Origin of the sequence: Tabrizicola sp. (assembly GCF_041919135.1) — a bacterium.
Taxonomy (GTDB): Bacteria; Pseudomonadota; Alphaproteobacteria; order Rhodobacterales; family Rhodobacteraceae; genus Tabrizicola.
Genome location: NZ_JAYRUJ010000006.1, coordinates 1 through 53,590, shown reverse-complemented (window position 1 = coordinate 53,590; position 53,590 = coordinate 1). Strand labels below are relative to the sequence as shown.

At 68.7% G+C, this 53,590-nt stretch carries 59 protein-coding genes and 1 other RNA gene (1 of these 60 cut by a window edge); 36 read left to right on the top strand and 24 right to left on the bottom strand.

The window, feature by feature from the left end; genetic code table 11:
• From nirJ to ACE3UA_RS06450, 8 genes are all read right to left on the bottom strand, one after another.
• A protein-coding gene (nirJ, locus tag ACE3UA_RS06485; protein ID WP_374643609.1) for a heme d1 biosynthesis radical SAM protein NirJ crosses the window boundary here: on the bottom strand, positions 1 to 1,044 show its 5' portion. Its footprint begins 165 nt before the window's first position; the window shows 1,044 of its 1,209 coding nt (coding positions 1-1,044); it begins with the start codon at positions 1,042 to 1,044; its stop codon lies off the left edge, out of view.
• A complete protein-coding gene (locus ACE3UA_RS06480) occupies positions 1,044 to 1,529 on the bottom strand; it encodes an Lrp/AsnC family transcriptional regulator (RefSeq protein ID WP_374643608.1) in 486 nt (161 codons plus the stop codon). The genes nirJ and ACE3UA_RS06480 overlap by 1 nt, the downstream gene beginning before the upstream one ends.
• Positions 1,526 to 1,996, bottom strand: coding sequence for an Lrp/AsnC family transcriptional regulator (locus ACE3UA_RS06475; protein ID WP_374643607.1), 471 nt, complete (start codon positions 1,994 to 1,996; stop codon positions 1,526 to 1,528). The genes ACE3UA_RS06480 and ACE3UA_RS06475 overlap by 4 nt, the downstream gene beginning before the upstream one ends.
• Positions 1,996 to 2,967 (bottom strand): AsnC family transcriptional regulator, encoded by a 972-nt coding sequence (locus ACE3UA_RS06470; RefSeq protein ID WP_374643606.1) that lies wholly within the window; start codon positions 2,965 to 2,967, stop codon positions 1,996 to 1,998. The genes ACE3UA_RS06475 and ACE3UA_RS06470 overlap by 1 nt, the downstream gene beginning before the upstream one ends.
• Position 2,968: 1 nt before the next feature.
• On the bottom strand, positions 2,969 to 4,111 hold the full coding sequence (locus tag ACE3UA_RS06465; protein WP_374643605.1) for a cytochrome D1 domain-containing protein: 1,143 nt from the start codon (positions 4,109 to 4,111) through the stop codon (positions 2,969 to 2,971).
• Positions 4,108 to 4,401, bottom strand: coding sequence for a cytochrome c (locus ACE3UA_RS06460; protein WP_374643604.1), 294 nt, complete (start codon positions 4,399 to 4,401; stop codon positions 4,108 to 4,110). The genes ACE3UA_RS06465 and ACE3UA_RS06460 overlap by 4 nt, the downstream gene beginning before the upstream one ends.
• Before the next feature lie 70 nt (positions 4,402 to 4,471).
• A complete protein-coding gene (cobA, locus tag ACE3UA_RS06455) occupies positions 4,472 to 5,275 on the bottom strand; it encodes a uroporphyrinogen-III C-methyltransferase (protein WP_374643603.1) in 804 nt (267 codons plus the stop codon).
• A 105-nt stretch (positions 5,276 to 5,380) separates the two neighbouring features.
• Positions 5,381 to 7,108, bottom strand: a complete 1,728-nt coding sequence (locus ACE3UA_RS06450) for a cytochrome D1 domain-containing protein (protein WP_374643602.1) — start codon at positions 7,106 to 7,108, stop codon at positions 5,381 to 5,383.
• A 166-nt stretch (positions 7,109 to 7,274) separates the two neighbouring features.
• Here ACE3UA_RS06450 and ACE3UA_RS06445 point away from each other — a divergent pair, with 166 nt between their 5' ends.
• The 9 genes from ACE3UA_RS06445 to ACE3UA_RS06405 all read left to right on the top strand — a co-directional run bounded on the left by ACE3UA_RS06445 (position 7,275) and on the right by ACE3UA_RS06405 (position 17,049).
• A complete protein-coding gene (locus ACE3UA_RS06445; RefSeq protein ID WP_374643601.1) occupies positions 7,275 to 9,290 on the top strand; it encodes a 4Fe-4S binding protein in 2,016 nt (671 codons plus the stop codon).
• The gene (locus ACE3UA_RS06440; RefSeq protein ID WP_374643600.1) at positions 9,287 to 10,492 is read left to right on the top strand and encodes an NnrS family protein; all 1,206 of its coding nucleotides are present in this window, start codon (positions 9,287 to 9,289) and stop codon (positions 10,490 to 10,492) included. The genes ACE3UA_RS06445 and ACE3UA_RS06440 overlap by 4 nt, the downstream gene beginning before the upstream one ends.
• Positions 10,489 to 11,355, top strand: a complete 867-nt coding sequence (locus ACE3UA_RS06435; protein WP_374643599.1) for an FAD:protein FMN transferase — start codon at positions 10,489 to 10,491, stop codon at positions 11,353 to 11,355. The genes ACE3UA_RS06440 and ACE3UA_RS06435 overlap by 4 nt, the downstream gene beginning before the upstream one ends.
• A 161-nt stretch (positions 11,356 to 11,516) precedes the next feature.
• Complete coding sequence (locus tag ACE3UA_RS06430; RefSeq protein ID WP_374643598.1) at positions 11,517 to 11,972, top strand: cytochrome c; 456 nt, start codon at positions 11,517 to 11,519, stop codon at positions 11,970 to 11,972.
• Positions 11,973 to 11,983: 11 nt separating this feature from the next.
• Entirely contained in the window at positions 11,984 to 13,381 is a 1,398-nt protein-coding gene (locus ACE3UA_RS06425; RefSeq protein WP_374643597.1) for a cbb3-type cytochrome c oxidase subunit I, read from the top strand.
• A 5-nt stretch (positions 13,382 to 13,386) separates the two neighbouring features.
• Positions 13,387 to 14,187: a CbbQ/NirQ/NorQ/GpvN family protein gene (locus tag ACE3UA_RS06420; protein ID WP_374643596.1), complete on the top strand. Its 801-nt coding sequence runs from the start codon at positions 13,387 to 13,389 to the stop codon at positions 14,185 to 14,187.
• 8 nt (positions 14,188 to 14,195) lie between these two features.
• Positions 14,196 to 16,118 carry a nitric oxide reductase activation protein NorD gene (locus ACE3UA_RS06415; RefSeq protein WP_374643595.1) on the top strand — a complete coding sequence of 641 codons (1,923 nt, stop codon included), beginning with the start codon at positions 14,196 to 14,198 and terminating at the stop codon, positions 16,116 to 16,118.
• On the top strand, positions 16,115 to 16,807 hold the full coding sequence (locus ACE3UA_RS06410) for a cytochrome c oxidase subunit 3 (RefSeq protein ID WP_374643594.1): 693 nt from the start codon (positions 16,115 to 16,117) through the stop codon (positions 16,805 to 16,807). Before ACE3UA_RS06415 ends, ACE3UA_RS06410 begins: the two co-directional genes overlap by 4 nt.
• Positions 16,804 to 17,049 carry a cytochrome C oxidase subunit IV family protein gene (locus ACE3UA_RS06405; RefSeq protein ID WP_374643593.1) on the top strand — a complete coding sequence of 82 codons (246 nt, stop codon included), beginning with the start codon at positions 16,804 to 16,806 and terminating at the stop codon, positions 17,047 to 17,049. The genes ACE3UA_RS06410 and ACE3UA_RS06405 overlap by 4 nt, the downstream gene beginning before the upstream one ends.
• Positions 17,050 to 17,131: 82 nt before the next feature.
• On the opposite strand, the gene ACE3UA_RS06400 is transcribed toward ACE3UA_RS06405, so the two are convergent.
• From ACE3UA_RS06400 to ACE3UA_RS06380, 5 genes are all read right to left on the bottom strand, one after another.
• A complete protein-coding gene (locus ACE3UA_RS06400; RefSeq protein ID WP_374643592.1) occupies positions 17,132 to 17,833 on the bottom strand; it encodes a Crp/Fnr family transcriptional regulator in 702 nt (233 codons plus the stop codon).
• Between the two features lie 86 nt (positions 17,834 to 17,919).
• Entirely contained in the window at positions 17,920 to 19,050 is a 1,131-nt protein-coding gene (locus ACE3UA_RS06395) for an NnrS family protein (protein WP_374643591.1), read from the bottom strand.
• A 2-nt stretch (positions 19,051 to 19,052) separates the two neighbouring features.
• Entirely contained in the window at positions 19,053 to 19,715 is a 663-nt protein-coding gene (gene ric / locus ACE3UA_RS06390; protein ID WP_374643590.1) for an iron-sulfur cluster repair di-iron protein, read from the bottom strand.
• Complete coding sequence (locus tag ACE3UA_RS06385; protein ID WP_374643589.1) at positions 19,712 to 20,293, bottom strand: UbiX family flavin prenyltransferase; 582 nt, start codon at positions 20,291 to 20,293, stop codon at positions 19,712 to 19,714. Before ACE3UA_RS06385 ends, ric begins: the two co-directional genes overlap by 4 nt.
• On the bottom strand, positions 20,290 to 21,774 hold the full coding sequence (locus ACE3UA_RS06380; protein ID WP_374643588.1) for a UbiD family decarboxylase: 1,485 nt from the start codon (positions 21,772 to 21,774) through the stop codon (positions 20,290 to 20,292). Before ACE3UA_RS06380 ends, ACE3UA_RS06385 begins: the two co-directional genes overlap by 4 nt.
• A 120-nt stretch (positions 21,775 to 21,894) precedes the next feature.
• Between ACE3UA_RS06380 and ACE3UA_RS06375 the strand changes: the two genes are divergently transcribed.
• The 3 genes from ACE3UA_RS06375 to ACE3UA_RS06365 are packed head-to-tail and all read left to right on the top strand — an operon-like array spanning position 21,895 to position 24,307.
• Positions 21,895 to 22,422 carry an SCP2 domain-containing protein gene (locus tag ACE3UA_RS06375; RefSeq protein WP_374643587.1) on the top strand — a complete coding sequence of 176 codons (528 nt, stop codon included), beginning with the start codon at positions 21,895 to 21,897 and terminating at the stop codon, positions 22,420 to 22,422.
• Positions 22,422 to 23,399: a peptidase U32 family protein gene (locus tag ACE3UA_RS06370; protein WP_374643586.1), complete on the top strand. Its 978-nt coding sequence runs from the start codon at positions 22,422 to 22,424 to the stop codon at positions 23,397 to 23,399. Before ACE3UA_RS06375 ends, ACE3UA_RS06370 begins: the two co-directional genes overlap by 1 nt.
• Before the next feature lie 2 nt (positions 23,400 to 23,401).
• Positions 23,402 to 24,307 carry a U32 family peptidase gene (locus ACE3UA_RS06365; protein WP_374643585.1) on the top strand — a complete coding sequence of 302 codons (906 nt, stop codon included), beginning with the start codon at positions 23,402 to 23,404 and terminating at the stop codon, positions 24,305 to 24,307.
• 52 nt (positions 24,308 to 24,359) lie between these two features.
• Here ACE3UA_RS06365 and ACE3UA_RS06360 read toward each other — a convergent pair whose 3' ends face one another.
• Positions 24,360 to 25,595, bottom strand: coding sequence for an RsmB/NOP family class I SAM-dependent RNA methyltransferase (locus tag ACE3UA_RS06360; protein ID WP_374643584.1), 1,236 nt, complete (start codon positions 25,593 to 25,595; stop codon positions 24,360 to 24,362).
• 82 nt (positions 25,596 to 25,677) lie between these two features.
• Here ACE3UA_RS06360 and ACE3UA_RS06355 point away from each other — a divergent pair, with 82 nt between their 5' ends.
• A complete protein-coding gene (locus tag ACE3UA_RS06355) occupies positions 25,678 to 25,851 on the top strand; it encodes a DUF1674 domain-containing protein (RefSeq protein ID WP_374643583.1) in 174 nt (57 codons plus the stop codon).
• 52 nt (positions 25,852 to 25,903) lie between these two features.
• Here ACE3UA_RS06355 and ACE3UA_RS06350 read toward each other — a convergent pair whose 3' ends face one another.
• Positions 25,904 to 26,443, bottom strand: a complete 540-nt coding sequence (locus tag ACE3UA_RS06350; RefSeq protein WP_374643582.1) for a cytochrome c family protein — start codon at positions 26,441 to 26,443, stop codon at positions 25,904 to 25,906.
• Between the two features lie 124 nt (positions 26,444 to 26,567).
• Between ACE3UA_RS06350 and ACE3UA_RS06345 the strand changes: the two genes are divergently transcribed.
• Positions 26,568 to 27,401, top strand: a complete 834-nt coding sequence (locus tag ACE3UA_RS06345; protein ID WP_374643581.1) for a prephenate dehydratase — start codon at positions 26,568 to 26,570, stop codon at positions 27,399 to 27,401.
• Here the strand turns inward: ACE3UA_RS06345 and ACE3UA_RS06340 are convergent, their stop codons facing one another.
• Together ACE3UA_RS06340 and nudC are read right to left on the bottom strand one after the other, a co-directional pair.
• On the bottom strand, positions 27,402 to 27,887 hold the full coding sequence (locus ACE3UA_RS06340) for an SRPBCC family protein (protein ID WP_374643580.1): 486 nt from the start codon (positions 27,885 to 27,887) through the stop codon (positions 27,402 to 27,404).
• Positions 27,888 to 27,926: 39 nt separating this feature from the next.
• On the bottom strand, positions 27,927 to 28,877 hold the full coding sequence (gene nudC / locus ACE3UA_RS06335; protein ID WP_374643579.1) for an NAD(+) diphosphatase: 951 nt from the start codon (positions 28,875 to 28,877) through the stop codon (positions 27,927 to 27,929).
• Between the two features lie 259 nt (positions 28,878 to 29,136).
• Between nudC and ACE3UA_RS06330 the strand changes: the two genes are divergently transcribed.
• From ACE3UA_RS06330 to ACE3UA_RS06280, 11 genes are all read left to right on the top strand, one after another.
• Positions 29,137 to 31,050 (top strand): bifunctional 2',3'-cyclic-nucleotide 2'-phosphodiesterase/3'-nucleotidase, encoded by a 1,914-nt coding sequence (locus tag ACE3UA_RS06330; protein WP_374643578.1) that lies wholly within the window; start codon positions 29,137 to 29,139, stop codon positions 31,048 to 31,050.
• A gap of 36 nt (positions 31,051 to 31,086) precedes the next feature.
• Positions 31,087 to 31,713 (top strand): HAD family hydrolase, encoded by a 627-nt coding sequence (locus ACE3UA_RS06325; RefSeq protein ID WP_374643577.1) that lies wholly within the window; start codon positions 31,087 to 31,089, stop codon positions 31,711 to 31,713.
• 50 nt (positions 31,714 to 31,763) lie between these two features.
• Positions 31,764 to 31,862: signal recognition particle sRNA small type (gene ffs / locus ACE3UA_RS06320), an RNA gene on the top strand.
• Positions 31,863 to 32,220: 358 nt separating this feature from the next.
• The gene (locus ACE3UA_RS06315) at positions 32,221 to 32,865 is read left to right on the top strand and encodes a response regulator (RefSeq protein WP_374643576.1); all 645 of its coding nucleotides are present in this window, start codon (positions 32,221 to 32,223) and stop codon (positions 32,863 to 32,865) included.
• A 420-nt stretch (positions 32,866 to 33,285) separates the two neighbouring features.
• Entirely contained in the window at positions 33,286 to 33,690 is a 405-nt protein-coding gene (locus tag ACE3UA_RS06310) for a hypothetical protein (protein WP_374643575.1), read from the top strand.
• Between the two features lie 35 nt (positions 33,691 to 33,725).
• On the top strand, positions 33,726 to 34,259 hold the full coding sequence (locus ACE3UA_RS06305) for a hypothetical protein (protein WP_374643574.1): 534 nt from the start codon (positions 33,726 to 33,728) through the stop codon (positions 34,257 to 34,259).
• A 2-nt stretch (positions 34,260 to 34,261) separates the two neighbouring features.
• Complete coding sequence (locus ACE3UA_RS06300) at positions 34,262 to 35,590, top strand: CsgG/HfaB family protein (RefSeq protein WP_374643573.1); 1,329 nt, start codon at positions 34,262 to 34,264, stop codon at positions 35,588 to 35,590.
• Between the two features lie 137 nt (positions 35,591 to 35,727).
• A complete protein-coding gene (locus ACE3UA_RS06295) occupies positions 35,728 to 36,357 on the top strand; it encodes a hypothetical protein (RefSeq protein WP_374643572.1) in 630 nt (209 codons plus the stop codon).
• Between the two features lie 61 nt (positions 36,358 to 36,418).
• Positions 36,419 to 37,048, top strand: a complete 630-nt coding sequence (locus tag ACE3UA_RS06290) for a hypothetical protein (RefSeq protein WP_374643571.1) — start codon at positions 36,419 to 36,421, stop codon at positions 37,046 to 37,048.
• Positions 37,049 to 37,108: 60 nt separating this feature from the next.
• Entirely contained in the window at positions 37,109 to 38,002 is an 894-nt protein-coding gene (locus ACE3UA_RS06285) for a hypothetical protein (RefSeq protein ID WP_374643570.1), read from the top strand.
• A gap of 298 nt (positions 38,003 to 38,300) precedes the next feature.
• A complete protein-coding gene (locus ACE3UA_RS06280) occupies positions 38,301 to 38,942 on the top strand; it encodes a response regulator (RefSeq protein ID WP_374643569.1) in 642 nt (213 codons plus the stop codon).
• A 48-nt stretch (positions 38,943 to 38,990) separates the two neighbouring features.
• Here the strand turns inward: ACE3UA_RS06280 and ACE3UA_RS06275 are convergent, their stop codons facing one another.
• The 3 genes from ACE3UA_RS06275 to ACE3UA_RS06265 are packed head-to-tail and all read right to left on the bottom strand — an operon-like array spanning position 38,991 to position 41,991.
• Complete coding sequence (locus ACE3UA_RS06275; RefSeq protein ID WP_374643568.1) at positions 38,991 to 39,749, bottom strand: ABC transporter ATP-binding protein; 759 nt, start codon at positions 39,747 to 39,749, stop codon at positions 38,991 to 38,993.
• Complete coding sequence (locus tag ACE3UA_RS06270; protein ID WP_374643567.1) at positions 39,743 to 40,813, bottom strand: FecCD family ABC transporter permease; 1,071 nt, start codon at positions 40,811 to 40,813, stop codon at positions 39,743 to 39,745. The genes ACE3UA_RS06275 and ACE3UA_RS06270 overlap by 7 nt, the downstream gene beginning before the upstream one ends.
• Before the next feature lie 53 nt (positions 40,814 to 40,866).
• Positions 40,867 to 41,991, bottom strand: a complete 1,125-nt coding sequence (locus ACE3UA_RS06265; RefSeq protein WP_374643566.1) for an ABC transporter substrate-binding protein — start codon at positions 41,989 to 41,991, stop codon at positions 40,867 to 40,869.
• A gap of 135 nt (positions 41,992 to 42,126) precedes the next feature.
• Here ACE3UA_RS06265 and ACE3UA_RS06260 point away from each other — a divergent pair, with 135 nt between their 5' ends.
• The 4 genes from ACE3UA_RS06260 (at position 42,127) to ACE3UA_RS06245 (ending at position 45,150) form a co-directional block, all read left to right on the top strand.
• A complete protein-coding gene (locus ACE3UA_RS06260) occupies positions 42,127 to 42,906 on the top strand; it encodes a class I SAM-dependent methyltransferase (protein WP_374643565.1) in 780 nt (259 codons plus the stop codon).
• Between the two features lie 227 nt (positions 42,907 to 43,133).
• Complete coding sequence (locus ACE3UA_RS06255) at positions 43,134 to 43,736, top strand: HdeD family acid-resistance protein (RefSeq protein ID WP_374643564.1); 603 nt, start codon at positions 43,134 to 43,136, stop codon at positions 43,734 to 43,736.
• Positions 43,737 to 43,739: 3 nt separating this feature from the next.
• Complete coding sequence (gene ygiD, locus ACE3UA_RS06250) at positions 43,740 to 44,591, top strand: 4,5-DOPA dioxygenase extradiol (protein ID WP_374643563.1); 852 nt, start codon at positions 43,740 to 43,742, stop codon at positions 44,589 to 44,591.
• A 79-nt stretch (positions 44,592 to 44,670) separates the two neighbouring features.
• Positions 44,671 to 45,150: a universal stress protein gene (locus ACE3UA_RS06245; protein ID WP_374643562.1), complete on the top strand. Its 480-nt coding sequence runs from the start codon at positions 44,671 to 44,673 to the stop codon at positions 45,148 to 45,150.
• Between the two features lie 49 nt (positions 45,151 to 45,199).
• On the opposite strand, the gene ACE3UA_RS06240 is transcribed toward ACE3UA_RS06245, so the two are convergent.
• Positions 45,200 to 45,586, bottom strand: a complete 387-nt coding sequence (locus ACE3UA_RS06240; protein ID WP_374643561.1) for a DUF302 domain-containing protein — start codon at positions 45,584 to 45,586, stop codon at positions 45,200 to 45,202.
• 183 nt (positions 45,587 to 45,769) lie between these two features.
• On the opposite strand from ACE3UA_RS06240, the gene ACE3UA_RS06235 reads away from it, so the two are divergent.
• From ACE3UA_RS06235 to ACE3UA_RS06210, 6 genes are all read left to right on the top strand, one after another.
• Positions 45,770 to 47,515, top strand: coding sequence for a DNA polymerase III subunit gamma/tau (locus ACE3UA_RS06235; RefSeq protein ID WP_374643560.1), 1,746 nt, complete (start codon positions 45,770 to 45,772; stop codon positions 47,513 to 47,515).
• Entirely contained in the window at positions 47,512 to 47,976 is a 465-nt protein-coding gene (locus tag ACE3UA_RS06230; protein WP_374643559.1) for a GNAT family N-acetyltransferase, read from the top strand. The genes ACE3UA_RS06235 and ACE3UA_RS06230 overlap by 4 nt, the downstream gene beginning before the upstream one ends.
• 54 nt (positions 47,977 to 48,030) lie before the next feature.
• Complete coding sequence (locus tag ACE3UA_RS06225; protein WP_374643558.1) at positions 48,031 to 48,384, top strand: YbaB/EbfC family nucleoid-associated protein; 354 nt, start codon at positions 48,031 to 48,033, stop codon at positions 48,382 to 48,384.
• Positions 48,384 to 48,980 carry a recombination mediator RecR gene (gene recR / locus ACE3UA_RS06220; protein ID WP_374643557.1) on the top strand — a complete coding sequence of 199 codons (597 nt, stop codon included), beginning with the start codon at positions 48,384 to 48,386 and terminating at the stop codon, positions 48,978 to 48,980. Before ACE3UA_RS06225 ends, recR begins: the two co-directional genes overlap by 1 nt.
• 105 nt (positions 48,981 to 49,085) lie before the next feature.
• On the top strand, positions 49,086 to 49,991 hold the full coding sequence (gene accD, locus ACE3UA_RS06215; protein WP_374643556.1) for an acetyl-CoA carboxylase, carboxyltransferase subunit beta: 906 nt from the start codon (positions 49,086 to 49,088) through the stop codon (positions 49,989 to 49,991).
• Complete coding sequence (locus ACE3UA_RS06210) at positions 49,988 to 51,265, top strand: folylpolyglutamate synthase/dihydrofolate synthase family protein (protein WP_374643555.1); 1,278 nt, start codon at positions 49,988 to 49,990, stop codon at positions 51,263 to 51,265. Before accD ends, ACE3UA_RS06210 begins: the two co-directional genes overlap by 4 nt.
• An 81-nt stretch (positions 51,266 to 51,346) precedes the next feature.
• Here the strand turns inward: ACE3UA_RS06210 and ACE3UA_RS06205 are convergent, their stop codons facing one another.
• A complete protein-coding gene (locus tag ACE3UA_RS06205) occupies positions 51,347 to 51,973 on the bottom strand; it encodes a TetR/AcrR family transcriptional regulator (protein WP_374643554.1) in 627 nt (208 codons plus the stop codon).
• A 64-nt stretch (positions 51,974 to 52,037) separates the two neighbouring features.
• Positions 52,038 to 52,205, bottom strand: coding sequence for a hypothetical protein (locus ACE3UA_RS06200; RefSeq protein WP_374643553.1), 168 nt, complete (start codon positions 52,203 to 52,205; stop codon positions 52,038 to 52,040).
• A 156-nt stretch (positions 52,206 to 52,361) separates the two neighbouring features.
• On the opposite strand from ACE3UA_RS06200, the gene mbfA reads away from it, so the two are divergent.
• A complete protein-coding gene (mbfA, locus tag ACE3UA_RS06195; RefSeq protein ID WP_374643552.1) occupies positions 52,362 to 53,339 on the top strand; it encodes an iron exporter MbfA in 978 nt (325 codons plus the stop codon).
• A 3-nt stretch (positions 53,340 to 53,342) separates the two neighbouring features.
• On the opposite strand, the gene ACE3UA_RS06190 is transcribed toward mbfA, so the two are convergent.
• Positions 53,343 to 53,590 (bottom strand): hypothetical protein (locus ACE3UA_RS06190; RefSeq protein ID WP_374643551.1); only part of this gene is annotated, 248 nt, incomplete at its 5' end.

The following is a 53,590-nucleotide window of genomic DNA, read 5'->3' as shown; positions in this document are numbered from 1 at the left end:
GCAGATGTCCTTGAAGGCGCAGGCCCCGCAGCGCCCCTTCAGCGGGCGGGGCCGCTGGCGCAGCGTGGCAAGCATCGGGTCGGGGCCGGTCCAGAGCTGGCTGAACGGCGTGTCCTTCACCGAACCCACGGTGTAGTCGGACCAGTAGGTGTCGGGATGCACCTTGCCCTGCGGGTCGATATTCGCCACGCCCAGGCCCGAGGAATTGCCGCCCCAGGCCTCCAGGTGCTGCGCCACATGGGCCGCGCGCTGGCTGGGGAAGTTGCGTTCGACCCAGCGCAGGAACCAGACCGCGTCGGCGTCGTTGTTGCCGGTCACGATCTCCAGCGGCTGATCCTCGGCCACCGCCACCCAGGCCCGGTCGATCAGCTGCGTCATCGCCTTTCGCGTCCGGGCGCGTTCGGTATCCTCGCCCCGGTTCTTGTTGCCCCGGCCCGCATAGACCAGGTGCGAGAGGTAGAACTTGTCCACGCCTTCCGCATCGCAGAGGTCGATCATCGCCGGCAGCATGTCGGCGTTATCCTCGGTGATGGTGAAGCGCAGTCCCACCTTCACGCCCCGCGCCTTGCAGGCCCGGACCCCGGCCAGCGCAGCGTCGAAGGCGCCGTCCACGCCGCGGAACCAGTCGTTCATCTGGCCGATCCCGTCCAGCGAGATGCCGACATAATCGAAGGCCAGGTCCGCCAGCCGGTCGATGTTCTCGGCCACCTTGGTGCCGTTGGTCGACAGCGACAGGTGCCGGAAGCCCAGTTGGCGCGCGCGTTCCGCCAGCGGGAAGAAGTCGAAGCGCGACAGCGGCTCGCCCCCCGAGAGGATCAGCGCCGGGATGCCGTAGCCCGCCAGGTCGTCCAGCACGCCCATCGCCTGCTCGTGGCTCAGCTCACCGGGAAACGGCACGTCGGCGCTGGTGGTGTAGCAATGCCGGCAGCGCAGGTTGCAGGTGCGGGTCAGGTTCCAGATCACCACCGGCTTCACCGGGCCCGAGCGGCGGCGGACGGGGGTGGGGTGGACCAGTTCGCGCATGTATTGCGTCAGGCGGAACATCAGCCTTCTCCGGCAAGGCGCATCCCGGTCTTCTTCAGGATGCGGGTGGAATACAGGATGTCATGGCTGCGGCAGGCGTCGCCCAGCAGCGCGGCGACCTCGGCCCGCTTGGCCTCGACCTCCTCGCGGGTCTTGCCATGCAGCATGGCGAACAGGTTGTAGGGCCAGTCGGGCAGGGCGCGCGGCCGCAGGTAGCAATGGCTGACGAAGGCCAGCGCGCCGACCTTGGCCCCCAGCGTCTCGGCCACCGGATCGTCCAGGTCCCAGACGCTCATCCCGTTGGCGGCCAGCCCCAGCGCATAGTGATTGGGTGCCACGGCGACGCGGCGGATCACGCCGTCGTCCTGCATCGCCTGCATCCGGGCGATGACCTCGTTCTCGGGCAGGAACAGCCAGCGCCCGACCTCCTCGAAAGGATGCGGCGTCAGCGGCAGGCCGGAGGCCGTCGCTTTCAGGATCCGCCGGTCGGTTGCGTCAAGGGTCATGCCTCTACCCGGAAGCCGATGAAGAACTCTTTCAGTTTCGGAAAGCGCAGGACCTTCAGCCCCGTCTCCCGCTCGATCCGCGCCGCTGCTTCCGCGATCTGTTCGGCCTTTTCGCAGGCCAGGACGAACCACATGTTCAGCTTGTGCTGGCGTTCATAATTATGCGCAACCTGGGGAAGTTCATTGACATAAGTCACGACCTCGTCGAACCGCCCGGCCGGGACCGACATGGCGCACAGGCAGAAGGCCCCGCCCATCGCCTCGGCATCCAGGAACGGGCCGAAGCGGGTGATCGCGCCGATCTCGCGCAGTTGCGCGATGCGGTCGACGACCTCGGCCTCGGTCAGCCCGGCCTCGGCGGCGATCGGCGCGAAGGGGGCATGGGTCAGCGGCAGCCCGTCCTGCAGCCGGTTGATCAGCAGGCGGTCGGTCGCGTCCAGGGCATCGGGGGGAAGGGTCGCGCGCATCAGGCAGCCTCCTGCAGGCGGGCACCGGACTGCTTGAAGCAGCGGGTGGAGAACAGGACACGGTGGTCCGCCCCGGCCAGTTCCGGCAGGGCGCGGGCGGTTTCCAGAACCGCCAGCGCCTCGGGGCGCGAGCGGGCGTGGATCATGCAATACAGGCGATAGGGCCAGACGCCGGGGATGCTGACGCGCTCATAGGCCAGCGTCACGCCGGGCAGGGCGGCAAGGGCGCGGCCCGCGGCCCCGGTCTCGGCCACGTCCCAGACCACCATCGCATTGGCGGTGTAGCCAAGCGCCCGGTGCCGGACGATCACGCCCAGCCGGGTCAGGATGCCGGCCGCCAAGAGGTCGCCGATGCGGGCGGTCACCTCGCCCTCCTCGCGGCCCAGCTTTCGCGCCAGCGCGGCATAGGGTTGCGGCACCAGTTCCAGCCCCTCGCTGAGCGCGTGGAGCAGCGGCCGGTCCTCCGGGCGCAATGCGGCGGTCTCGACCCGCCGCCCGCCGGGCATGGCGACCGGGCCACCGGCCAGCGGAAAGCCGAGGTCGATGTTGAACGGCCGCACCAGCCGCAGGTCCAGAAGCCGCAGACCGGTCGCGGCCTCGATCCGCGCCAGCATCGCGTCCAGCGCCGGGGCATCCGGCGCGGTGGCGACGAACCACAGGTTCCAGTCCGCCTCGCGCAGGTAGGAATGGTTCACCCCCGGCTCGGCCCCGACGATGGCGGCGACCTCGTCGACCCGCGCCTCCGGCACCGCCAGCGCGGCAAGGGTGGAGGCCCCGGCGGTGTTCGGCCGGACCGTGCCGCCGACGCGCGTGATCCGCCCCGCCGCCTGCATCCGTGTCAGCCGCCCGATCACCTCGGCCTCGTCCAGGCCAAGCGCCGCGCCGATCCGGGCGAAGGGACGCGCCTCCAGCGGGAAATCGCGCTGGAAGCGGTCGAGAAGGGCAAGGTCGGTCGGGTCGATCCGGTCCATCTCAAAGCCCCGTCTGGTGTGCCCGGGCGGTGAAGAAGATGCCCGAGGGCGCCTCGGCCGCGATCTCGGCCACCTTCTCGCGGGTGCGGGTGTCGTAGATCAGCACCTTGTTGTCATCGCGGCTGGAAATCCAGACCTCGGCCCCGCGCGGGGCGAATTCCATGTGCAGCACCGCCTTGCCGGGGACCAGCGTCGCCACGACCTCATGCGTGCGCGAGTCGACCACCTGCACCGTGTCGTTCAGCGGCGTCGCGAAGTTGACCCAGACGTAAGGAGAGGCAGGCTGGGCGATGATGAACACCGGCTGGCCATGCACCGGAGTCGTCGCCACCGTCTTCTCGCTCGCGCGGTCCACCCACAGGATTTCGTGTCGCCCCACCGCCGGAAGGGCATATTGCCCCTCGGTGAAGGCCCAGCCCTGCAGGTGCGGCATCTTGTAGACCGGCATGTCCTCGCCGTCCTTGCCGTAGTCGGTCAGGAACTTCTGCGGCTTCGGGGCGGGGTCCCAAAGGTCGAAGGCCGTCACGCCCTTTTCGCCGAAAAGGCCCACCAGATAGGTATGGGCGTCGTCGGTCAGCACCGCGTCGAACGGGTTCTTGCCCGCATTGCCCAGCGGGGTGATCACCGGCTCGGCCCCCGAGAAATCGCCCAGGAAGACCTCGCCCGTGTCCCAGATCGTCCAGGCGAAGCGGCGGCCCGGCACGTCGACCAGGCCGATGGTCTTGCCCGCGGCCGGGATGTCGGCGACCAGTTCCAGCGTCTCGGCGTCGAAGACCTTGACCCCGCCGGGTTCATAGTTCGACACCGCGACCAGCTTGCCATCGTCCGAGATCGCCCCGCCGATCGAGTTTCCGGCCTGCACGGTGCGGGCGACGATCTGGCGCGTCAGGATGTCCACCTTGCTCAGCCCGCCGTCGCGGCCGAAGACATAGGCAAAGCGTTCGTCCGGCGAATAGGTCAGCGAGGCATGGCTCAGGTCGCCCAGCCCCTCGATCCGGCCCAGCGCGGCGCGGTCGGAACGGTCGACCAGCACCAGGCTGCCGGTCGCGCGCTCGATCACCAGGCCCAGGTCGCCGGTCGCGGTCAGATCCTCGGCCCAGAGCGGCGTGGCAAGGAAGGCGGCCAGAAGGGCAAGGCGTTTCATGGGGTTACCCCTTTCAGATAGTCGGCGATCCACAGCGCCTCGTCCTCGGTCAGAAGGGGGCGCCAGGGCGGCATGGCGGTTCCGGGTACGCCATCCAGGATGATCAGCGCAAGCGTTTCCCGGTCGGAAGGGGCCAGCGCCTCATGCGTCAGCGGGCGGCCGAGACCGCCCTTCATCGTCAACCCGTGGCAGGACCCGCAATCCTGCACCACCATGTGTTCCAGCGCCGCGGCCCGGTCGGGGGCGATCTCGGCGGCGGCGGGCGTGGCCAGCAGGAGCGGCAGGCTCAACGCCCTTAGCACCGCGTGCACGCGGGCTGGTGGGCGAGGAGTGCACGAAGTGCTCGACGAGCGGCGGCGGTCAGGCATAGGCCGCCATCCCGGCCCCCTCGCACAGGGAGGCTTCCAGGGCGGTGATCGCAGGATACATGCCCGCGACCTGGCCGATGATGAACAGGACCGGGGCCTCGGGTTGGGTCTTGGCCACGTCGGTGCCGATCTGGCCCAGGGTGGAGAGCATCCGCGTCTCGCGCGGGGTGGTGGCGGCGCTGACCGCCAGCACCGGCAGCGAATGGGCCAGCCCGTGCCGCATCAGTTGCAGCGCGATCTCGGCGATGTTGCCCGCGCCCATGTAGACGACCAGCGTCGTGTCGCCGCTGGCCAGCGAGGCCCAGTCGAGATCCAGCGCCGCGTCCTTGGCGCGGTGGCCGGTGACATAGCGCACGCCGGTCGCCAGGCCGCGATGCGTCAGCGGCACCCCGGTCGAGGCGGCGGCCCCCTGCGCCGAGGTGATGCCGGGGATGTAGCTGGTCGCGATGCCGGCCTCGCGGCAGGCCTCGGCCTCTTCCGAGCCGCGGCCGAAGATCAGGGGATCGCCGCCCTTCAGGCGCGCGACGGTCAGGCCCTCGCGGGCGAGGTCGACCAGCAGCGCGTTGATCGCATCCTGCGGGACCTTGTGGAATTTCGGCAGCTTGCCCACGTCGATGCGACGGGTGGCGGCGGGGACCAGGGCCATGATCTCGGGGCTGACCAGCCGGTCGTGCACCACCACATCGGCCGACTGGATCAGCCGCAGCGCCTTGAGGGTCAGAAGCTCGGGGTCACCGGGGCCCGCGCCGATCAGGTGGACATGGCCAGAGGCAAGGTGGCGGTCCAGGTCTTTCATGGCTGTCGGGTCCCGATGGCTGGAAGGAAAAAGGCGGGGATGGGGGAATGAGTCCACCCCCGCCAGGTTATGCCCGCGACACGCCTGCCGCAGGCACGGGATTGCTCAGTAGACGTCGTCCTTCGTGTTCAGCACGTTGAACTTGCCGGTCGGGGTGATCAGTTTCGGGTCCTTGATCACCTTCTTCAGCTCCAGCGTCTTGTCATCGACCACGACGATGGCCGATTCCTGCTCCTTGCCGTTCCAGACGCTGAACCAGACCTCGGTGCCTTCCTTGTTGAACTCGGGCTGCACCACGCGCGGCTGGCCTTCCGGGATCCCCGCCCATTCCGCGATCGGAAGGGTGACGAATTCCGGATCGACCTCGGTGTCGCCGCCCATCTTGGTGATGTCGAACACCGCGACCGAGGCCGAGATCTCCGCATCCGGGTTCAGGGTGGCGTCGACGTAGAGGTGCGTCGATTTCGGGTGGGTCTTGATGAAGAGCGACCCGCCGCCCAGGGCGTAGAAGCTGTCCACGACCTTCCAGGCCTGGTCCGGGTGCCCTTCCGGGTCGGTCCCGATCAGCGCCACCGATTCGTCGCCAAGGTGCGAGGTCGCCCAGACCGGACCGAAGACCGGGTGGTTGAAGTTCGCGCCACGGCCCGGGTGCGGGGTCGCGCCGCCGGTTTCCACCAGCGCCGTCAGCTTGTCTTCCTTGGTGTCCACCACCGCGATCTTGCCGCGCTGGTTCGCCGCCACCATGAAATACCGCTTGGTGCTGTCGAAACCGCCGTCATGCAGGAAGCGTTCGGCCTCGACTTCCACGGTCTTCAGGTTCTTCAGGTCGGTGTAGTCGACGAAGATGATCTTCCCCGTCTCCTTCACGTTCACGATGAACTCGGGCTTGTAGTGCGACGACAGGATCGAGGCCACGCGGGGTTCCGGGTGGTAGACCTGCTCGTCATAGATGTTGCCGCGGGTCGAGACGATCTTCTTCGGCTCCAGCGTGTCGCCGTCCATGATCACGTATTGCGGCGGCCAGTAGGCCCCGGCGATGGCCAGCTTGTCTTCCCAGCCCTCGAACTTCGAGGTCTCGATCGAGCGGGCCTCGATGCCGATCTTGATCGAGGCGACCGAGGCGGGCGTCTCCATCCAGAGGTCGATCATGTTGACCAGGCCGTCGCGGCCGATGACGAACAGATAGCGGCCCGAGGCCGAGATCCGGCTGATGTGCACCGCATAGCCGGTGTCGATGATCGCGCGGATCTCGTAGGTGCCGCCGTCGATCAGGGCGACCTGACCCGCGTCACGCAGCGTCACCGACATCAGGTTGTCGATGTCGATGTCGTTCATCTTCTCTTTCGGCCGGTCCTCGGGTTTCACCAGGACCTTCCACGAGGCCAGCATCTCGGGCATGCCCCATTCCGGCGGCGCCGGCGGTTCCAGCAGGAGATAGCGGGCCATCATGCCCGTCTCTTCCTCGGTCATCGCGCCCGAGGTGCCCCAGTTCGGCATCCCCGCGGGCGAGCCGTAGGTGATGAAGCTGTGCAGGTAGTCATAGCCGTTCGCACGGGTGATGTCGGTGGTCAGCGGCTTGCCCGTCGCCCCCTTGCGCAGCACGCCATGGCAGCCGGCGCAGCGTTCGAAGTAGATCGTCGAGGCCTTCTGGAACTCCTCCGGCGTCATCACCGGATCGTCGGGCTTGAAGCCCGGGATTTCCACCTTGAGCTGGCCGAGCGTGGTCATCGAGGGCTCATAGGCGGCGGCGGGGGTGTCCGCGTGATCCTTCGGCTTGTCTTCGGCCATTGCTGGCGCGGCGACAAGGCCAAGGAACAGGGCCGCGGTGCCCATCAGGACTGTCCTGGCAGGTCTGGCTCTGGGGGTCATGGATTTGCTCCGTTAGCTGGTGAGGCTGGGCAGGACATTTAGCCGATGACGGATCCGTTACCTTGATTAAGGTCAAGGCGGCCTGGGCCATCACGCCGCAGGGTCGCGGCACCGGACGGATCTTCCCGACATGCGCATCATCCTGACTGCCCTTTTCCTGCTGCTCTCGCCCCTGGCCGCCCTGGCGGGGGGGCTGATCGCCGACGACACGCTTGCGGTGACGGCGCCCACAGCCGAACAGGCGGCGCAACTCCTTGATCTTTCTGGCCCGGTCCAGCTTTCCCGGATCGACCAGGGCGTGCCCGGATGGCAGGTCAGCCAGGCGGGCAGGGTGGCGGGCCATATCGGCTCGACCTGGGAAATCTCGACCACGGTCGGCTATTCCGGCCGTCCGCTCGACGTGCTGGTGGCGATCTCGCCCCAGGCGCGGATCACGGGCGCGCTTCTGGTGCGACATGATGAACCAGTCCTGACGCTGGGCATCTCGGATGCGGACATCGCCGCCTATGTCGCCGGATTCCGGGGCTTCGACCTTGCCGCGACCGGCCCGGCCGAGGGATTGCCCGACGTGATCAGCCGCGCCACCGTCTCGACCGGGGTGATTCGCGACGGCATCCTGCGCACCGCCCGGACCCTTGCCATCGGCCGCGGCCTGATGGCCGGCGGGGGCGGGATCGACCGGCTGAGCTATCAGCCGCTGGGCTGGGACCAGCTTCTCGGGCTGGGGGCGCTGGCCGAGGTCCGGGTCACGATGGCCGAGGCGGCACAGGCCCTGGCCGGAGCGAAAGTGCCGGTCGAACCGGGCGATGGCGATTTCCTGCGCCTCTGGGCCGGGGTGATCGACACGCCGACGGTGGGCAAGAACCTGCTGGGCCAGCGCGAATTCACCCGCGCCATCGGCAATCTCGGGGCGGGCGGCTCGGTGCTGATCGTGATGTCGCAGGGCCTGCAGTCGCATCGCGGCACCGACTGGACCAGAAGCGGCACCTTCGACCGGCTGACCGTGGTGCAGGGCGAGACCCGCTGGCAGCCCGGCGCGAACGATTATCAGATGGTGAAGCATCTGGCGCTGGAAAACGTCCCGCAACTGAAGGAGATCAGCCTTTTCGCCCTTCCGGCCCTGATCGACCCGACCCGGCCCTTCACGCTGGAGGTGCGCGCCACCCGCCCCACCGAAAGGGGCGAGGTCGCCATGACCGTGGCGCTGCCCTACACCCTCCCCGATGCCTTCCGCCTCGCCGCGCCGACCGAGCCCGAGCCGCTGTGGAAACAGGCATGGGAGACGAAGCGCCCGCAGGTCGCCATCGTGGCGCTGATGCTGACCGTCCTCACCCTGATCCTGTTCGCGCAGGAATGGATCACCCGGCGGCCGCGCCTGTGGCGCATCGGACGGCTTTCCTTCCTCGCCTCCACCTTCCTCGTCCTCGGCATGGGGCTGAACGGGCAGCTGTCCGTGGTGCAGGTCGTGGCCTTCGTCCATTCGCTCCTGACCGGCTTCCGCTGGGAGACCTTCCTGATCGAGCCGGTCATCTTCATCCTGTGGAGCTTTACCGCGCTGGGGATGCTGTTCTGGGGCCGGGGGGTCTATTGCGGCTGGCTCTGCCCCTTCGGCGCGCTGCAGGAACTGGCCAATGCCGCCGCACAACGCCTTGGCGTGAAACAGATCGCCGTGCCGCAGGCCCTGCACGAAAGGCTCTGGGTGGCCAAGTACACCTTGTTCGTGGGCATCCTGGCCCTATCCTTCTACTCGATGCACCATGCCCTGATCCTGGCCGAGGCCGAGCCGTTCAAGACCGCCATCTCGCTGCGCTTCATGCGCGCCTGGCCGTTCCTGCTGTTCGTCGCGGCGCTCCTCGGCGCGGGGCTGTTCGTCGAGCGTTTCTTCTGCCGCTACCTCTGCCCCCTTGGCGCGGGCCTTGCGATCCCGGCCAAGCTGAAGATCTTCGACTGGCTGAAGCGCCGCCCGCAATGCGGCCGCGAATGCCGGATGTGCGAGACGAAATGCACGGTCGGCGCCATCGATTCGATCGGCCGGATCAATGCGAATGAATGCGTCCTTTGCCTGCGCTGCCAGGTCATCATGAACGACGGCACCCAGTGCCCGATCCTGAAGCGGCGCGCCCGAAGCGAAGGAGCCCCGGCATGACCGCGCTCAAACGACTGTTCGGTGAAGGGTTCCGCGTGTTCTTCCTTGCCGCCGGCCTGTTCGCCGTCCTCGCGATGGCGGTGTGGCAGCTTTACCTGACCATCCAGGCCCTTGGCGGGATGATGGAGCTGCCGACCGCCGCGCCGCCGCAGCTGTGGCACGCGCATGAGATGATCTTCGGCTATGCCTCGGCGGCGCTGGGCGGCTTCCTGCTGACCGCCGTGCCGAACTGGACCGGCGCCAAGTCCGCGCCGCACCGCTTTATCGCCGTGGTCGCGGGCCTCTGGCTGGCGGGACGGGTCGCGGTCCTGGCCTCGGGCAGCCTGCCGCCGGTGCTGGTGGCGGTGGCCGACCTTGCCTTCGTCCCCGTCCTGGCCGCCAAGCTGCTGGCCCAGCTTCTGAAGCGCCCCAAGCCGCAGCAGCTGATCATCCTGGCGATCCTGACCGTCTACTGGATCGCCAATCTCCTCGTGCATCTGGAGTGGATGGGCCTGACCTCCGACACGGTCTGGAGCGGGCTGCGTGGCGGGCTTCTGACCCTTGCCGCCATGATCATGGTCCTCGGCGGCCGCGTCACCCCCGGCTTCACCCGCAACGCAATGGTCCAGTCCGGACGCGAGGACCGCCTGCCCTGGAACCCGATGCCGCTGGCCGGCTTCTCGATCGCCGCCGCCATCTCGCTGCCGCTGGGCTATCTGCTGGGCTTGCCCGCTTCGCTTCTCGGCCTCCTCGCGCTGGTCGCGGGGGCGGCCGGGCTGGTCCGGGTCGTGCTCTGGCGCGGGCTCTGGACCCGGGACAAGCCGATCCTGTGGTCGCTGCACCTGTCCTATGCGATCAACGCGGCCGGGCTCGTCGCGCTGGGGCTGGCGAACCTCGGCCAGGGCTCCGAGATCGCAGCCCTGCATCTTCTGGGCATCGGCGGGGTCGGCGGGATGACGCTGGCGGTCATGTCCCGCGCCTCGCTGGGCCATACCGGACGCGCGCTTGTCGCCCCCGGCCCGGTGGCGCTGGCCTATGCGCTGGTGCCGCTGGCCGCGCTGGCGCGCTTCGCCGGCTCGGCGCTCCCCTGGCTTTACACGCCGGCCATCCTGGCCGCCGGTGCGCTCTGGCTCTTGGCCTTCCTGCTGTACGTCATCGCGCTCTGGCAGGTGTTCTGGGGGCCGCGCCAGCCCCGCAAACCGGCAGGGAGACCCCCCGCATGAACCGCCGTCGCTTCCTCTGTATCACGGCCGCGGCCCTTGTGCCCATGCCCGGCCATGCGCAGACTGTCACCGACTGGCAGGGCCGCGGCCTTGGCACCGCGCTTTCCCTGCGCCTTGTCGGGGCGGATCCGCACCACACCCGCCAGACCTTTGCCCGGGTCGGGGCCGAGATCGAGCGGATCGAGCAGCTCGCCTCGCTGCACCGCGATTCGGCGCTGACCCGGCTCAACCGCGACGGCCGTCTCGCCTGGCCTGCGCCCGACCTGGTTTCCCTGCTGCAGCTGGCCGGAGAGGTCCATGCCGCGACCGGGGGCGCCTTCGACCCGACGGTGCAGCCGCTCTGGCAGGCCCTCGCCGAAGGGGGCGACGCCCGGGCCGCGCGCAAGCTGATCGGCTGGGATCGCGTCCGGCTTGACGAGACCGAGATCCGGCTGGAGCATGGCCAGGCGCTGACCCTGAACGGTATCGCCCAGGGCTGGGCCGCCGACAGGATCGCGGCCCTTTTGCGGCGCGAGGGCTTTACCGACGCGCTGGTCGACATGGGAGAGATCGCCGCGCTGGGGCAGGGTCCGCAAGGCCCCTGGATCGCCCGGATCGAGACGCCGGAGAGCGAGGTCCTCGCCGAAAGCCATCTGACGAACCGGGCGCTCTCCACCTCCTCGCCGCGCGGGACGCTGGTGAACGGCCAGCCGCATATCCTGGGTCCGACGGGGCAGCGCCCGCGCTGGCAGACGGTCAGCGTCAGCGCGGAATCGGCCGCGCTGGCCGATGCGCTTTCCACCGCCTTCTGCCTCATGGACAGCCCGCAGATCGTGGCGGCGCTGGGCCCGTTTCCCGGCGCGCGGCTTGAGGCGCTGGCTTGACAACCCTGAAACCGGCGTTCATAGCGCGCCGGTTTTATTCGATGCGACAAAGACTTCACCGGCCTGAATGTCGCACCCGGTGGTTGACTTCGGTCAAGGCCGCTGCTTAACCAATGTCCCACACACGCGTCACCTGTAAGCTTCTCGGGAAGGATTCCGCCATGCGCGAAGTCATGACCAAGAGCATGGCCCGCAACATCTTCTACGGCGGTTCCCTGTTCTTCATCCTGATCTTCGTGGGCCTCACGGTCCATTCACACTACTACATCACCACCACTTCGACCGACAAAGCCACGCTGACCGAAAGTGTCGTGGCCGGCAAACACCTGTGGGAAAAACATTCCTGCGTGAACTGCCACACGATCCTTGGCGAAGGCGCCTACTACGCGCCCGAACTGGCCAACGTGATGACCCGCTGGGGCGTCGCGCCGGGCGACAACCAGGGTGCCTTCGAGGCGCTGAAGACCTGGATGGACGCCATGCCCTCGGGGATTGAGGGTCGCCGTCAGATGCCGAACTTCGGCCTGACCGACGCCGAATACCAGAATCTCGCCGACTTCCTGCTCTGGACCAACACGATCCGGGCGCAGGACTGGCCCCCGAATGACGCGGGCTGAGGAGTGAAACCATGAAATACCAGACGCAGAAAATCGCGCTCGGCTACTTCGCCGTCGCGCTGGCGCTCTTCGCCGTGCAGGTCTCGATGGGCCTGATCCTGGGCTGGACCTATGTCAGCCCGAACTTCCTCTCGGACATCATGCCCTTCAACATCGGGCGGATGCTGCACACCAACAGCCTGGTGGTCTGGCTGCTGCTCGGCTTCTTCGGGGCGGCCTACTACCTCGTGCCCGAGGAATCGGAGCGCGAGATTCACTCGCCGATGCTGGCCTGGCTGCAGCTGGCGATCTTCGTCCTCGGCACCGCCGGGGTCGTGGTGACCTATCTGTTCAACCTGTTCGACGGCAGCTGGCTCATGGGCAACGAGGGGCGCGAGTTCCTTGAACAGCCGCGCTGGGTGAAGGTCGGCATCGTCGTCGCCGCGCTGATCTTCCTTTACAACATCACCATGACGGTGCTGGCCGGCAAGAAGACCGCGATCACCAACATCCTGCTCCTCGGCCTCTGGGCGCTGGCGCTGCTGTTCCTGTTCGCCTTCTACAACCCCGGCAACCTGGCCCTCGACAAGATGTACTGGTGGTATGTCGTCCACCTCTGGGTCGAAGGCACCTGGGAACTGGTGATGGCCTCGATCCTCGCCTTCCTGATGCTCAAGCTGACGGGCGTGGACCGCGAGGTCGTCGAGAAATGGCTCTACGTCATCGCCGCCCTGGCGCTGTTCTCGGGGATCCTGGGGACGGGGCACCACTACTTCTGGATCGGCACCCCGGGGTACTGGCAGTGGATCGGCTCGATCTTCTCCAGCTTCGAGGTCGTGCCCTTCTTCACCATGATGAGCTTCGCCTTCGTCATGGTCTGGAAAGGCCGCCGCGACCACCCGAACAAGGCCGCCCTGCTGTGGTCGCTCGGCTGCGCGACGCTCGCCTTCTTCGGCGCCGGCGTCTGGGGCTTCCTGCACACGCTGCACGGGGTGAACTACTATACCCACGGCACGCAGATCACCGCCGCCCACGGCCACCTGGCCTTCTACGGCGCCTATGTCTGCCTCAACCTGGCGATCATCACCTATGCGATGCCGCACCTGCGGGGCCGCGACCCCTTCAACCAGGTGCTGAACATGGCCTCGTTCTGGCTGATGTCCGGCGGCGTGGTGTTCATGACCTTCACGCTGACCTTCGCCGGCACGGTGCAGACGCACCTCCAGCGGGTCAACGGCGAGTACTTCATGGACGTGCAGGACCAGCTCTGGATCTTCTACGCCATGCGCTTCGGTTCGGGCGTGGCCGTGGTCCTGGGCGCGCTGCTGTTCATCTACTCCGTCGCCTTCCCGCGGCGCGAGGTGGTGACGCCCGGCCCGCTGGAAAGCGGTCGTCTCGAGCATGACCCCGACCATGTGGCTGCGGAGTAACGACCATGGACGGAAACCTGATGGGGGCGGCGAACGCCCCCTTCTACCTCCCGCAAGGGGATGAGGTCCAAGTCTTCCAGGCCGCCGCCGCCCGCAAGCTGCCGGTCCTGCTGAAAGGCCCGACCGGCTGTGGCAAGACGCGCTTCGTCGCCCATATGGCGGCGAAACTGGGCCGCCCGCTTTACACCGTCGCCTGCCATGACGACCTCTCCGCCGCCGACCTGATCGGCCGCTGGCTGCTGAAGGGCGGCGAGACCTCCTGGGCCGACGGCCCCCTGACCCGCGCCGTCCGCGAAGGCGCGATCTGCTATCTCGACGAGGTCGTCGAGGCCCGCAAGGACGTCACCGTCGTCCTGCACCCCCTCACCGACGACCGCCGCATCCTGCCGATCGACCGCACCGGCGAGGAACTGGAAGCCCATCCCGACTTCCTTCTGGTCGCCTCCTACAACCCCGGCTACCAGAACATCCTCAAGACCCTGAAACCCTCGACCCGGCAGCGGTTCGTGTCGCTGGAATTCACCTTCCCGAAACCCGAACACGAGATCCCCGTCGTCGCCCGCGAATCCGGCCTGGCCGAGGATCGCGTCGCCCCCCTGGTGCGCCTTGCGGGCAAGCTGCGCGCGATGAAGGGCCAGGATCTCGAGGAAGGCGTCTCCACCCGCCTCGTCGTCTATACCGCCCAGCTCATCGCCGGGGGGATGCCCATCGACCGCGCCATCCGCGCCGCGATGATCGAACCCCTGACCGACGACCCGGATGTCAAGGCCGGGCTCCGCGATCTCGTGACCGCCGTATTCGGGTGAGGCCGGCCATGTCACGGATCGACTTCGAGCCATGGGAACCCGAGGAATCCGTCGGGAAACTGTGGCACGCCTTTGCCAGCCGTCTGGACGCTGATCCCGTCCACGATGGAGCCCGTGTCCTGCTCTCACAGGTAGGCGGACGGTTGGCAGTCCTGTTCCACGGCCTTGGCGGCGACGCCGCCGTGGAAATCAAGCCGGTGGCCGAGGAGACCTCGCACCACCGGCTCTCCTTCCTGCGCCGCCTTGGCACCTGGGCCGAGACCGCGCCCCGCGCCAGCTTCGACGGCGCCACCCTGCGCCTGCCCGAATCGCTCGCCACCTTTCCCGCGCCCGAGGCCAATGCCGCGCTTTACCTCTGGCTTGCCGCCGCCGCGGTGGCGCTGAAGGATCAGGCCCCGGCCGCGCTCTCCGACCCCCTGCAGGCCGACCTTGCCGCGATCGAGACCGCCCGGGCGATGACCGCCGAAGCCCTGCGCCTCGCCCCCGGTTTCGCCCGGCTGCACGCCGACCTCTGCGCGGCGACGCTCCTGTTCCGCCGCACCGCGCCGCTTCCCCCGGTCGAGGCCGCCGTCGAGGCCCGGGTCCGCGCCGCCCTGGGCGAGACCATCGACCTGCCGCCGCTGCCCGCAAAGGCCCCGCGCGGCTATCGTTCCTTCCGCCCGGTGGCGCTCTGGCCCGACCTGCGCCCGCTGTCGCGCTCCGAGGCCACCGCCGTCGAGAACCGCCAGACCGAAGGCTCGCCCGAGGAGGCGGCCGAGGAAAAGACCGCCCGCAAGGCCCGCCGCCGCAAGGCCGACCAGGCCGACCGCAATGACAGCTTCATCCTGCACAAGTTCGAAGCCATCCTGTCGATGACCGAATTCCTCAACCTCAACCGCCGGGTCGAGGATGACGACGAGGATACCGCAAGGAAGGCCGCCGACGACCAGGACGAGATCGGCCTTGCCCAGGTCTCCAAGGCCCCGGCCACGCGGCTGAAACTCCATCTCGATCTCGCGCCCGAGGATGTGGACCGCGAACAGATTTCCGGCCGCTTCACCTATCCCGAATGGGACGTGCGCACGAACAGCTATCTCGCCAGCCACGCCTGCGTCCTGCATTCCCGGGCCGAAGCCGGCGAAGCGATCCCCGCCTTCCGCGCCGACCCCCGCGCCGCGGCGCGCATCCGCGCCGTCCGCCGCCAGTTCGAGGCCCTGCGCCCCAGCCTGGTCTCGACCCCCGGCCACCCGGACGGCGACGTGCTAGATACCGAACGCGCGGTCCGCGCCCGCGTCGACCTGCTTTCCACCGGCGAAAGCACCGACCGGATCTGGCGCCAGACCCGCCCCGAACGCCGCGACCTCGCGGTCTCGATCCTGCTGGACGTCTCGCGCTCGACCGAAAGCGCGATTCCCGGCCATGGCCATGACGGGCGCAGCGTCATCGACATCGAACGCGAGGCGCTGGCCGCCCTGTCCTGGGGCCTTCACGCCTGCGGCGACAGCTTCGCGATCCATGCCTTCTCCTCGCTGAAGCGCAACCGCGTCTTCGTGCAAGAGGTGAAGGGCTTCGCCGAGCCGATGGCCGAGGCGGTCGAAAGTCGCATCGCCGCGCTGAAGCCCGGCCATTACACCCGCCTTGGCGCCGCGATCCGGCATACCTCGGCGCTGCTTGCGAAAGAATCGCGCAAGCGGCGGCTCCTGCTGGTCATCACCGACGGCAAGCCCAACGACCTTGACCATTACGAAGGCCGCCACGGGATCGAGGACAGCCGCATGGCCGTCCAGGAGGCCCGCCGCGCCGGTCACGCCGTCTTCGGGATCACCGTGGACCGCGACGGCAAGTCCTGGTTTCCCCGTCTCTTCGGCCAGGGGGCCTTCGCGCTGATCCCGCATCCCGAGAAACTGACCCAGGCGCTGCCGCAGATCTACCGGCAACTGGTAACCGGATGAGCGGCGCTCCTCGGTCACTTCGTGCCTCGTCGCAGACCGTCCCCACCCGCGAGGAGGCGACGAAGTCGCACGACGAGCCGTCCGCCCGCGAGGAGGCAACGAAGCCGCACGACAAGCCGTCCCCCCGCGAGGAGCATACGAAGTCGCACGACGAGCACCCGCCCGGCCAGCTCCCCGGCGAGCTTCTGATGTGGGTGCTGATTCTCTCCGAGATCGCCGTCTTCGGCGCGGGCCTCTTGGCCTTCCTATCGGTCCGCCTGACCGACCCGCAGGGTTTCGCCGAGGCGCAGGCCCATCTGCACCGCACCGGAGCGGCGGCCAACACCATCGTCCTCGTCACCTCCGGCTGGCTGGCCGCCCTCGCCACCCGCGCCGCCGAGGCCGGGCAGATCCGCCGCCTGCGCCTGCTGCTGGTCCCGGCGATTCTTCTCGGCGCGGTATTCCTGGTGCTGAAGGGCAGCGAATATGCCGACCTCTTCGCGCAAGGCATCGGGACCGAGACCCATGCCTTCTACACCTTCAGCTTCCTTTTGACCGGGTTCCACGCCGCGCATGTGCTGGCGGGGATGGTGCTTCTGGCCGTCGTCGGCTGGCTTGGCACCCCGAAGGCGGTCGAGACCGGGGCCGCCTTCTGGCACATGGTGGACCTGGTCTGGGTCCTCCTCTTTCCCGTGGTCTACCTGCTATGAGCCGGGTGACCAAAGCCTGGGCCTGGCTGATCGCCCTTTCCGCCGCCTCCACCGCCTTCGCGGCCTCGGGCCTCGGCGGCGCGGCGCTGGTGCTGCCGGTGCTGCTGCTCGCCGGCCTGAAGGCGCATGTGATCCTGCGCGACTACCTCGGCCTCGCCGTGGCCCCCGGCTGGCTGCGCGGCTTCGACCTCGGCCTCGCGCTCCTCATGCTGACCTTCGCCGTGCTGGCGCTTGCGGCCTGAGGTGTTAACGTCCGGTAAATGCCGGCGACCAACCCGTTGAAAAGACTTGCCTCGCGAAACTGTCCACGCTGGACAGCCCGCCTCAGCCCTTCGACCAGGCCCGCGCCGGGTCCTCCTCGACATAGTCGCGCAGCGCCGCCACATCCTCGATCGAGGCCAGATTCTGCCGGATCGTCACCCCCTGCTCCTTCAGCCGCGCGAAGGCCCGGCTCAGGCTCTCCGGCTTCATTCCCAGGCGGCCCGCGATCAGGACCTTGTCATAGGGCAGCGTCACCTCGCAGGCCCCATCCGGGCAGGGGGCCAGTTCCAGCAGGAATTCCGCCACCCGCTGCGCCCCGGTCTGCGCCTTCAGGGCCTCGACCTGGGCCACAAGGTTGTGCAGGTGGGCATAGGTCGCCGACAGGATCGAGATCGCCACCTCGGGATTCTCGCGGATCTGGCGCAGGAAGGCGTCGGCCTCGATCCGGATCAGGCTGGTGTCGGTCACCGCCTCGGCCGCGACCGGGTAGGTGTCGTGCCGGAAGGCCACCGCCTCGCCGAAGCTCGCGCCCTTGGTGAAGACCCCCACCACCGCCTCGGCCCCCGAGGGCGCGATCCGGTACAGCTTTACCCAGCCATCCGCGACGATATAGATCGCGCTGGCCCGCTCGCCCTGCAGGAAGATGGTCTCGCCCCGCGCGAAGTTGCGCAAGCGGGCGGTTTCCAGCACCGCCCGGGCCACGGATTCCGGAGCCGCCGCCAGAAGCAGCGACCGCCGCGCAAGGGCAATGTGTTCGGATTTCATCAGCAGCCGCCCGTTACCGGAATTCCCTGATCGCCTCTTTGGACCATCTGGCGCCGCAGCGAAAGCCGCTTTGCTGTCGCGGGGGATCAGGAAGGCGGCGCCGTGCCCGTCAGGCTGCGCCGCGCGCTGAGCACCGGATGCGGCACCGGGCGGCGGGCGGCGCGGATGCTCTCCAGGCTGGCAAGGGTCCAGCCCGCGCTCCAGGCCAGCAGCGGAAGCAGCGGATCGGGCAGGGCAAGCCGAAGGGCGGCGGCAAGCTGCACCAGAAGGAAAGCCGCTGCCGTGACCCGCCCGACCTGCAGCCGTCCCGGCGCGCGGATCATCCAGGACCGGGCCATGACCGCAAGGATCATGCCGCCCATCAGCCCCATCGTCAGGGCGTGCAGGGCGGCGGGGAGGGGCGGGGGCGAAAGGCCGGCAAGCGCCGCACCGACCAGGGCAAGGCCCAGCGGCAGCCAGAGCCAGGCCACCAGCAGGAGAAGGAGGTCGCCCTGCCGGTGGCGCAGGGCCGGGGCCAGGGACCAGCGCAGCATCCGCAGGGCCTGGGCCAGCGCGGCCGTCAGGAGGATGGCGCCGGTCCAGACCTCGGGCGCGCCGCCAAGGTGCAGCGCCAGCGCGAGGGCCGTGACCAGATCCGCCAGCCGCCCGCCGCGCGGCATCGCCGGGCGCGCGGCGCGGGACCCGGCGCGGGCGGCGAGGAAGGCCGGCACGATCCGCCCCCCGACCAGCGCGACGAGAAGGGCCATGGCAAGGACGGCGGTCAGCCCGTCGCCGTCAAGCCGCAGGCGGAGAGCGACCAGCACGAGGCCGAGCGGCGCCAGCGCGATCGGCAAGCGGGACCATGCCGCCGTGCGCGCCACCGGAACCACCAGGCAAAACGCCAGGCCGACGGGGTAAAGCGCCTGCCCGGCGAGCGCCAGCCCGTCCGGCAGGCAGGCCCCGCCCGCCAGCCGTCCGGCAAGCCATGCCAGCACCAGAAGCACGGTGGCGCGCGGCGGAACGCCGCCCGCCCCGCCGGCCTGTTTCAGCCAGTGCGGCAGGGCGGACAGAAGATAGCCCCCCATCGCCGCGCCCGCGAAGCCCAGCACCAGCTCTTGCCGGTGCCAGGCCAGGGGATCGCAGGCCCGGGGCGCAAGCCAGACCAGCGGCACCAGCGCCGCCCAGACCGCCGCCAGCAGGAACAGCGGCAGGTGCGGCGCGCGCCAGAGCCCGGCCACCGTCAGGCAGCGGTCTCGAAGCGCGGGAAGAGGACGGTGTTTTCCAGATGCATATGCGTCACCAGATCCTCGGAAAACTTGGCCAGCCCGGTGTAAAGCGCGGTCCAGGAGCGACAGGCCCCCTCGGGCAGGTTGAGGCCGTTGGTCACATGCTCGACCCGGCTCAGGAGTTCGGCGGCATGATCATGTTCGTGCCGCATCGCGCCGATCGGGTGGACGATCATCGGATGCCCGCCCTGCCGCATCATCGGGAACAGGACCTGCTCTTCCTTTGCCATATGGCTTTCCAGCTCGTCCTGCAGGTCGATCAGCGCCTGGGTCAGGCCGAGGGGCGCCTCGTCATGGTCGCCGTGGACGGTTTCCACCTTCTGCGCCAGCGGGATCAGCCAGTCCATCTCGGTCCGGTGGGTTTCATGGTAGCGGGTAAGGATATGGTCGATCAGCGGCAGGGTTTCGGCCGGGGCGTCGTGGCCCGCGCCGGCCGCCAGCGCGCGCAACTCGTCCAGCACGGCCTCCACGGCGAGGCCCTGCTTCGCCGCCGCCTCGGACAGCGACAGCGTGCCGCCGCAGCAGAAGCTGATGCCGTTGCGGCGGAAGACCTCGGCGGCGCCGGGCAGGGTTCCGGCGATGTCGCCGACGATGGCAGAGGGAGAGAGTTCGGTCATGGCAGTTGTCCTTCGTCCGGGTTCCAGGCGCGCGCCTGGGGGGTTGCGATGCGCAGAAGGTCGACCGCCCGCGCGGCGACCTGGGCGGTGATCTGGGCCGTCGTCTCGGGCCGCAGGTAGAAGGCCGGGACCGGGGGCATCACCACGGCCCCCATCTCGGTCACGGCGGTCATGTTGCGCAGATGCGCCAGCGTCAGCGGGGCCTCGCGCGCCAGCAGCACCAGCGGGCGGCGCTCCTTGAGCTGGACGGATGCGGCGCGGGTGAGAAGGTTGTCGTCCAGCCCATGCGCGATGGCGGCCAGGCTGCGCATCGAGCAGGGGGCGACGATCATGCCGTGGACCGGGAAGGAGCCCGAGGCGATGGCCGCGCCAAGGTCGATCACCGGGTGCTGGCGTTCGGCGAGGCTGACCAGTTCGTCCCGCGCGCCGGGGCCGATCTCCAGCGTCAGCGTGCGCTCGGCCATGGCGGAGAGGACCAGTTCCACCGTCGCGCCCGCTGCGCGCAAGGCCCGCGCGCAGTCCAGCGCCAGGGCCGCGCCGGAGGCGCCCGAGACGCCAAGGATGACCCGCGCCGTCATCGGATGACCCCGCGCAGAAGCTCGGTCGCGCGTGCCTCATGCGCGGGGTCCAGGGCCATGAGGCGCCCCCACTCCCGCGTCGTTTCGGCCCCGATCTTGGTGGTCGCGTCGATCCCGAGCTTGCCCGCCAGCCCCTCGCGCGGGGAGGCGAAGTCGAGATAGTCCATCGGCGTGCCGTCCAGCACCATCACGTCGCGTGCCGGATCCATCCGCGTGGCCATGGCCCAGGCGATGTCGTCCCAGCTGCGCGGGTCGATGTCGCGGTCCACGACGACGATGGTCTTGGTATAACTGAATTGCGCCAGCATCCCCCAGAGCGCCAGCATCACCCGCCGCGCCTGGCCGGGGTAACGCTTGTCGATCTGCACCACGGCCATGCGGTAGGAACAGGCGGCGGGGGGCAGCCAGAGGTCGGTGACCTCGGGGATCTGGGCGCGGATCACCGGCAGGGCGAGGGTGTTGAACACCTCGCCGATGACCGAGGGCTCGTCCGGCGGGCGGCCGGTGACGGTGGTCAGGTAAAGCGGGTCGCGGCGGTGGGTGATGGCGGAGAGGCGCATCACCGGAAAGGGCTCGACCGAGTTGTAATAGCCGGTGTGGTCGCCGAACGGGCCTTCGGGCGCGGTCTCGCCGGGGTGGACCCAGCCCTCCAGGATGATCTCGGCATTGGCGGGGACGAGAAGGGGCACCGTCCTGGCCGGCACGATCTCGGCCCGGGCACCGCGCAACACGCCGGAGAAGGCCATCTCGGAAACGGTCTCGGGCAGGGGCAGGGCGGCGGAAAGGAGCGTCGCCGGATCGGCCCCCAGCGCGATGGCGACGGGCATCGGCTCGTTCGCGCGCAGCCAGCCGCGATGATGCGCCGCGCCGCCGCGATGGGCAAGCCAGCGCAGGATCAGCCGGTCCGGTCCAAGCACCTGCGCCCGGTAGACGCCCAGGTTGTAGCGTGCCACCTGGCCTGCCTCGGACCCATGTGGGCGGGTCACGACGACAGGCCAGGTGACGAGTGGCCCGGCATCCCCGGGCCAGGGAGTCTGCACCGGGACCAGGGACAGATCCAATGGTGCAGACTGTTCCTGCGCCACCGCATGGCGCAGGAGTTTCGGGCGCCCCTGCAGCGCGGCCCGCAGGACCGGCCAGCGCGACAGGGCGTCGCGCATGCCTTCCACCGGGGCGGGGCTGCGCAGGGCGGCAAGGAAATCGCCGAAGGCCGGAACCTCGTCGAGTTGCAGGCCAAGGCCCGCCGCCACCCGGGCGGGCGTGCCGAAAAGGTTGGCGACGACCGGCATCGCGGCGCGCTTGCCGTCGCTTGTCGCGGCGTCGAAGCGCAGGATCGGGCCGCCCGCGCGCAGGGCGGCAAGCTGGACGGCGGTCATCTCGTGCCGCAGGTCCACCGGGGCCGCCACGCGCGCCAGGTCGCCCGCCGCCTCGGCATGGGCGAGGAAGGCGCGGAGATCGGAAAAGACGGGCAGGCTGCGCATGGCGGGACGGGTCCTTTGGCCGATGCGGATACCGCGAAGCGCGACGCGGCGACTTGACTAAGATCAATCACCGCGCGGCTTCCTTCGCCTATGACAGGGCAACCGACCAAGGATCGCCCGATGTCCCCCACCCTGCCGCGCCTGCCGCGTGCCCTCGGCCTTGCCGCCCGGCCCCTGCCGCTGCCGCCGCTGAACCTGCTGCTGGGCCGCCTCACGCGCCGCCTCTCGGATGCCCATCCCGCGATGTTGCGCCGGTTGGGCGACCATGCCGCCCGCCGCTTCCTGATCGACCCCGTGGACCTGCCCTGGGTGCTGCTTTTGCAGCCGCAGGACGCGACCATGACCGCCCACTCGCGCGCACGCGCGCCCGCGCATGACGCGCGGATCGCCGGGACGCTCTCGGCCTTCCTTGCGATGATGCACGGGGCCGAGGATGGCGATGCCCTGTTCTTCTCGCGCGATCTGACGGTCGAGGGCGATACGGCCGCCGTCCTCGCCCTGCGCAATGCGATGGACGATGCGGAGCTGGACCTGACCGAAGAACTGGCCGCGCTCTCCGGTCCCTTTGCCCGGCCGCTGCGCCGGGTCCTTGCCGGGGCCGAGCGCGTCACGGGACTGCACCTGCACCGAATCGAGGGAATGCCATGATGGAACTCGTCTGCCCCGCCGGCACGCCGGCCGCGCTGCGCGCCGCGGTCGAGGCCGGGGCCCATGCGGTCTATTGCGGCTTTGCCGACGAGACCAACGCCCGCAACTTTCCGGGCCTGAACTTCTCGCCCGAGGAACTGGCCGAGGCGGTGGGCTTTGCCCATGCGCGGGGCGCCAAGGTGCTGGTCGCGATCAACACCTTTCCCCGCGCCGGGGCCGAACCCCTGTGGCACCGCGCCCTGGCCAATGCCGAGGCGGCGGGGGCGGATGCGGTGATCCTGGCCGACATCGGCCTTCTGGCCCATGCCGCCGAGCGTCACCCGAAGCTGCGCCGGCATCTCTCGGTGCAGGCGGCGGCGGCCAATCCGGATGCGATCAACCTTTATGCCAGCGCCTTCGGCGTCCGGCGCGTCGTTCTGCCGCGCGTGCTGACTGTCGACGAAATCGCCGCGATCAACCGCGAGATCGACGTCGAGACCGAGGTCTTCGTCTTCGGCGGCCTCTGCGTCATGGCCGAGGGGCGGTGTTCGCTGTCGTCCTACGCCACCGGCCAGTCGCCGAACATGAATGGCGTCTGTTCCCCCGCCAGCCATGTCGCCTATGCCGAGGAGGGCGGCGATCTTGCCGCGCGGCTGGGGGGCTTTACCATCCACCGCACGCCGAAATCCGCCCCCGCCCCCTATCCGACCCTGTGCAAGGGCTGCTTCACCTCGGGCGAGCAGACCGGGCATATCTTCGAGGACCCGGTCTCGCTGGATGCGACCCATCTGATCCCGAAGCTGGCGAAGGCGGGCGTCTCGGCCCTGAAGATCGAGGGGCGGCAGCGCAGCCGCGCCTATGTCGCCCAGGTGGTCCGCGCCTTCCGCGCCGCGGTCGAGGCGCAGGCGGCGGGCCTGCCCCTGCCGGAAAGCGCGCTCGCCCGCCTGACCGAGGGCCAGGCGGCCACCGCCGGCGCCTATGCCAAGACCTGGAGATGACCATGGACCTGACCGTCGGCCCGAACTTCTTCTTCTGGCCCGCCGAGACCGTGCGTGGCTTCTACCGCGAGCTTTCGGGCGCGCCGGTGTCGCGCGTCGTGCTGGGCGAACTGGTGTGCTCGAAACGCCTGCCGTTCTGGCAGGGCGAGATCCCGGGCGCGATCGAGGCGCTGGTTGCGGGCGGCAAAGAGGTGGCGATCACCTCGCTGGCGCTGGTCACCCTAAAGCGCGAGCGCAAGCTTACGGCCGAATTGCAGGACCTGGGCCTGCCGGTCGAGGTCAACGACCTGACCGCGCTGGCGCATGTGCCCGAGGGCCAGCCGTTCTGGGTCGGCCCGCTGGTCAACATCTACAACGAAGGCACGCTGCGCTGGCTGATCCGGCGCGGCGCGCGGCGCATCTGCCTGCCGCCGGAGCTGACCCTGGCCTCGATCGCCGTGCTGGCGCGGCTGGGACGCGAGGAGGGGGTGCCGGTGGAGGTCTGGGGCCATGGCCGCCTGCCGCTGGCGATCTCGGGGCGCTGCTACCATGCGCGGCTGCATGACCGGGCCAAGGACAGCTGCCAGTTCGTCTGCGATCAGGATCCGGACGGCCGCGACGTGGAAACGCTGGACGGCCAGCCCTTCCTGGCGGTGAACGGGGTGCAGACGCTCAGCCAGTCGACGGCCAGCATGGCGCATCAGGTCGAGGCGCTGGAAGAGGCCGGGGTCGCCGCGCTGCGCCTCTCGCCACAGTCGCAGGGCTTCCGGGCGATCTGCGCGGGCTATGCCGACAGGCTGGCGGGCCGGATCGACGGCGCCGGGCTGGAGGCGATGCTGCGCCCGATGGTGCCGGGTGGCCGGTTGTCCGACGGTTTTCTCGTCGGCCCTTCCGGCGCGCATTGGTCGGCAGAGGTGGAACCCGCGTAGGGTGCGCTACAGCGCACCTTCGGCCGGGTGGAATGGTGTGCCGTAGCGCACCCTACGCATGTCGCAGCCGCGCCAGATAAAACCCGTCCATTCCGCCGCGCTCGGCCCAGTAGTCCGGCCGCAGGCGGAGGCCGCCGGCGGGGGTCCACCAATCCGCGGGAATGCCGGGCAGGTCGGCCCGCTCCACCGTCAGGCCGGGGATGCGCGCCAGCGCGGCGGCGATCTGGTCCTCGCCCTCCTCGGGCAGGAGCGAGCAGGTGGCAAACACCAGCCGCCCGCCCGGCTTCAGCCAGCCAAGCGCCCGGTCCAGGAGCTTTGCCTGCAGCGCGACCAGCGCGGGCAGGTCGCTGCCGTCCTTGACGAAGGGCAGGTCCGGGTGCCGCCGGATAGTGCCGCTGGCCGAGCAGGGCGCGTCGAGCAGGATCGCGTCAAACCGGCCCTCGGGCTGCCAGTGCAGGGCGTCGGCGGTGATGGTCCGCGCCGCCAGCCCGGTGCGCTTCAGATTCGCCTCGACCCGGGCCATGCGCGGGGCCGAGATGTCCAGTGCCGTGACGTCCGCCCCTGCGGCGGCGAGTTGCAGCGTCTTGCCCCCCGGCGCGGCGCAAAGGTCCAGCACATGCTCTCCGGCCCGCGCTGCCAGCAGCCGCGCGGGCATGGCGGCGGCCGCGTCCTGCACCCACCAGCCGCCCGCCTCATAGCCCGGCAGGGCCGAGACCTGGGCCGGCCCGTGCAGGCGCAGGCTGCCGGTGGGCAGGACCTCTCCTTCGGGGGCGGGGAAGCCGGGGCGCAGCGTCAGGTCCAGTGGCGGCTCTTGCGCCTGCACCGCCTCGATCGCGGTGACGACCTCGCGGCCATGGGCATGGACCAGCGGCTGGCGCAGCCAGCGCGGCAGGCGCTGCGGCGGCTGGCCCTTGAAGGGGTCGCCCTCGGGCAGGGCGCGCAGGACCGCGTTCACCAGCCCGGCGAAATGGGCGGTGCGCTTGCGCTGGCGCATGATCTCGACGGCGGCATTCACCACGCCATGCGCGGGCGCGCCCAGGGCCCGCTCCACCACCGCCAGCCGCAGGACATTGCGCACGGCAAGCGGCGGGGCCTTGCGCAGATGCCGGTCCAGCACGCGGTCGGCGGGTTCCAGATGCCGCAGGACAGTGCCGGCCAGCCGCAGCGCCCGCGCCCTGTCCGCCGGGGTCAGGTCCGGGGCCGAGACATCCTCCAGCATCCGGCCCTCGCCAAGGATGCCGCCCAGGATTTCCGCTGCTGCGGCGCGTGCCGCGACGCCTTCGGCCATCGGCCCACCCCTTGTTGTCGCCTTCCCGGCGCGTATATCAGCAAAGGACCGCCGCACAAGGAAGCGGCGCAAGGAAAGCACCATGGATCAGGACGACCTGCCCCCCGCCGCGCAACGCGCCCTTGCCGAGGCCGAGGCCCGCCGCAAGGCAGCCGAAGCCAGGGCCCCGCTGCCGCCCGAACTCGGCGGTCGCGACGGGCCCGAGCCGGTACGCTATGGGGATTGGGAGAAGAAGGGCCTTGCGGTCGACTTCTGAAATGCAGACGGGGGCCGCGACGGGCCCCCGCTGACAGAAGGATCCTGGCCGATCAGGGATTGGCGGCCAGATAGGCGATGACGTTGGCGCGATCCTCGGGCTTCGGCAGGCCGGCGAAGGACATCTTGGTGCCCGGCATCGCGCTCTTCGGGTTCTCGAGGAAGGCGAACAGGGCCTCGGGCGTCCAGGGTTCGGACGAATGCGCGGCCATCGCGTCGGAATAGGCGAAGCCTTCCACCGAGGCGTGGTTGCGCCCGACGACGCCGTTCAGGTGCGGACCGACGGCGTTGCTGCCGTCCATCTTGTGGCAGGAGCCGCACTTCTTGAACACCTTCTCGCCCGCCGCGGCATCGGCCGAGGCCATCAGCGCCGCCACGTCCACGGTTTCCGCCGCCGCCGCCGCGTCGCCCTCGGCCGGGGCTTCCCCGGCGCCGGTGTCGATCGTGTAGGCCTGGGTCAGCTCACCCTCGGCGCCATGGCCGGTGCCGCCCACCGTGTAAAGCCCGTCGGCGGCCCAGCCCGCCAGCATGAGGACAAGGAGCGAGCCGCAAACCGCGCCCACAGCCTTGGTCATCGTCATCGTGTCGAACATGGTTCACCTATCCGGGGTCTTCGTTCCGCGCGGTATCTATCCGCTTCCACCCGCAGGTTTCAAGGTGTAGACGCGCCATGATGCGCCCAAGGGGCGGATTTCTTGCGCAGGGAGGGGTTGGCCGATGACCGGACGCATCGCATTCCAGGGCGAACTGGGTGCCTATTCGCACCAGGCCTGCCGGCAGTCCCGCCCGGATTTCGAGCCGGTCCCCAGCACGACCTTCGAGGAAGTGGTGGACAAGGTCGCGCGCGGCGAGGTCGACCTGGGCATGCTCGCGGTCGAGAATTCGACCTATGGCCGGGTGGCGGACGTCCATTCCCTGTTGCCGCGCTCTGGCCTGCACATCGTGGACGAGGCCTTCGTCCGCGTGCATGTGAACCTTCTGGGCGTCCCCGGCGCGCGGGTCGAGGACGTGAAGGAAGCGCATGGCCATGTGGTGATCCTGCCGCAATGCGCGGGTTTCCTGAAGGCGCATGGCATCCGGGGCAAGGTCAGCAGCGACAATGCCCGCGCCGCGCGCGAGGTGGCCGAGGCCGGGGACCGCAGCCGCGGCGCGCTGGCCAGCGAGCTTGCGGCCTCGATCTACGGGCTGGAAGTGCTGGCGCGGCATATCGAGGATCATGCCAACAACACCACCCGTTTCCTGGTCATGTCGCGCGAGCCCGATTTCACCCGGCGCGGGACCGGCAAGATGATCACCACCTTCATCTTCCGGGTCCGCAACATTCCGGCCGCGCTTTACAAGGCGATGGGCGGTTTCGCGACCAACGGGGTGAACATGACCAAGCTGGAAAGCTACATGGTCGGCGGCACCTTCACCGCGACCGAGTTCTACGCCGACATCGAGGGCCACCCGGACGACCCCAACGTCGCCCTGGCGCTGGAGGAACTGCGCTACTTCACCTCGGAGGTGAAGATCCTGGGCGTCTATCCGGCCGACCGCGAGCGGGGCTGATCACATCCGCCCGGCCCGGATGAGGCCGTCCTGGTAGCCTGCCGCGATGCGCTGGGCCAGCTGGGCGGTGCGGGCGTCGAACTTCGCCTCGACCCGGCGGCGGGTCAGGCGCAGGGTGTTCAGAAACAGCCGCGCGGCCAGGGTCTTGGGCCGGACCTCCAGCACCACCCGCAGCCGGGTGCGGCGCGGCGAGAGGGCCAGCACCTCGAATCGCGCCGTGCCTTCGACCGAAGGACTGTCCAGGCTGTAGCCCATCGCCTTGTCCGGCGTGGTCTCGGTCAGCCGCAAGAGCATCTGGCGCGGTTTGCCCCGCACCTTGCCGCGAATCCGCCAGGCGGCCCCGATTCCCGTGCGCGGGGCATCGTCGGGGCGTTCCACCTGGACCCCCTGGCGGATCGCCGCACGCTCCCATGCCGCGTGGTCGGCGAGCGTCGCGTAGACAAAGGAGAGCGGCGCTTCGAGGTCGCTTTTCGAGGTCAGTTTCATCTCGGCTCCTTCACCGGCGGGACAGGGGGCAGGATCGGGTCAATCCAGCCGGTCGGCAAGCCAGTTCCGCAGGATGAAATGCGCAATCGACCCTTTCCGCGCCGGTTTGATATGCGGATTCAGCCCGGCAAGGGCGGAGACCAGTTCCTCGCGGTTGACCCAGCAGGCCTGTTCCAGTTCCTCGGGGTCGATGGTGATGGCCTCGCTCAGCGCCTCGGTCCGGGCGCCGATCATCAGCGAGGCGGGGAAGGGCCAGGGCTGGCTGGCGAGATAGCCGACCGGCCCGCACAGGATGCCGGTCTCCTCCTGCACCTCGCGGCGGACGGCGGCCTCGACCGTCTCGCCGGGTTCGACGAAACCGGCCAGCAGCGAGAACATCCCGTCCGGCCAGCCGGCATCGCGCCCCAGAAGGACCGAGTTGCCGCGCGTGACCAGCATGATCACCACCGGATCGGTGCGCGGGAAGTGATGCGCGCCGCAGGAAGGGCAGGTGCGCTGCCAGCCCCCCATCACCAGATCCGAGGCCGCGCCGCAGGCGGCGCAGAATCGGTGGCTCGCGTGCCAATGCAGAAGCGCCTTGGCCGTGGCCACCAGTTCGGCCGCGCGGGGTGACAGCAGGGTCATCACGCCGCGCAGTTCGGCAAAGCCCCAGTCCGGCGGCAAGTCGGGGTGATGCTGGATTGAGGGATCGAAGAAGGCGGGCGGCACGCTGTCCTGGTCGGCGGCAGGCGTCCAGGCCGAAAGTTCGGCGGCAAAGCGCGGGATCCCGTCGTCCAGCCCCAGGAAGACCGGCGGCGCGGCCGGGCCAAGGGCCGGATGGCCGGGCGAAAGCCAGCCCGGCTGGTCGCCCTGCATCAGCGGCTTGCCGCGCCAGAGCGGCAGGATGCGGCCCCGCTCCAGCGCCGCGGCCAATGCCTGCGGGTCGCGGCGAAGCTGGGCGGCGCGATCCAGCGCAGAGCCGCCGAACGTTACCGTTTCGGCAATCCGCATGATTTTGGCCCTTCTCCCGGATTGTTGCCCCAATGGGCCTGGTGCGTGTCAATTGCCGTGCCGTGATGGCAGAACCTGCATCCTGAAAGCAACCATGCCGTGAATTTCTTCAATTTGCCTTAACCTTGTCACAACTTCCGCGCTACTTCGGACCCGTCAGGATTGTGAAGCGTAATGGCCAGGGTTGTTCACCAGTGCTGCCGGGTGTTGCAGCCCCGTTTCCCGGAAGGGTCGTTAACCAGTGCTTAATGCGTCAGCTTTGACGAGTGATCCGCAACGATCCCTTGCCGACCTGCTTCCATCCTCTCCGATCCAGGACCGGCAAGCCGGCGCAAGGATCGATCTGCGCCTGATCGCCACAAGCGACCTGCACGCGACACTTCTGCCCTATGATTACTGCACCAACCGCCCGATCCGCGGCCGGGGGCTAAGCGAGATTGCCCGGCAGATCGCGGCGCGGCGGGCGGGCGCGGCAAACTCCCTCCTGTTCGACAACGGCGATTTCCTTCAGGGCAATTCCCTGGCCGATTACGTCGCGGGCAGCACTCGGCGCCGCAGGGCTCATCCGGTGATCACGGCATTCAACACCCTGGGTTATGACGCGGTGACGCTGGGCAACCACGAATTCAATTACGGCTTGCCCTTCCTTTCCGCCTCGCTGGCACAGGCGCGCTTTCCGGTCGTCTCGGCCAATATCGCGACCCGACTTGGACCAAGCCCGTTGCGGGACCGCACCTTCGTGCCGCCCTATGTCCTGCTGAAGCGGGTGGTCCGGGACAGCGAGGGGCGGGCGCATCGGCTTCGGATCGGGGTGATCGGCTTCGCCCCGCCGCAGATCGAGGTCTGGGACCGCGACCATCTGGCCGGGCGGATCCGGATGCGCGACATCCTGGCTGCGGCGCGGGCCTGGCTGCCGCGGCTGCGGGCCAGCGGGGCGGATGTGATCGTGGCGCTGGCCCATACCGGCATCGGCCCGGTCGAGCCGGTGGACGGGATGGAGAACGCGGCCACCGCGCTTGCCGCCCTGCCCGAGATCGACGCGGTGATCGCGGGCCATTGCCACCTGGCCTTCCCGGGCGCCTCGGTTCCGGCGGGGCCGGGCGTGGACCCCGAGCGCGGGCTGCTGGCGGGAAAGCCTGCGGTGATGCCGGGCCATTCCGGCAGCCATCTGGGGGTGATCGACCTCGTGCTGTCCAGGTCGCTCTCCGGCGGGCGGCGCTGGCTGGTGCAGGGTGCCTCGGCGCGGCTGGATGTGGTGGACGCCGGGCGGGGCGCGCCGAAGCATCTGCTTCGCGCGATCGGGCCGGATCACCGCGCCGCGCTGGCCTGGTCGCGTCAGGTGCTGGGCAGGACCAAGGTGCCGCTGCACACGCATTTCGCCACGGTCGCCCCGAGTGCGGCGCTGGAACTGATGGCCGAGGCAAAGGCCGCCCATGTCCGGGCCGCGCTTGCCGGCACGGCCTGGGACGGGGTTCCGGTCCTGGCCTCGGCCACGCCATACCGTTCGGGCGGGCGGGCCGGCCCGGGGAATTTCACCGACATCGCGCCGGGCCCCTTCCGGATGCGCAACCTGTCCGAGCTTTACCTCTACCCCAACACGCTGGTCGCCCTGGAGCTTTCCGGTGCCGAGGTCGCCGACTGGCTGGAGGTTTCGGCCTCGATCTTCCACCAGGTGCCCGCCGGTTCGGTCGACGCACCCCTGCATGACCCTGACCGCCCGGCCTTCTTCTTCGAGGCGATCCCCGCGCTTTCCTATGCGATCGACCTGAGCAGGCCCGCGCGCTTTGATGCCCAGGGCCGGCTGGCCGATCCCGCGGCGCGGCGGGTCGTCGGCCTGTGCCATGCGGGCCGCCCCGTGGCGGGGGACGACCGTTTCATCCTGGTCACCAACAGCCACCGTGCGAATCGGACCCGGGCAGCGGGTGCGGCGCAGGTGCCGGTCCTGCCGCAGGGACAGCGGGTGCAGTCGGTGCTGGCCGACCATCTGCGCAGCAGGGGCGAGGTCGGCGCCGCCCCCGCCCGGAACTGGCGCTTCCTGCCGATGCCGGGCACCTCGGTCATCCTTGCGGCCGGGCAGGGTTCGGCGCGGCATCTTGCGGACATCGCCCATTATCGGCCCCAGGCCCTTGGCGCGGACGGCGAGGGCTTCACCCACTACCGGCTGCACCTGTGATCGGCTATATCGCCTGCGCCCAATGTGGAGCCGGGGATGTATGACGCCGTATTCTTCGATCTCGACGGCACGCTGATCGACACCGAAAGCATCGCGCTGGCCACCGGGCTGGCGGCCTTTGCCGCGCATGGCCATGCGGTTGACGAGGCCTTCATGCATGCCCTGGTCGGCAAGGATGAACCGACGGCCGCCCTGATCATCCGCGCGGCACTGCCCGGGGCCGATCTGGATGCCGTCAACCGCCACTGGCGCGAGGGTTTCGCGGCCGGGGTGGATGCGGGCCTGACGCTGAAGGCGGGGGCCGAGGAGCTTCTGGCGCGGACGGCGCGGCCCATGGCGATCGTGACCTCCACCAGCCGCGCGGGCGCGCATCGCAAGCTGGCCATTGCCGGGATCGCCCCGAGCTTCGCCCATGTCGTGACCCTGGACGACGTGCGCGCGCCGAAGCCTGCGCCGGACCCCTATCTTCTTGCGGCGGGGCTGTTCGGCCTGGATCCCGCCCGCTGCCTGGTGTTCGAGGACAGCGAGACCGGGGCCGAGGCCGCCCATCGCGCCGGCTGCGTGGTGGTGCAGGTTCCCGACCTGGTTCCAAGCCAGGGCCGCTGGGCGCATCACCTGGCGCCGGACCTTCTGACCGGGGCGCGGATGGCGGGGCTGCTTTAAGCGGCGCACGCCACCTTGCACGGCATCCGCCTTTCACCTATATCCCCGCTCGAGAGGTTGGCGCGGGCAGGCGCCTCGCCAACCCGGTCAGGTCCGGAAGGAAGCAGCCGTAACGAGCCCCGCTTGGGTCGTTGTCCAGCCTCTCACCTTTCCCCCCTCATGTCGCTGATGTTGCGGAAACTCCTTGCAGGCAAGGGGCCAGGCTTCCTGCGCCGATCCAGAACGGCGCTCGGGGCGGGATGGACTATGTGCGGAAAAAACGGGCGGCTCCGGCGCCCTGACGGATGCGGTCGCTGATAGCGAAGGCATTGGCAGCGCAATCGATGGGGTGGCTTTCATCCGACAGCATCACAGGTCGGCGCGAAAGTTTATGCGTGGCCAACCATTGGCCGCCTGCCATTCCCGGAATGATCCGCCAATGACCAATGGGAGTCCCCGGCGTCAAATATGCGTTCCGTTCCAGATTAAACGCAGTCCTACAAACTACTCGCACAACGAGAAAATCCGATGACCGAATCCGATCCGTCCACGAGGAGACTGCGCGTTCTGATTGCCGATGACCACCGGATGATTCTGGACATGCTCGCGCTATTCCTTTCGACATCTGCGGGATTACAGGTGACCGTGGCGAACGACCTGGACGATGCGGTGCTTCAGGTACAGCAGAGCGGGCCCTATGACGTCGTGCTGCTCGATCTCAACATGCCGGGAATGAACGGCGTCCAAGGCCTGCGCCGGATGGTGCGGCTGAACCAGGGTCATCCGGTCGGCATCCTCACCAGCAGCCCTACGGCGCGAATGACGGACGAGATTCTGAACTCGGCCGCTGCGGGAATCGTGCTGAAGACGACACCGTTCCGCAGCCTGGCAAATGCGATCCGCTTCATGCATGCGGGCGAGCGCTACCTGCCGATGGACCTGATGCGCCGCAGCTCCGAGCAGCTGCGCGAAGCACGCAAGAGCGAGCTGAGCGAAAGGGAAAACAAGGTGCTTGAGTATCTTGTCGGGGGGCAGACGAACAAGGCTATTGCCGTCGAGATGCAGTTGGCCGAGCCGACGGTGAAGATGCATGTCACCGCGATCTGCCGCAAGTTGGGCGCGCACAACCGGACGCATGCTGTCGTGCTGGCGCGTGATCTGGGTCTGGTCTGAGCCGGCTGGAATGCCGGCCGGGTCGGGCGTCAGCGCGACTGGGCAGGGCCGGCAGGCTCCGGTATTCCCGCCTCCCATCTCCCATGGTCCGAGACCGGCTGGCGGGAACGGCGACCCCGTGCGGGCAAGGCTGGAAGATGAGGCGGACATCGGGCCGCCACCGGACTAACCGCTTCATCCGTCCGAAGCCTCATCGCCGGCGCCACCCCATAGTGTCCACCATCGATGGCGGGCACCCTCGTCCCGCGAGCGTTTGGTCGGGCCGGACGCTTTCGGCGCAACGATCGCCATGACGGCATCCATTCGGACGGTACGAAATCCTTTTGCGCAGTGGATTGCCGACAGGTCACGGGCGAAACAGAAAATTCCACGAGATTTCCTGCGCTTGGCCAAGGCCGGGCCGTCGCCATAGGGGCCATGATGCCGAAATATCAGATCGTCTTGCTGACCATAACCGGCATTGCACTTGTGGGCTGCGCGCCGCAGCGGCCGCTGACCTCCGAGCAGGTGGTCTATTGCGTTCAGGCACCGCCGGCGGGTTACGTGCTTTCACAGGACAAATGGGACCCCTATCTGGTCCCCTGCCCGGTCGTGGTTCCAGCCGTCCCGCCCGTCTCGCCGGACCTGCCCGACCCCAAGCCGGGTCCGACACCGACGCCGAATCCGAATCCGCCGCCGTCCCGGCCGACCGGCGTGACGACCGCCAACACCGAGGAGACCTATGCGGGGATCAACGGCCGTGAGGTCGTCGCCGGCACGGACAAGACAGGTGTCCATATCGACCGGAATACCGGCGACATCTCGTTCGACAAGTTCGGCAAATGACCCCCGCGCGTCTGTTCATCCTCCGGTCACTGCGAATGGCGGCCTTGCTGACCCTGGCCATATCCGCCCCCGCCGCGGCGCAGAACTATTCCAGCGCGGGGCAAAGCTGGGCCGGCGTCTTCGGCTTCAACACCGCGAGCGACCGCAGCGTGGCCCTGCAGCGGGCCGAGGCGATCCGCAATGCCGAGGAGGGCGACCCGCAGGTCGTCTACAATACGAACAACTACAACGACAACCGCTCGAACTACATCGAGGTGGATTCGGGCGGCGGCACGATCAGCGGCTCGACCCAGATCGGCGATGCCATCGGCGAACAGACCTATTCGGTGGGCGCGCTGAACACCGGCTCGACCACGATCACCGTCGAGGGGGACAACAACAGCCTGGTGGCCAACAACACCGCCGAATCTTCGGGCTGCGTGGATGGCTCGATTGTGCACAGTTCGACGACCACCTCGCCGGGTGCGGCCGATGCCAATGCCTATGGCGGCTTGGGAAGCAGCTATACGCTGCCCTATGTCACCGTGACGGACAGCGGCCAGGTGAATTCGGCCTGCGCGATCCCCTGACCATGCGCCCGACCCTGGCCCTGTACCTTCTGCTGGCCCTTGCGGCCTGTGCGGTGCCGACGCCGGGCGCGGTCACCCCCAAGGGGAAGAACGCCGAGATCGTGAAGGGTCCGCCGATGCAGGACATCGTGACCGATTTCGACCGGGCGCTGATCTGCATGAAGGGAAAGTTCCCCAAGCGCCTGTCCTTCGGGGTCGGGACGATCGCCGATACCACCGGCAAGGAACAATATGCGGACAGCGGCACCGGCAAGCTGGTGTCGCAGGGGGCGGGCGACATGGTGCAGTCGGCGCTGTTCCGGGCCGGGCTGACGGTGGTGAACCGCCGGGACCCGAACATTCCCCTGGCCGAGAACAACTGGGGCATCCGCAACATCCGCACGCAGATTCCTGCCGACCTGTTCATCTCGGGTTCGATCAACAGCCTGGATTTCATCCCCGGCGGCGGGGCCGAGCTGAGCGTCGCCGGCGTCGGTCCGCGCTACAGGCAGAACCGCGTCCTGATCGGGCTCGATCTGGCGCTGACCGATGCGAACACCGGCCGCATCGTAGCCAATGTCCCGCTGCAGAAGCAGCTTTACGAGAAGGAAATCGGCTTCGAGACCAGCCGCTACCTTGGCGAGACCCTGGTCGAGGCCGACATCGGCGGAATGGAGCGCGAGGCGCTGCAACTGACGCTGCGCCAGATGATGAGCTATGCCGTGTTCGAGCTTCTGGCGCAGACGCTGGACGCGGATGCCGCGGCCGACTGCCGGGCCGAGATCAAATCCATCGACGCCGCGCCAAGCGGGATGCTGTCATCCGGAGATGGCAGCACGCTTCGCGAGATCACCGCCGCGGCGGATGAGGCAGCGGCGGCGCGCAAGGGGTCACCTGCGGCAGCGGGTGCGGCCCCGACCGGGGCGGGCGGGGGAGGGTCCGCCCCGGCCAGCGCGGCCCCCGCCCCGCAACCGGCCCCGCAGAAACCTGCCGCGGCCAGCCCGCCCGCGGCACGTCAGCTGGCGGGGAACGCCACCGCCTATGCGGCAAGGGCGATTGCCGCCGCCGACCGTGCCGCCCGCTCCAAGACCGCCGAGGAGGCCGAAAAGGCCGCGACGGAAGCGGAAATGAACATGGCCATGGCGGTCAAGACATTGAAAGAGGCTGCGGCCGCCGGATTGACCGGCCCCGAGGGCGACGCCGCCGCCACGCTGGTGGAACAGGCCATCGTCGTCGCGCAGGAGGCCCGCCGCCTGGCCAAGGCCAAGGCCGCCGCCCCGACATCCGAGTCGCCCGGCGCGCCGGGACCAGATGACAAGAAGCTTGGAGGGACCGGCATGCCGACACCCTGAAGGCGGCCGGGCCGCCCCATCGACCTACCCTTCGGGTGCCCCACACCCGAAGGGCAAGACCGGCCCCTCCTCGCGCCGGGTGCAATCGCTGTTTCCCATGGGGGTGGGAAACGGTCAATCAGGACAGGAAACTTCAAATGAAGAAACTCCTTGCAACTACCGCTCTGGCCCTTGTCGCCCTTTCGGGCGCGGCTTCGGCCCAGTCGGTTCTCGAGCGGGTACTCGACCAGATCGACGGCTCGTCCAACATGGAGACCGTGAACGGCGTCTTCGCCAACATCGCCGAGAACATCGGCACCGTGGGCGACACCGGCGAGATGCTGACGGCCATCGACGGGTCGATCACCAACCTGCTGAGCGGCTTCGATGGCCCGACTGCCGATGTGAACAACGCCGTCACGGCCGTCGAGCAGGTCACGGTCGACCTGGGCGACATGGCCACCACCGTCCTCGGCGCGGTCAACACCGGCGACATCACCCTGGGCGTGAACCAGGACGTGAGCGAGGCGATCGCCGGCACCTCCTCGGCCGTCTCGAACGCCATCGACCAGCTGGGCGGCTCGGCCGACACCTCGGCGATCGTGTTGAACGTGGCGTCGAACGCGACCGACATCATCGGCTCGGTCAACACGACCTTCGACGGGCTGAACGGCTCGCTCGGCGACGTGGCGACCACGGTCCTCGGCGCGGTCAACACCGGCACCATCACCTCGGGCGTGAACTCGGCGGTGGAAGGCATCCAGTCGGGCATCGTCGGCACGCCCTGAGCATGAACCCATCTCCCCGCGGCGCAGGTCGCGGGGAGTCCCCAAATTCATGAGGTTCGAAATGAACAGACTGCTTCTGACCACGGCCCTTGGCCTGGCCCTGAGCGCCGGTGGCGCGCAGGCGCAATCCGTCCTGGAGCGCGTCCTGGGCAAGATCAACGGCAACACCAACATGGAAACGGTGAACGGCGTCTTCGCCAACATCGCCGAGAATATCGGCACCGTGGGCGACACCGGCGAGATGCTGACGAAAATCGACGGCTCGATCACCAACCTGCTGAGCGGCTTCGACGGCCCGACCGCCGATGTGAACGGCGCCGTCCTGGCCGTCGAGCAGGTCACGGTCGACCTGGGCGACATGGCCACCACCGTTCTGGGCGCGGTCAACACCGGCGACATCACCCTGGGCGTGAACCAGGACGTGAGCGAGGCGATCACCACCAAGTCCTCCGCCGTCGCGGCGACGATCGAGCAGCTGGGCGGGTCGGTCGACTCCTCGGCGCTGGTGCTGAACGTGGCGTCGAACGCCACCGACATCATCGGCTCGGTCAACACCACGATGACCGGCCTGAACGGCAGCATGGGCAACGTGGCGACCACCGTCCTTGGCGCGGTCAACACCGGCACCATCACCTCGGGCGTGAACGCAGCCGTGAACGGCATCCAGTCCGGCATCGTCGGCACGCCCTGAGGATGACATCGGCCCCGGCCCGCAAGGCCGGGGTCTTCCCTGGAGGCACGGAGGTCCGAGATGCTGCGCGACGCTTCGGCTTTGTCCTGCCGTCTTCTGGCCGTTGCCGCGCTGGTGGCAGCCAGTGCGCCCCCGGCCCGGGCCAACGGCTCGATCCTGGAGCGCGTGCTCCGGCTGATCGAGGCGCAGGACTTCTCGGCCGTGTGCATCAACTCGGCCATCGCGATGGAGGGGTTGCACGACGCCGCGCTTACGCTTCAGCCGGGGCAAGAGGTGGTGGTGGGCTTCGATGCCCTCGGCAATCCCGTCACCGCCACGGCGGGCGCGACGGGGCTTTGGGTCGATGACGCGGCGGCGGGCGGCATCGCCGCGGGGCTGGCGCGGGGACTTTATCCGGTGGGCAGCGCGCTGTATTCGCTGCCGCCGGCCGGGCAGCTGTCGCTTTGGCAGCAGGATGCGCAGGGCAGCGCGCTGCGTGAGGCGCGTGGTCTGATCGCGGGACGGGTCGACGGGCGCATCGGCATTGCCGCCCTGGCCGACGACCTGCAGTTCGCACAGTTGGGCGCGGCCGCCGTCACCGACCGGGCCGTTGCTGCCGCCACCGGGCGGGTCATTGCTTCGACCGTGCTGGGCGTGTCGAACGCAGGCACGGTATTGAGCGGGCTGACATCCGAGGCGCTGGTGCCCGACCTTTCTTCGGTGACCATGGGGGCGACGGGACGCATCGACCAGGCGATCGCAGCCGGCGGGGTCGAGGCGCTGGCGCAGTCGAGCCGTTTTGTCGCGGGCGGAGAGGGCCCCTCGCTGGTCGCGCTGAACCTGGGCAGCAACGCGCAGGACGTCACTGGTGCGGTGCGACTGCAGGTGGAGCGGGTCGCGGTGCAGGTCGGCGCCATTGCCCCGACCGTCCTGGGGGCCGTGAACGACGGGCTTATCGTCGCGGTCGCGCCGTGACCGAAAGAGAGCCCATGGCAAACCTATGCCCTCACCCGTTTCGACCGGGGGGCCGATACTCTGTAGCTGCACTTGGCCCTAACCGACTGCCCTTTCGGCCGAGATGTCCGTCGGGCGCAAGCCTGTACCTTGGCGCCCGGATTTCCGGGCGCCCTTTTCCCATAGGCGCATCCGGGCTGCGCTGGCCATCCAGTTCCGAATGGCACGCGAACCTGTCTTTCGTCAGTCTCGATTGATTTGATCGTTCGGCCAGGTAACGTCGCCGACCGAAAGCCGGAACGCGACGCCGGCTGCACAGGTGAGAGTCATCTCCTTCATGTCCGAGTTCATCGACGTCCTCATTGCTGACGATCATACCCTTGTGGCCGAGGCGGTGGCCCATATCCTGCTGCGCGAGGGTGATTTCGTTGCGCGCACGACGCGCTGCCTCGACGAAGTTCTGGCGGCCCTCGGGGAGCGGAGCTTCAGCCTCGTCCTGCTGGACCTCATGATGCCGGGAATGGACGGCCTGCCCAGCATCGCACAGGTCGTCGCTGCGGCGAATGGCGCGAAGGTGGTGCTGTTCTCGGGGAACATCTCGACCGAATTTGCGCTCAAGGCCGTCAACGCCGGGGCCGCGGGCTATATTCCCAAGACCATGCCGTTGCGATCCTTGCCGGCCGCGCTGCGGCTGGTGTATTCGGGAGAGGTCTTCCTGCCCGCCGGGAGTGCCGAGGCCCCGGCGCAGGGGCAGGGCACAGAGGCGCGGCCGATGCTGAACGCGCTCCAGGCCCAGATCATGAAGCTGGTGCAGGAGGGCCGCACCAACAAGGAAATCGCCCGGACGCTGGAAAGCACCGAGATGGCGGTGAAGATGCATCTGCGCACGATCTTCGCCAAGCTGCAGGCCCGCAACCGGGCCCATGCCGTGACCATCGCACAGGGGGTGGGGCTGATCTGATGCGTTCGCCCGCAACGCGGTCAAGCGTCTCGTCGGTTCGACCCGATCCTACTCCTCCCGAACCGCCCGGTCCACGATCATCATCGGGCAGCCGCGCGAGCAGGTCTCCACCCTGGCCTCGATGCCGTAGAGCTGGCGGATCAGCTCTGGCCGCAGGGTTTCCAGCGTCGGGCCTGCGGCAACGATGCGGCCCTCCGCCACCGCGATGGTCATGGTGCAGGCGCGCATGACCTGGTTCAGGTCATGGAGCGCGAGGATCATCACCGAGCCGGTGTCGGCGGCGTAGAGGCGCAGGTAGTCCAGCACCTCGCACTGCCGATAAAGGTCAAGCGCGGAGGTCGGTTCGTCCATCAGGACGATGCGGGGTCGGCTTACCAGCGTCTGGGCAAGGGACACCAGCTGGCGCTGGCCGCCGGACAGTTCGGACAGGGGACGGCCGGAGAAGGCGGCGATCTTCAGGCCGGCAAGGATCTCGTCCACGGCGGCCAGTTCGCCCGCCCCCATCCGCCAGCCGCCCCGGCCCTGCTTCAGGGCAAGGATCACCGATTCATAGACGCTGAGCGCCGCGGTCATGCCGGTGTCCTGCGGCATGTAGCGAAGATCGTGCAGCCCGGCACCGACAAGCCTGACCTCTCCCCTGCCGGCCAGTTGCCCGGCGATCCGGCGGAAGAGCGTGGACTTGCCGGCCGCGTTGGCCCCGACCAGCGCGGTCAGGTGGCCCCCGGCGATCTCGGGTGTCGAAGCCTCGGCATAGACGACCTTGCGGCCGTAGCGCGCCTCGACCGCGTTCAGTTGCAGGCTTACCATTGGCGGCGTCCATGGGTGAAGATCAGGGTGGCGAAGAAGGGCACGCCGACCAGCGCGGTGATGATCCCGATCGGCAGGACCGCGCCGGGCAGGATCGCCTTGGACAGGACCGAGGTGGCCGACAGGATCAGCGCCCCGGCCAGGATCGAGCCCGGGAGGAAGAAGCGCTGGTCCTCGCCCAGCAGAAGCCGCGCGATATGCGGGCCGACGATGCCGATGAAGCCGATGGTGCCGACAAAGGACACCGGCACCGCCGCCAGCGCCGAGACGAGGATCAGCGTCTCCAGCCGCAGCTTGCGCACGGGAACCCCCATCGCGGCGGCGCGGGTTTCTCCCAGCCGGATCGCGGTCAGCGCCCAGGCGCGGCGCGCGAAAAGCGGGGTGACGATCCCCAGGATCAGCGCCGTCACGGCGACCTTGGTCCAGGTGGCCTTGGTCAGGCTGCCCATGGTCCAGAACACCACGGCGGCCAGCGCCTGTTCCGAGGCGAAATACTGCAGCAGCGCCAGAAGGGCGTTGAAGGTGAAGACCAGCGCGATGCCCAGAAGCACGATGGTCTCGACCGTCACGCCCCGCATGCTGGAGAGTGCGAAGATCAGCAGCGAGGCGACCATCGCCATCGCGAAGGCGTTGATCGGCACCATCAGCGCCAGCGCCGTCGGCACCAGCGCCACGCCCAGGACCATCGCCAGCGCCGCGCCAAAGCTCGCGGCGGCCGAGATCCCCAGCGTGAAGGGGCTGGCCAGCGGGTTCGCCAGGATGGTCTGCATCTGCGCCCCGGCAAGCGAGAGGCAGGCCCCGACCGTCACCGCCATCAGCGCCATGGGCATCCGGATGTCCCAGACCACCATGCGCATCTGCGCCTCGGCCTGCGCCGGTCGCAGAAGGGTGGCGACCACCTCTCCCAACGCATAGCGGGCAGGGCCGAGCGCGACATCGACGGCCACCGACAGCGCCAGAAGCAGGAACAGCCCGGCAAGGATCAGGATCCGCCGCAGGACAAGCCGGCGGTAGGGATGGCGGCCTGTCTCTGCGGGCACCTGGAGATCGGCGAGGCTGGTCATGGGAGGATCCCGAAAGGAGAGGGGGCGGCACGGGATGCGCCGCCCGGATGCGATCAGTTCAGCGAGACCCAGTAGCCGGGCCGATAGTCCACGGGCAGGAAGCGGCTGTGCAGTTCCTTCAGCGTGGCCTCGGGGTCGAGGTCGGCAAAGAGTTCGGGATGCAGCCACTTGGCCAGTTGCTGGACGGCGACGAAGCTGTAGGGGTTGTTGTAGAACTGATGCCAGATGGCGTGGACCCGGCCGGATTTCACCGCCCGCGTCCCGGCAAAGGCAGGGCGCTGCATCAGCCCGGCAAGCTTGTCCCTCGCCACCGCCAGGTCGGCGCCGGGCGCGACACCGACCCAGGCGCCGCCGGGGACATAGGCGTCCCAGTTGCCGCCGGTGACCACCACGACCTCGGGGTCCGAGGCGACGATCTGCTCGGCGTTCACCGTGCCGAAGGTGCCGGGAATGAAGGGCGCGGCCATGTTGGTGCCGCCCGCTTCCTCGACCATGCGGCCGAAATTCTCGGAACCGAAGGACATGCAGCAATCCTCGGAATAGCCGCCGGCGCGTTCGACGAAGACCAGCGGGCGGGGCAGCCCGGTCTGCGCGGCGATGACCGAGCGGACCTTCTCCATCTCGGCGGCGAAGAAGGCGTTGAACTCGGCCGCGCGGTCTTCCCGGCCGTAAAGCTGGCCGATCAGTTCCATCGACTTCATCGTGTTCTCGAAGGGCTTTTCGCGGAAGTCGACATAGACGATCGGGATGCCCACCGCGGCGAGCTTTTCCTCATACCCGGCCTCGTCGGTCGCGGCCTTGGCCTCGAGGTTCAGGATCATCACGTCGGGGTCCAGCGACACCGCCTGCTCGATGTCGAAGGTGCCCTCCTTGAAGCCGCCGAAGGTCGGGATCGCGTCGATCCCGGGGAACTGCTCCAGATAGGCGGCATAGCTGTCCGGATCGGCCTCTCTGAAGTCGTCGCGCCAGCCCACGACACGGGCGAAGGGATCCTCGGTTTCCAGGACGGCGGTGAAGAACGCCTGCCGCCCCTCGCCCAGGATCACGCGCTGGACGGGAGTCTCGACCTGCACCTGCCGTCCGGCAATATCGGTGAGGGTGACTGTGTCGGCTTGCGCGAGGCTGGCTGCGAACAGGCTCAGCGCGGTCGCGCCGAGCAGGGTGGGAAGACGGATCATCATGGCTCCTTGGTTGTCGCAGCAGGGGGCTAAATTTCCTTAGCGCGTTTGTCAACAATAGATTCCGACTTGTTTACTCGGAAATTGTCGGCTAACCACCGCAGGAACCGCCGGCAGGGTAACAGGCTGATCGCAATGAGCATTTCAACTTCCCCGACGAATCGTGATCTCAGGGACGAGATCCGGGATTATTGGTCCGACCGGGCGGCGACCTTCGATCAGGACCCCGGCCACAAGATCGCCGCGGGGGCCGAGCGGGGGGCCTGGATGGCGCTGTTCCGTCGCCATCTGGGCGCCGCCGAGGGACGGCGCCTTCTGGATCTTGCTTCCGGGACCGGAGAGATCGCGCTCCTCTGCCACGACCTGGGCTACCGCGTGACCGGACTGGACTGGGCCGAGCCGATGCTTGCCTGCGCCCGCGCCAAGGTCGCGGCGGCCGGGGCGCCGGTCACGTTCCTGCAGGCGGACGCCGAGCGCACCATGCTTCCCACGGCATCGCAGGATGTCATCGTGACCCGCCATCTGGTCTGGACGCTGGTCGATCCGCAGGCCGCCTTCGCGGAGTGGTTCCGGGTGCTGGCCCCCGGCGGCCGGCTGCTGCTGGTGGACGGGGATTTCGTGACGCGCAGCTTCCTCGGCCGTCTGCTGGCCCGCCTGGCCGGCCCTTCACATCCGCGATTCGGTGCCGAACTGGCGCGGCGCCATGCCTCGATATTGTCCCAGGTGCACTTCTCGGGCGGGGCGCGGGCCGAGACCGTTGCCGCGCTATTGCAGGAGGCCGGATTTCAGGAGATCCGCATCGACATGCGGCTGGCTGCCATCCACCGTGCGCAGGCGCGGGACCTTGGCCTGGCCAGATCACTCCTCCGCCGCAGCGAACACCGCTATGCGATCAGCGCAACCAAGGCAGGATAAGCACGGGATCGCCTGCTTGTCCCGCATTCCAAGGCCGCACGAATGTCGGTCCATTCCCCAAGCCATGGTCCCGGCGCGTGGCTGCCGGTCGCCAACCGCGTCGCGGCAAAACACTCCGCGCGCGACCTTGTGTCATTGAGATTTCCGCCTTGTGACCTAACATCACGGACAGGCCCGATCCTGCAGGGGCCAGCGTAGCCGGGTAAATCAAGGATACGAGGTTATCCATGTCAGACGGAGTCCCGACCAATGTCGACAGCCGCTCGGCGTTCTGTTCGCTTGCGCCCAACTGGAAGATGTTCGTCCTGCGCGGGGTCATCGCGCTGGGGATCGGCGTGCTTGCCTGGCTCCTGCCCGGCGAAGCGGTGATGGCGCTGACGCTGGTTTTCGGCGCCTTCTCCTTCGTCGACGGGGTCTTCGCGCTCTGGGCCGGGATCACCAACCTGCGCGCGGGCGAGCGTTGGGGCTGGCTGATCGCCAGCGGCCTTCTCGGGATCGCGACCGGCGTGGTGGTGGTGCTGTCGCCCTTCCTCGCGACCCTGGTCCTGGCGGTGTTCCTGTGGTCGATGGTTTCCTTCTGGGCGGTCGTCACCGGCGCGGCGCAGATCGCCGCCGCCATCCGCCTGCGCAAGGAGATCGAGGGGGAATGGGTGCTGGGCCTCAGCGGGGTGATCTCGGTCCTGCTGGGGGCGGCCGTGCTGTGGTTCATGCTCACCGCGCCCGAGGGCGGCATCCTGGCGCTGGGCTGGATGCTGGGGCTTTACGCGGTCCTGTTCGGCATCCTGATGATCCTTCTCGGCCTGAAACTGAAGCAACTGCGGGGCGTCTGACCGATGAACCAGGTCATGCCGGCGCTGTTTCTGGGCCATGGCAGCCCGATGAACACGCTAGAGGAGAACGGCTATACCCTGGCCTGGCGCCGACTGGGCAAGGCGCTGCCGCGGCCGCGCGCCGTCCTTGTGGTCTCGGCGCACTGGTTCATCGGCGCGACCGCTGTCACCGCCATGGCGCGGCCGCGCACGATCCATGACTTCTACGGCTTCCCGCAAGAGCTGTTCGACTTCGACTATCCGGCGCCGGGCCTGCCGGACCTGGCCGGCGAGATCGCCGAGGTGGTCAAGCCGCATTGGGTGGGGGCCGACCACGACCAGTGGGGCCTGGACCATGGCACCTGGAGCGTCCTGGCCCATCTCTTCCCCAAGGCCGATGTTCCGGTGGTGCAGCTGTCGATCAATGCGCTGAAGCCGATGGACTATCACCTCGACCTGGCCGGAAAGCTGAACAGGCTGCGCCGCCAGGGCGTGATGATCGTCTCCAGCGGCAACGTCGTGCACAACCTGCGCCGGATCGAATGGAACCGGCCCGATGCCGGCGCCGCATGGGCGCAGCGGTTCGACGACATGATCGCCCGCCAGATGACCGAGGCCCCGGCGGACATCCTGAAATCGCTGGAACATCCCGACTACGGCATGGCCGTGCCCACGCCCGACCATTTCATCCCGCTGCTCTATACCGCCGGGCTGGCGGCGGAAAAGGCGGATGCGAAGGCACTCTTGCGCGGCTATGCGCTCGGGTCGCTGTCGATGACCTGCTATGGCGTCGGCATGGCGGGCGTGGCCTGCGAGGAGGCCGGGGGCGCTGCCCCCCTGCCGCAGGGCGTGCCGCCGGACCAGACCAACATCTGAACCCCGGTCCGTAACAGGTTCATGCGTGATTGTCCGAAAGCCGTCCCGGGCGTATGATGTCAACCTATTGGGGCAATTGATGGAGACAGTCATGTATCGCACCATAGTGTTGGCGTATGACGGGTCTCTCGAAGGCAGGCTCGCCCTTCGCGAAGGGGCCCGGCTGGCCCAGATATGCAAGGCCCGTGTCGTCCTGGTCGCCGTCGTCGAGCCGGTGCCCGAGCTTTTCGTCGGCGATCTCAGCCCGGTCTATCTGTCCAGCGACAAGGCCGGCGAGATTCAGAAGATCCTTGATGAGGGCGTTCTGCGCCTGAAGCGCATGGGTCTTGTCCCCGAGGCGCGGCTGGAGCGAGGCCAGCCGGCCGAACGGATCACGGCCATCGCCCGCGAAACCGGCGCCGATCTGGTCGTTGTCGGCCACCACAAGCAGGGATCGCTGGCGCGCTGGCTGCTGGGGTCAGTCACCGCGACGCTGGTGGACACGCTTCCCTGCAGCCTGATGGTTGCCCGGCTCGATATCCCGGACGAGGTCCTGTTCGGAGAGGCCGCACCGGGCTGACCGGCTCGGGCCGCATCGTCCGATCGCGCACAAGAACGTGGCGGCGCCCTCAGATCGCCGCGACGGCCTTTGCCAGCAGGTCGCGCACCTCGCCCGCGACACGTTTCAGTTCCGCGTTCTCGATCGCCTGCATCGAGGCAACCGGGTCGATCGCGCTGACTTCCACTCCGCCCTCGGTCTCGCGCAGGATGACGTTGCACGGCAGCATCGCGCCCACCCTGGGCTCGATCCCGATGGCCTGATACGCCATTCCGGGATTGCAGGCCCCGAGGATGCGATAGGCGGGCATCTCGACATCAAGCTTCTTCTTCAGCGTCGCCTTGACGTCGATCTCGGTCAGCACGCCGAAACCGTTGTCCGCCAAGGCCTTGCGCGCCCGCGCATCGACGCTGTCGATGTCCTGGCCCGAAATCACTCGATTGATCGTGTACGTCATCAGCGCGTCCTTTCCTGCTTTGCCTGCAGACTCGCTTCTGGCTAGAACGCCTGCAGCATCATCCCGTTGCCGGCTTTCCGAAGGTTCGGCAATCCTGTCACATGGGGGGCAGCGTCGTGCGATGCAAGCGTGGGACAAAGCCCCTGCTTGCCCCTGCCGTCCGGCCCCGGCTAAGGTGGCGGCATGACTGACGCGACTCCCGCCTACCAGGTCCTTGCCCGCAAATACCGTCCCCAGACCTTTGCCGACCTGATCGGGCAAGAGGCGATGGTCCGCACCCTGAAGAACGCCTTCGCGGCCGACCGGATCGCGCATGCCTTCGTGATGACCGGGGTGCGCGGGGTCGGCAAGACCACCACCGCGCGGATCATCGCCAAGGGGCTGAACTGCGTCGGACCCGACGGCACCGGCGGCCCGACGACCGAGCCCTGCGGGGTTTGCGAGCCCTGCCGCGCCATCGCCGAGGGTCGCCATGTCGACGTGATGGAGATGGACGCGGCCAGCCGCACCGGGGTCGGCGACATCCGCGAGATCATCGACTCGGTCCACTACCGCGCGGCTTCGGCGCGCTTCAAGGTCTACATCATCGACGAAGTCCACATGCTCTCGACCGCGGCCTTCAACGCGCTTCTGAAGACGCTGGAGGAACCCCCGGCGCATGTGAAATTCATCTTCGCCACCACGGAAATCCGCAAGGTCCCCGTCACCGTCCTGTCGCGCTGCCAGCGTTTCGACCTGAAACGGATCGAACCCGAGGTGATGATGGCCCACCTTGCCAGGGTCGCCGACCTCGAGGGCGCCAGGCTCGCCCCCGATGCCCTCGCGCTGATCACCCGCGCCGCCGAAGGCTCGGTCCGCGACGCGATGAGCCTGATGGACCAGGCGATTGCGCACGGGGCAGGGGAGACGACGGGCGACCAGGTCCGCGCCATGCTGGGCCTTGCCGACCGGGGCCGCACGCTCGACCTCTTCGACCTGATCATGCAGGGCGACGCCGCGACCGCCCTGGCCGAACTCAGCGCCCAATACGCCGATGGCGCCGATCCGATGGCCGTCCTGCGCGACCTGGCCGAGATCACGCACTGGATTTCCGTCATCAAGATCAACCCGGCGGCGGCCGAGGATCCGACCACCCCACCCGACGAACAGACGCGCGGGCAGGACATGGCTTCCCGCCTGCCGATGCGGGCGCTGACGCGGATGTGGCAGATGCTGCTGAAGGCGATCGAGGAGGTCAGCCTTGCCCCGAACGCGATGATGGCGGCCGAGATGGCGGTGATCCGCCTGACCCATGTCGCCGACCTGCCGGACCCCGAGACGCTGGTGAAGAAGCTTGCCGACAGCCCGCGTCCCGCCGGGATGCCGGGCGGCGCCCCCGCTGGCGGCGGGACCGTCCACGCGCCGCGCCTCGCTCCCGTCCACTCCGCGCCCACGGGCGGCCCGGTGATGACCGCCGCCGCCCCGGTGCTGGCCGAAAGCCAGTTGCAGGTCTACGCCACCTTCGACCAACTGGTCGAACTGATCCGCGCCAAACGCGACATGCTGCTGCTGAACGAAGTGGAAACCGGCCTCCGCCTCGTCCGCTATGCCCCCGGCCGGATCGAGTTCGAACCCGCGCCCGGCGCGAAGCCCGACCTTGCCGCCCGCCTTGGCCAGCGCCTGCAAGGCTGGACCGGCGCGCGCTGGGGGGTGTCGGTCGTGGCCTCCGGCGGCGCGCCCACCATTGCCGAGGCGCGCGACCGCGAACTGGCGCAGGTGAAGGCCGAGGCGGCGGAAAACCCGCTGGTGCAGGCGATCCTGACCGCCTTCCCCGGCGCGAAGATCGCGGAAGTCCGCGCCCCCGAGGCCATCGCCGCCCAGGCCGCCGAGGCCGCGCTGCCGCTGGCGGAGCCCGAGGTCGGCGACGACTGGGACCCGTTCGAGGAATGACCCCTCGCCGCGCCTACCCCGGGGACGCGGCGACCCTTGCCCGGCTGAACGCGCATCTGCAAGGTTGGCACGCGGAACATTACCCCGGGACCTTCCACCCCCATCCAGACCCCAAGGCGCTGACCGCCCATTTCGCAGCGCGCCTGGCCGACCCCGCCGTCACCGCCTTCCTGGCCGGCGATCCTCCGGTCGGCTATGCCCTCTGCAGCCTGCAAGAGCGCGAGGCGTCGATCTTCTCGCCCGCGATCCGCCGCCTGATGATCGACCATATCGCCGTCGCCCCCGAGGCCCGGCGGCAGGGCCATGGCAAGGCGCTGCTGGTGGCCGCGCGCACCCTTGCCCGCAAGCTTCGGGTGGACGAGATCCTGCTCGACACCTGGGAGGGGAACGACGCGGCCCATGCCTTCTTCCGCGCCGAAGGGTTCTTCCCGCGCCGAATGCTGTTCCGCGCCACGCCCTGACCTTGCGCCGCCCGTCCCGCGCCCGTATCTCACTTGAAACGGACGGAGAACGAGATGCTGAAGGGTCTGGGTGCATTGGGCGGGCTTGGCGACATGGCCAAGATGATGAAGGCCGCCACCGAGATGCAGACGAAGATCACCGAACTGCAGGCCGAACTGGCCCGCACGGTGGTCATGGGAGAGGCCGGGGCCGGTCTGGTCAAGGCGCGCGCCACCGCCAAGGGCGAGGTGACGGGGCTGGACATCGACCCCTCGATCCTGGTCGCGAGCGAGAAGGAAGTGGTCGAGGACCTGATCCTCGCCGCGATCCACGACGCCCAGGCCAAGGCCAAGGCCCGCACCGACGACGAAATGGCCCGCCTGGCGGAATCGATGGGCGTGCCGCCCGGCGTGAAGCTGCCGTTCTGATGGCCGACGGCACCGGCATCGAGACACTGATCGAGTTGATGGCGCGCTTGCCGGGCCTCGGCCCCCGCTCGGCCCGCCGGGCGGTGCTGGTCATGCTGAAGAAGCGGGGGCAACTCATGGCCCCGTTGGCGCAAGCCTTGGCCGAGGTGGCGCTGAGCGCCAAGGATTGCCGGGTCTGCGGCAATATCTCGACGACCGATCTGTGCCCGATCTGCGCCGATCCGGCCCGCGCCACCGGCGAGATCTGCGTGGTCGAGGATGTCGCCGACCTCTGGGCGATGGAGCGCGGGCAGGCGTTCCGCGGCCGCTATCATGTGCTGGGCGGTACGCTCTCGGCGCTGGACGGGATCGGGCCCGATGACCTTGGCATCCCCCGGCTGGTCGCCCGGGTGGCCGAGGAGAACGCGCGCGAGGTGATCCTGGCGCTGAACGCCACCGTCGATGGCCAGACCACCGCGCATTACATCGCCGACGCGCTGGCGGGGACTGCGGCGCAGATCACGACCCTGGCGCAGGGCGTGCCGATCGGGGGCGAGCTGGACTATCTCGACGACGGCACGATCGGTGCCGCACTCCGGGCGCGGCGGCGGCTTTAGGCCGGGACCCGGGGCCGGGACCGCCCGCAGGCCCGTGTCGGATTGCATTTCTTCCCCCACCGGCATATCTGGAACACCTGACGCAAGGGGCAGAACAGGCGCCGCATGAACTGGATCACCAACTACGTCCGACCGAAGATCAACTCGCTGTTTTCCCGCCGCGAGGTGCCGGAGAACCTGTGGACGAAATGCCCCGAATGCGGGACGATGCTGTTCCACCGCGAGCTTTCGGCGAACCTGAACGTCTGCTCGACCTGCGATCACCACATGGCGATCACCCCGCGCGAACGGTTCGAGGCGCTGTTCGACGGCGGCATCTTCACCGAGGTGAAGGTCCCCGAACCCGTCGCCGATCCGCTGCATTTCCGTGACCAGAAGAAATATCCCGACCGGATCAAGGCCGCGCAAAAGGCCAGCGGCGAGAAGGACGCGATGCTGGTGGCCGAGGGCGAGGTGAACCGCACCCCGATCATCGCCGCCGCGCAGGACTTCAGCTTCATGGCCGGGTCGATGGGCATGTATGTCGGCAACGCGATCGTCGCGGCGGCCGAGCGGGCGGTGAAACTGAAGCGTCCGCTGGTCCTGTTCTCGGCCTCGGGCGGCGCGCGGATGCAGGAGGGGATGCTCTCCCTGATGCAGATGCCGCGCACCACCGTCGCCGTGCAGATGCTGAAAGAGGCGGGCCTGCCCTATATCGTCGTCCTGACCCATCCCACGACCGGCGGCGTCACCGCCAGCTATGCGATGCTGGGCGACGTCCAGATCGCCGAGCCCAACGCCCAGATCGGCTTTGCCGGGGCGCGCGTGATCGAGCAGACCATCCGCGAGAAGCTGCCCGAAGGCTTCCAGCGCGCCGAATACCTGCTGGACCACGGGATGCTGGACCGCGTTGTCCATCGCAAGGCGATGAAGGAAGAGCTGGTCACGCTGATCCGCATGCTGACCGGCCAGCCGCCGGCGATCCGGGGCGACCTGCCGCCGCCGGTCGAGAAGGCCGAAGCCGAAGCATGACCGCGACCCAGGGTTCCGACCTCATCCTCGAACGGATGATGACGCTGCATCCCAAGGTCATCGACCTGACCCTGGCGCGGGTCGAGCGACTGCTGCAGGTGCTGGGCCACCCCGAGCGCCGCATTCCCCCGGTGATCCATCTGGCCGGGACGAACGGCAAGGGCTCGACCCAGGCGATGATCCGGGCGGGGCTGGAGGCCAGCGGCGAGAAGGTCCATGCCTATACCTCGCCGCATCTGGCGCGCTTCCACGAACGCATCCGCCTGGCCGGGGAACTGATCTCGGAACCCGCGCTGACCGCGCTGCTGGACGAATGTGTGCGGGCGAACGGACCGGACGAGATCACCTTCTTCGAGATCACCACCTGCGCCGCCTTCCTGGCCTTTGCGCGGACTCCGGCCGACTGGACGCTGCTGGAGGTGGGCCTTGGCGGGCGGCTGGATGCGACGAATGTTGTGGACCAGCCCCGGCTGACCATCCTGACCCCGATCAGCCTGGACCATGAGGCCTTCCTTGGCGACACGATCGAGAAGATCGCCGCGGAAAAGGCCGGGATCATCAAGCGCGGCGTGCCGGTGATCATCGGGCCGCAGTCCGAGGCGGGGATGGCGGTGATCGAGGCCCGCGCCGCCCGGCTGGGTGCGCCGGTGCTGGCCTACGGACAACACTGGCATGTGTCCGAGGATCGTGGACGGCTGGTCTATCAGGACGAGAACGGCCTTCTCGACCTGCCGCTGCCGAACCTGCCCGGCCCGCACCAGATCCAGAATGCCGGGGCCGCCATCGCCGCCCTGCGCGCGCTTGGCCGCGACGAGGCCGCCTGCGAGGCCGCCGTGACCCGTGCCGTCTGGCCCGCAAGGATGCAGCGCCTGCGCCACGGCCCGCTGGTCGAGCTTGCGCCACGGGTGGAGCTTTGGCTCGACGGCGGCCACAACCCCGCCGGGGGCGAGGCGGTGGCGGCGACGCTGGCCCGGCTGCCCCGGCGCGAGACGCATCTGATCTGCGGCATGCTGAACACCAAGGACGTGACCGGCTACATGCGCCCGCTCGCGCCGCAGGTGACCCGGCTGCACGCCGTGTCGATCCCGGGCGAGAAGAACACCCTTCCGGCCGAGGCAACCCGCGACGCCGCGCGTTCGGCGGGGCTCGAGGCGGTGACGGCCGGCTCGGTGGCCGAGGCGCTGGCCGGGATCGCGGCGCTTGCGCCCGAGGCGCGGGTGCTGATCTGCGGCTCGCTCTATCTTGCGGGGACAGTGCTGCGCGAGAACGGATGACCGCGAAACGCTCGTCGATGCACTTCGTGCACTCCTCGCGGACCGGCCGACGAGGAGACGAAGTCGAACGAGGAGGGATCGTCAGCCCTTCACCCCATACCGCGCCAGGAACATGTCCACCGCGCCGTGCACGCTGCGATGGGCAAGCTCGGGTGTGATCGTTTCGGTCATGCCGAAGATCAGCTTCTCGTGGATCGACGCCTTGCACAGCTGCGCGAACTGGTCGGCCGCAAGATCGAGGTCGTCGATCCGCAGCGCCCCCTGCGCGACGTAGGATCCCAAGTGGTGCACCAGCCGCGCGTGGATCAGGCCCGGCCCGAAGTCATGGAACTGGCGGCCGAGACCCGGAAAACGCTCGCCCTCGCCCACCACGATCCGGAACATGCGCTGGCCGAAGTCGGACAGCTGGAACGCCACGATCCGCTCGGCCGCGATGGTCAGCGCGGTGCGCACCGGCACCTCGCCTGTGACCATGGCTTCGGCTTCCTCGGTCTGGCGGTGACATTCGCAGCGCGCCACTTCCAGGAATAGCAGCTGCTTGTCGGGGAAATAGGCGTAGATCGTCGCCTTCGACACCCCCGCTTCGCGGGCGATGTCGTCGACCGACGCCCGTTCGAACCCGTCGCGCATGAACACCTTGCGCGCGCCGTCCAGCACCTGGCCGAACTTGCGGCCGCGCCGGACCCGCTGATCGGAAATGACGTTCATCGCACACCCATGCCCCGACCATAGATGATCGGGGCCGGGCACAGCAAGCGGGCGGCGGCGCGGGTCACTCCTCGAGCTGGCACGCTTGTCCTTCCGCCGGACAATCCTTGGTGGACGGGCCGGTGATCGTCTCGGGAAAGCTGATCTGCGGCAGCAGGGTCGAGAGGGATTGCGCGGCGACCGGGCCGGAGAAGGTGATGGCAACGGCAAGGGCCAGCATGAGGCGGTGCATCTGAAGACTCCAATCTGAACTCATCGGTTCAGATTGAGGTTCTGAACTGACTGGTGCAGAATTGCAAGCACATTCTGAACTCATCAGTTCAGAACCCGCGATTGCGCCCGATGCGGGGATGGATAGATTAGAATCATTCCAGAAAGGAAACCCGCCGTGCTCTCCGCCCTGACCTTCCGCCGCCGCTTTTCGGACCTTTCCGAACAGGAAGTCCTCGCCCTCGCCATCTCCTCCGAGGAGGACGACGCCCGCATCTACCGCAGCTATGCCGAGCGCCTGCGCGGCGATTATCCCGCCTCGTCCCTGGTTTTCGAGGAAATGGCGCGGGAGGAGGACGACCACCGCAGCCGATTGATCGAGCTGCATCGCGCCCGCTTCGGCGAGATCATCCCGCTGCTCCGGCGCGAGCATGTCGCCGGGTTCTACGCCCGCCGCCCGGTCTGGCTGGCCGAGACGCTGCCCCTGGACACGATCCGGGCCGAGGCGCGGGCGATGGAGAAATCGGCCCAGGATTTCTACCTGCGCGCAGCCGCCCGGACCGGGGACGCGGCCACGCGCCAGCTGCTGGGCGATCTCGCTGCCGCCGAGGCCGGGCACGAGGCCCATGCCGAGGGGCTGGAAGCGCGCCACCTGACCGCGGATGTCCGCAGCGCCGAGGACCAGAGCGCGCGGCGCCAGTTCATCCTGACCTGGGTGCAGCCGGGGCTGGCGGGGCTGATGGACGGCTCGGTCTCGACCCTGGCGCCGATCTTCGCCACCGCCTTCGCGACGCAGGACACCTGGACAACCTTCCTCGTCGGCGCGGCGGCTTCGGTCGGCGCGGGGATCTCGATGGGATTTACCGAGGCGGCGCATGACGATGGCGTGCTCTCGGGCCGTGGCTCGCCGTTCAAGCGCGGGCTGGCCTCGGGCGTGATGACCGCGCTCGGCGGCCTTGGCCATGCGCTGCCCTATCTGATCCCGGATTTCTGGACCGCCACCACCATCGCCATCATCGTCGTCTTCATCGAACTCTGGGCCATCGCCTGGATCCAGAATCGCTTCATGGAGACGCCCTTCCTGCGCGCGGCGTTGCAGGTCGTCCTCGGCGGCGCACTGGTGTTTGCCGCCGGGGTGCTGATCGGGGGCGGCTGAGGCCTACCGCTGCGTCGCCACCCGGCGGGGTGTCACCTGGGCTTCCGTCGCAGGTTCCTGGCCCGGCGGGGCGATTTCCTCGCGCATCCCTTCCCCCTCGGGATGCAACTGCAGGGGCAGGAGCATCGGCTCGGTCGCCAGCGTTGTCAGGCGTTTCGGGCGGGTGATGGCCATCGAGGGGCGGGCGAGGTCCTGTTTCGGGCGGCTGCTGGCGTCGTTCACCTTGATGACGGTGAAGCTGATGTTGTCCT

What these genes read in the sequence shown, in the direction of transcription:
- ACE3UA_RS06285 (WP_374643570.1), top strand. Translation starts at nt 37,109, where the DNA reads ATGCTGCGCGACGCTTCGGCTTTGTCCTGCCGTCTTCTGGCCGTTGCC.
- ACE3UA_RS06370 (WP_374643586.1), top strand. Translation starts at nt 22,422, where the DNA reads ATGGAACTCGTCTGCCCCGCCGGCACGCCGGCCGCGCTGCGCGCCGCG.
- ACE3UA_RS06470 (WP_374643606.1), bottom strand. Translation starts at nt 2,967, where the DNA reads ATGGACCGGATCGACCCGACCGACCTTGCCCTTCTCGACCGCTTCCAG.
- ACE3UA_RS06430 (WP_374643598.1), top strand. Translation starts at nt 11,517, where the DNA reads ATGCGCGAAGTCATGACCAAGAGCATGGCCCGCAACATCTTCTACGGC.
- ACE3UA_RS06475 (WP_374643607.1), bottom strand. Translation starts at nt 1,996, where the DNA reads ATGCGCGCGACCCTTCCCCCCGATGCCCTGGACGCGACCGACCGCCTG.
- ACE3UA_RS06295 (WP_374643572.1), top strand. Translation starts at nt 35,728, where the DNA reads ATGAAGAAACTCCTTGCAACTACCGCTCTGGCCCTTGTCGCCCTTTCG.
- ACE3UA_RS06205 (WP_374643554.1), bottom strand. Translation starts at nt 51,973, where the DNA reads ATGAACGTCATTTCCGATCAGCGGGTCCGGCGCGGCCGCAAGTTCGGC.
- ACE3UA_RS06315 (WP_374643576.1), top strand. Translation starts at nt 32,221, where the DNA reads ATGACCGAATCCGATCCGTCCACGAGGAGACTGCGCGTTCTGATTGCC.
- ACE3UA_RS06435 (WP_374643599.1), top strand. Translation starts at nt 10,489, where the DNA reads ATGAACCGCCGTCGCTTCCTCTGTATCACGGCCGCGGCCCTTGTGCCC.
- ACE3UA_RS06325 (WP_374643577.1), top strand. Translation starts at nt 31,087, where the DNA reads ATGTATGACGCCGTATTCTTCGATCTCGACGGCACGCTGATCGACACC.
- ACE3UA_RS06365 (WP_374643585.1), top strand. Translation starts at nt 23,402, where the DNA reads ATGGACCTGACCGTCGGCCCGAACTTCTTCTTCTGGCCCGCCGAGACC.
- ACE3UA_RS06440 (WP_374643600.1), top strand. Translation starts at nt 9,287, where the DNA reads ATGACCGCGCTCAAACGACTGTTCGGTGAAGGGTTCCGCGTGTTCTTC.
- ACE3UA_RS06360 (WP_374643584.1), bottom strand. Translation starts at nt 25,595, where the DNA reads ATGGCCGAAGGCGTCGCGGCACGCGCCGCAGCAGCGGAAATCCTGGGC.
- accD (WP_374643556.1), top strand. Translation starts at nt 49,086, where the DNA reads ATGAACTGGATCACCAACTACGTCCGACCGAAGATCAACTCGCTGTTT.
- ACE3UA_RS06235 (WP_374643560.1), top strand. Translation starts at nt 45,770, where the DNA reads ATGACTGACGCGACTCCCGCCTACCAGGTCCTTGCCCGCAAATACCGT.
- ACE3UA_RS06255 (WP_374643564.1), top strand. Translation starts at nt 43,134, where the DNA reads ATGTCAGACGGAGTCCCGACCAATGTCGACAGCCGCTCGGCGTTCTGT.
- ACE3UA_RS06465 (WP_374643605.1), bottom strand. Translation starts at nt 4,111, where the DNA reads ATGAAACGCCTTGCCCTTCTGGCCGCCTTCCTTGCCACGCCGCTCTGG.
- ACE3UA_RS06210 (WP_374643555.1), top strand. Translation starts at nt 49,988, where the DNA reads ATGACCGCGACCCAGGGTTCCGACCTCATCCTCGAACGGATGATGACG.
- ACE3UA_RS06300 (WP_374643573.1), top strand. Translation starts at nt 34,262, where the DNA reads ATGCGCCCGACCCTGGCCCTGTACCTTCTGCTGGCCCTTGCGGCCTGT.
- recR (WP_374643557.1), top strand. Translation starts at nt 48,384, where the DNA reads ATGGCCGACGGCACCGGCATCGAGACACTGATCGAGTTGATGGCGCGC.
- ACE3UA_RS06260 (WP_374643565.1), top strand. Translation starts at nt 42,127, where the DNA reads ATGAGCATTTCAACTTCCCCGACGAATCGTGATCTCAGGGACGAGATC.
- ACE3UA_RS06275 (WP_374643568.1), bottom strand. Translation starts at nt 39,749, where the DNA reads ATGGTAAGCCTGCAACTGAACGCGGTCGAGGCGCGCTACGGCCGCAAG.
- ACE3UA_RS06225 (WP_374643558.1), top strand. Translation starts at nt 48,031, where the DNA reads ATGCTGAAGGGTCTGGGTGCATTGGGCGGGCTTGGCGACATGGCCAAG.
- ACE3UA_RS06350 (WP_374643582.1), bottom strand. Translation starts at nt 26,443, where the DNA reads ATGTTCGACACGATGACGATGACCAAGGCTGTGGGCGCGGTTTGCGGC.
- ACE3UA_RS06375 (WP_374643587.1), top strand. Translation starts at nt 21,895, where the DNA reads ATGTCCCCCACCCTGCCGCGCCTGCCGCGTGCCCTCGGCCTTGCCGCC.
- ACE3UA_RS06420 (WP_374643596.1), top strand. Translation starts at nt 13,387, where the DNA reads ATGGACGGAAACCTGATGGGGGCGGCGAACGCCCCCTTCTACCTCCCG.
- ACE3UA_RS06425 (WP_374643597.1), top strand. Translation starts at nt 11,984, where the DNA reads ATGAAATACCAGACGCAGAAAATCGCGCTCGGCTACTTCGCCGTCGCG.
- ACE3UA_RS06445 (WP_374643601.1), top strand. Translation starts at nt 7,275, where the DNA reads ATGCGCATCATCCTGACTGCCCTTTTCCTGCTGCTCTCGCCCCTGGCC.
- ACE3UA_RS06380 (WP_374643588.1), bottom strand. Translation starts at nt 21,774, where the DNA reads ATGCGCAGCCTGCCCGTCTTTTCCGATCTCCGCGCCTTCCTCGCCCAT.
- ACE3UA_RS06200 (WP_374643553.1), bottom strand. Translation starts at nt 52,205, where the DNA reads ATGCACCGCCTCATGCTGGCCCTTGCCGTTGCCATCACCTTCTCCGGC.
- ACE3UA_RS06340 (WP_374643580.1), bottom strand. Translation starts at nt 27,887, where the DNA reads ATGAAACTGACCTCGAAAAGCGACCTCGAAGCGCCGCTCTCCTTTGTC.
- ACE3UA_RS06385 (WP_374643589.1), bottom strand. Translation starts at nt 20,293, where the DNA reads ATGACGGCGCGGGTCATCCTTGGCGTCTCGGGCGCCTCCGGCGCGGCC.
- ACE3UA_RS06305 (WP_374643574.1), top strand. Translation starts at nt 33,726, where the DNA reads ATGGCGGCCTTGCTGACCCTGGCCATATCCGCCCCCGCCGCGGCGCAG.
- ACE3UA_RS06245 (WP_374643562.1), top strand. Translation starts at nt 44,671, where the DNA reads ATGGAGACAGTCATGTATCGCACCATAGTGTTGGCGTATGACGGGTCT.
- ACE3UA_RS06410 (WP_374643594.1), top strand. Translation starts at nt 16,115, where the DNA reads ATGAGCGGCGCTCCTCGGTCACTTCGTGCCTCGTCGCAGACCGTCCCC.
- ric (WP_374643590.1), bottom strand. Translation starts at nt 19,715, where the DNA reads ATGACCGAACTCTCTCCCTCTGCCATCGTCGGCGACATCGCCGGAACC.
- ACE3UA_RS06405 (WP_374643593.1), top strand. Translation starts at nt 16,804, where the DNA reads ATGAGCCGGGTGACCAAAGCCTGGGCCTGGCTGATCGCCCTTTCCGCC.
- nudC (WP_374643579.1), bottom strand. Translation starts at nt 28,877, where the DNA reads ATGCGGATTGCCGAAACGGTAACGTTCGGCGGCTCTGCGCTGGATCGC.
- ACE3UA_RS06290 (WP_374643571.1), top strand. Translation starts at nt 36,419, where the DNA reads ATGAACAGACTGCTTCTGACCACGGCCCTTGGCCTGGCCCTGAGCGCC.
- ACE3UA_RS06240 (WP_374643561.1), bottom strand. Translation starts at nt 45,586, where the DNA reads ATGACGTACACGATCAATCGAGTGATTTCGGGCCAGGACATCGACAGC.
- ACE3UA_RS06355 (WP_374643583.1), top strand. Translation starts at nt 25,678, where the DNA reads ATGGATCAGGACGACCTGCCCCCCGCCGCGCAACGCGCCCTTGCCGAG.
- ACE3UA_RS06480 (WP_374643608.1), bottom strand. Translation starts at nt 1,529, where the DNA reads ATGACCCTTGACGCAACCGACCGGCGGATCCTGAAAGCGACGGCCTCC.
- ACE3UA_RS06450 (WP_374643602.1), bottom strand. Translation starts at nt 7,108, where the DNA reads ATGGGCACCGCGGCCCTGTTCCTTGGCCTTGTCGCCGCGCCAGCAATG.
- ACE3UA_RS06265 (WP_374643566.1), bottom strand. Translation starts at nt 41,991, where the DNA reads ATGATCCGTCTTCCCACCCTGCTCGGCGCGACCGCGCTGAGCCTGTTC.
- ACE3UA_RS06400 (WP_374643592.1), bottom strand. Translation starts at nt 17,833, where the DNA reads ATGAAATCCGAACACATTGCCCTTGCGCGGCGGTCGCTGCTTCTGGCG.
- ACE3UA_RS06310 (WP_374643575.1), top strand. Translation starts at nt 33,286, where the DNA reads ATGCCGAAATATCAGATCGTCTTGCTGACCATAACCGGCATTGCACTT.
- ACE3UA_RS06230 (WP_374643559.1), top strand. Translation starts at nt 47,512, where the DNA reads ATGACCCCTCGCCGCGCCTACCCCGGGGACGCGGCGACCCTTGCCCGG.
- ACE3UA_RS06345 (WP_374643581.1), top strand. Translation starts at nt 26,568, where the DNA reads ATGACCGGACGCATCGCATTCCAGGGCGAACTGGGTGCCTATTCGCAC.
- ACE3UA_RS06270 (WP_374643567.1), bottom strand. Translation starts at nt 40,813, where the DNA reads ATGACCAGCCTCGCCGATCTCCAGGTGCCCGCAGAGACAGGCCGCCAT.
- ACE3UA_RS06415 (WP_374643595.1), top strand. Translation starts at nt 14,196, where the DNA reads ATGTCACGGATCGACTTCGAGCCATGGGAACCCGAGGAATCCGTCGGG.
- cobA (WP_374643603.1), bottom strand. Translation starts at nt 5,275, where the DNA reads ATGAAAGACCTGGACCGCCACCTTGCCTCTGGCCATGTCCACCTGATC.
- ygiD (WP_374643563.1), top strand. Translation starts at nt 43,740, where the DNA reads ATGAACCAGGTCATGCCGGCGCTGTTTCTGGGCCATGGCAGCCCGATG.